This window comes from Cellulomonas sp. P1_C4 (assembly GCF_056406355.1).
This window is the reverse complement of the sequence record NZ_JBFUAI010000014.1, coordinates 1-56,770: the sequence shown is the minus strand read 5'-3', so window position 1 is coordinate 56,770 and position 56,770 is coordinate 1. Positions and strand designations below refer to the sequence as shown.

53 protein-coding genes (1 of these 53 cut by a window edge) are annotated in these 56,770 nt (G+C 73.2%); 40 read left to right on the top strand and 13 right to left on the bottom strand.

Going from position 1 to position 56,770, the window contains the following annotated elements; all coding sequences use genetic code 11:
• The 4 genes in view from ald to AC1DYZ_RS12695 are tightly spaced (at most 43 nt apart) and all read left to right on the top strand, a layout consistent with a single transcriptional unit that may run on beyond the window.
• Window positions 1–844, top strand: the 3' portion of a protein-coding gene (gene ald / locus AC1DYZ_RS12710; protein ID WP_477065552.1) for an alanine dehydrogenase. It extends 275 nt beyond the left edge of the window; the window shows 844 of its 1,119 coding nt (coding positions 276–1,119); its start codon lies off the left edge, out of view; it ends in the stop codon at window positions 842–844.
• A gap of 11 nt (window positions 845–855) precedes the next feature.
• Window positions 856–1,860: an NAD-dependent epimerase/dehydratase family protein gene (locus AC1DYZ_RS12705; RefSeq protein ID WP_477065551.1), complete on the top strand. Its 1,005-nt coding sequence runs from the start codon at window positions 856–858 to the stop codon at window positions 1,858–1,860.
• 37 nt (window positions 1,861–1,897) lie between these two features.
• The gene (locus AC1DYZ_RS12700; protein WP_477065550.1) at window positions 1,898–3,988 is read left to right on the top strand and encodes a M3 family metallopeptidase; all 2,091 of its coding nucleotides are present in this window, start codon (window positions 1,898–1,900) and stop codon (window positions 3,986–3,988) included.
• A 43-nt stretch (window positions 3,989–4,031) separates the two neighbouring features.
• Window positions 4,032–5,381, top strand: coding sequence for a M20/M25/M40 family metallo-hydrolase (locus AC1DYZ_RS12695; protein WP_477065549.1), 1,350 nt, complete (start codon window positions 4,032–4,034; stop codon window positions 5,379–5,381).
• A 31-nt stretch (window positions 5,382–5,412) separates the two neighbouring features.
• Here AC1DYZ_RS12695 and AC1DYZ_RS12690 read toward each other — a convergent pair whose 3' ends face one another.
• Window positions 5,413–5,667 (bottom strand): DUF5703 family protein, encoded by a 255-nt coding sequence (locus AC1DYZ_RS12690; protein ID WP_456824379.1) that lies wholly within the window; start codon window positions 5,665–5,667, stop codon window positions 5,413–5,415.
• A 124-nt stretch (window positions 5,668–5,791) separates the two neighbouring features.
• On the opposite strand from AC1DYZ_RS12690, the gene AC1DYZ_RS12685 reads away from it, so the two are divergent.
• Window positions 5,792–6,079 (top strand): primosomal protein, encoded by a 288-nt coding sequence (locus AC1DYZ_RS12685; RefSeq protein ID WP_456824380.1) that lies wholly within the window; start codon window positions 5,792–5,794, stop codon window positions 6,077–6,079.
• Here AC1DYZ_RS12685 and AC1DYZ_RS12680 read toward each other — a convergent pair.
• On the bottom strand, window positions 6,076–7,035 hold the full coding sequence (locus AC1DYZ_RS12680; RefSeq protein WP_477065548.1) for an aldo/keto reductase: 960 nt from the start codon (window positions 7,033–7,035) through the stop codon (window positions 6,076–6,078). The genes AC1DYZ_RS12685 and AC1DYZ_RS12680 overlap by 4 nt on opposite strands.
• Before the next feature lie 78 nt (window positions 7,036–7,113).
• Here AC1DYZ_RS12680 and AC1DYZ_RS12675 point away from each other — a divergent pair, with 78 nt between their 5' ends.
• Window positions 7,114–8,001 (top strand): undecaprenyl-diphosphate phosphatase, encoded by an 888-nt coding sequence (locus AC1DYZ_RS12675; protein WP_477065629.1) that lies wholly within the window; start codon window positions 7,114–7,116, stop codon window positions 7,999–8,001.
• Between the two features lie 3 nt (window positions 8,002–8,004).
• Here the strand turns inward: AC1DYZ_RS12675 and AC1DYZ_RS12670 are convergent, their stop codons facing one another.
• Window positions 8,005–9,012 carry a CorA family divalent cation transporter gene (locus AC1DYZ_RS12670; protein ID WP_477065547.1) on the bottom strand — a complete coding sequence of 336 codons (1,008 nt, stop codon included), beginning with the start codon at window positions 9,010–9,012 and terminating at the stop codon, window positions 8,005–8,007.
• A 56-nt stretch (window positions 9,013–9,068) separates the two neighbouring features.
• Here AC1DYZ_RS12670 and mshC point away from each other — a divergent pair, with 56 nt between their 5' ends.
• Window positions 9,069–10,334, top strand: coding sequence for a cysteine--1-D-myo-inosityl 2-amino-2-deoxy-alpha-D-glucopyranoside ligase (gene mshC, locus AC1DYZ_RS12665; RefSeq protein WP_477065546.1), 1,266 nt, complete (start codon window positions 9,069–9,071; stop codon window positions 10,332–10,334).
• 517 nt (window positions 10,335–10,851) lie between these two features.
• Here the strand turns inward: mshC and AC1DYZ_RS12660 are convergent.
• Window positions 10,852–11,709, bottom strand: coding sequence for a PAC2 family protein (locus tag AC1DYZ_RS12660; protein ID WP_477065545.1), 858 nt, complete (start codon window positions 11,707–11,709; stop codon window positions 10,852–10,854).
• 94 nt (window positions 11,710–11,803) lie between these two features.
• Between AC1DYZ_RS12660 and AC1DYZ_RS12655 the strand changes: the two genes are divergently transcribed.
• Window positions 11,804–12,496: an HAD family hydrolase gene (locus AC1DYZ_RS12655; protein WP_477065544.1), complete on the top strand. Its 693-nt coding sequence runs from the start codon at window positions 11,804–11,806 to the stop codon at window positions 12,494–12,496.
• Between the two features lie 4 nt (window positions 12,497–12,500).
• Here the strand turns inward: AC1DYZ_RS12655 and AC1DYZ_RS12650 are convergent, their stop codons facing one another.
• Window positions 12,501–13,370, bottom strand: coding sequence for a RecB family exonuclease (locus AC1DYZ_RS12650; RefSeq protein ID WP_477065628.1), 870 nt, complete (start codon window positions 13,368–13,370; stop codon window positions 12,501–12,503).
• A 152-nt stretch (window positions 13,371–13,522) separates the two neighbouring features.
• On the opposite strand from AC1DYZ_RS12650, the gene AC1DYZ_RS12645 reads away from it, so the two are divergent.
• The 9 genes from AC1DYZ_RS12645 to AC1DYZ_RS12605 all read left to right on the top strand — a co-directional run bounded on the left by AC1DYZ_RS12645 (window position 13,523) and on the right by AC1DYZ_RS12605 (window position 23,417).
• The gene (locus AC1DYZ_RS12645; protein ID WP_477065543.1) at window positions 13,523–14,656 is read left to right on the top strand and encodes a site-2 protease family protein; all 1,134 of its coding nucleotides are present in this window, start codon (window positions 13,523–13,525) and stop codon (window positions 14,654–14,656) included.
• A gap of 11 nt (window positions 14,657–14,667) precedes the next feature.
• On the top strand, window positions 14,668–15,696 hold the full coding sequence (locus tag AC1DYZ_RS12640) for a tRNA (adenine-N1)-methyltransferase (RefSeq protein WP_477065542.1): 1,029 nt from the start codon (window positions 14,668–14,670) through the stop codon (window positions 15,694–15,696).
• A gap of 158 nt (window positions 15,697–15,854) precedes the next feature.
• Complete coding sequence (gene arc / locus AC1DYZ_RS12635; protein ID WP_477065541.1) at window positions 15,855–17,489, top strand: proteasome ATPase; 1,635 nt, start codon at window positions 15,855–15,857, stop codon at window positions 17,487–17,489.
• 48 nt (window positions 17,490–17,537) lie between these two features.
• Complete coding sequence (gene dop / locus AC1DYZ_RS12630) at window positions 17,538–19,145, top strand: depupylase/deamidase Dop (protein ID WP_477065540.1); 1,608 nt, start codon at window positions 17,538–17,540, stop codon at window positions 19,143–19,145.
• Between the two features lie 129 nt (window positions 19,146–19,274).
• A complete protein-coding gene (locus AC1DYZ_RS12625) occupies window positions 19,275–19,472 on the top strand; it encodes a ubiquitin-like protein Pup (protein ID WP_456824390.1) in 198 nt (65 codons plus the stop codon).
• A 6-nt stretch (window positions 19,473–19,478) separates the two neighbouring features.
• On the top strand, window positions 19,479–20,312 hold the full coding sequence (gene prcB, locus AC1DYZ_RS12620; RefSeq protein WP_477065539.1) for a proteasome subunit beta: 834 nt from the start codon (window positions 19,479–19,481) through the stop codon (window positions 20,310–20,312).
• Complete coding sequence (gene prcA / locus AC1DYZ_RS12615) at window positions 20,309–21,010, top strand: proteasome subunit alpha (RefSeq protein WP_477065538.1); 702 nt, start codon at window positions 20,309–20,311, stop codon at window positions 21,008–21,010. The genes prcB and prcA overlap by 4 nt, the downstream gene beginning before the upstream one ends.
• Window positions 21,011–21,042: 32 nt before the next feature.
• Window positions 21,043–22,404: a Pup--protein ligase gene (gene pafA, locus AC1DYZ_RS12610; RefSeq protein WP_477065537.1), complete on the top strand. Its 1,362-nt coding sequence runs from the start codon at window positions 21,043–21,045 to the stop codon at window positions 22,402–22,404.
• Between the two features lie 128 nt (window positions 22,405–22,532).
• Window positions 22,533–23,417 (top strand): FKBP-type peptidyl-prolyl cis-trans isomerase, encoded by an 885-nt coding sequence (locus tag AC1DYZ_RS12605; RefSeq protein ID WP_477065536.1) that lies wholly within the window; start codon window positions 22,533–22,535, stop codon window positions 23,415–23,417.
• Here AC1DYZ_RS12605 and AC1DYZ_RS12600 read toward each other — a convergent pair.
• A complete protein-coding gene (locus tag AC1DYZ_RS12600) occupies window positions 23,414–24,064 on the bottom strand; it encodes a TIGR03085 family metal-binding protein (RefSeq protein ID WP_477065535.1) in 651 nt (216 codons plus the stop codon). The genes AC1DYZ_RS12605 and AC1DYZ_RS12600 overlap by 4 nt on opposite strands.
• A gap of 103 nt (window positions 24,065–24,167) precedes the next feature.
• On the opposite strand from AC1DYZ_RS12600, the gene AC1DYZ_RS12595 reads away from it, so the two are divergent.
• The 15 genes from AC1DYZ_RS12595 (at window position 24,168) to pyk (ending at window position 43,566) form a co-directional block, all read left to right on the top strand.
• Complete coding sequence (locus AC1DYZ_RS12595; protein ID WP_477065534.1) at window positions 24,168–26,048, top strand: ABC transporter ATP-binding protein; 1,881 nt, start codon at window positions 24,168–24,170, stop codon at window positions 26,046–26,048.
• Window positions 26,045–27,853, top strand: a complete 1,809-nt coding sequence (locus AC1DYZ_RS12590; RefSeq protein ID WP_477065533.1) for an ABC transporter ATP-binding protein — start codon at window positions 26,045–26,047, stop codon at window positions 27,851–27,853. Before AC1DYZ_RS12595 ends, AC1DYZ_RS12590 begins: the two co-directional genes overlap by 4 nt.
• A gap of 52 nt (window positions 27,854–27,905) precedes the next feature.
• Window positions 27,906–28,304: a phosphoribosyl-AMP cyclohydrolase gene (gene hisI, locus AC1DYZ_RS12585; protein WP_477065532.1), complete on the top strand. Its 399-nt coding sequence runs from the start codon at window positions 27,906–27,908 to the stop codon at window positions 28,302–28,304.
• Window positions 28,301–29,869, top strand: a complete 1,569-nt coding sequence (locus AC1DYZ_RS12580) for an anthranilate synthase component I (RefSeq protein ID WP_477065531.1) — start codon at window positions 28,301–28,303, stop codon at window positions 29,867–29,869. The genes hisI and AC1DYZ_RS12580 overlap by 4 nt, the downstream gene beginning before the upstream one ends.
• Window positions 29,866–30,447: a Trp biosynthesis-associated membrane protein gene (locus AC1DYZ_RS12575; protein WP_477065530.1), complete on the top strand. Its 582-nt coding sequence runs from the start codon at window positions 29,866–29,868 to the stop codon at window positions 30,445–30,447. Before AC1DYZ_RS12580 ends, AC1DYZ_RS12575 begins: the two co-directional genes overlap by 4 nt.
• 76 nt (window positions 30,448–30,523) lie before the next feature.
• Window positions 30,524–30,829, top strand: coding sequence for an HGxxPAAW family protein (locus AC1DYZ_RS12570; protein WP_477065529.1), 306 nt, complete (start codon window positions 30,524–30,526; stop codon window positions 30,827–30,829).
• Window positions 30,830–30,890: 61 nt separating this feature from the next.
• The gene (locus tag AC1DYZ_RS12565) at window positions 30,891–31,448 is read left to right on the top strand and encodes a DUF4190 domain-containing protein (RefSeq protein ID WP_477065528.1); all 558 of its coding nucleotides are present in this window, start codon (window positions 30,891–30,893) and stop codon (window positions 31,446–31,448) included.
• Window positions 31,423–31,893, top strand: a complete 471-nt coding sequence (locus tag AC1DYZ_RS12560) for a DUF2752 domain-containing protein (RefSeq protein WP_477065527.1) — start codon at window positions 31,423–31,425, stop codon at window positions 31,891–31,893. The genes AC1DYZ_RS12565 and AC1DYZ_RS12560 overlap by 26 nt, the downstream gene beginning before the upstream one ends.
• Window positions 31,894–32,030: 137 nt before the next feature.
• Window positions 32,031–32,843 (top strand): indole-3-glycerol phosphate synthase TrpC, encoded by an 813-nt coding sequence (trpC, locus tag AC1DYZ_RS12555; protein ID WP_456824404.1) that lies wholly within the window; start codon window positions 32,031–32,033, stop codon window positions 32,841–32,843.
• Window positions 32,840–34,156, top strand: coding sequence for a tryptophan synthase subunit beta (gene trpB, locus AC1DYZ_RS12550; RefSeq protein WP_477065526.1), 1,317 nt, complete (start codon window positions 32,840–32,842; stop codon window positions 34,154–34,156). The genes trpC and trpB overlap by 4 nt, the downstream gene beginning before the upstream one ends.
• Window positions 34,153–34,974, top strand: coding sequence for a tryptophan synthase subunit alpha (trpA, locus tag AC1DYZ_RS12545; protein WP_477065525.1), 822 nt, complete (start codon window positions 34,153–34,155; stop codon window positions 34,972–34,974). Before trpB ends, trpA begins: the two co-directional genes overlap by 4 nt.
• Window positions 34,971–35,852, top strand: coding sequence for a prolipoprotein diacylglyceryl transferase (gene lgt / locus AC1DYZ_RS12540; RefSeq protein ID WP_477065524.1), 882 nt, complete (start codon window positions 34,971–34,973; stop codon window positions 35,850–35,852). The genes trpA and lgt overlap by 4 nt, the downstream gene beginning before the upstream one ends.
• A gap of 158 nt (window positions 35,853–36,010) precedes the next feature.
• Window positions 36,011–40,576, top strand: a complete 4,566-nt coding sequence (gene gltB, locus AC1DYZ_RS12535; RefSeq protein ID WP_477065523.1) for a glutamate synthase large subunit — start codon at window positions 36,011–36,013, stop codon at window positions 40,574–40,576.
• On the top strand, window positions 40,569–42,035 hold the full coding sequence (locus AC1DYZ_RS12530) for a glutamate synthase subunit beta (RefSeq protein ID WP_477065522.1): 1,467 nt from the start codon (window positions 40,569–40,571) through the stop codon (window positions 42,033–42,035). The genes gltB and AC1DYZ_RS12530 overlap by 8 nt, the downstream gene beginning before the upstream one ends.
• Window positions 42,036–42,129: 94 nt before the next feature.
• The gene (pyk, locus tag AC1DYZ_RS12525) at window positions 42,130–43,566 is read left to right on the top strand and encodes a pyruvate kinase (RefSeq protein ID WP_477065521.1); all 1,437 of its coding nucleotides are present in this window, start codon (window positions 42,130–42,132) and stop codon (window positions 43,564–43,566) included.
• A gap of 61 nt (window positions 43,567–43,627) precedes the next feature.
• Here the strand turns inward: pyk and AC1DYZ_RS12520 are convergent, their stop codons facing one another.
• Window positions 43,628–44,299 carry an AIM24 family protein gene (locus tag AC1DYZ_RS12520; RefSeq protein ID WP_477065520.1) on the bottom strand — a complete coding sequence of 224 codons (672 nt, stop codon included), beginning with the start codon at window positions 44,297–44,299 and terminating at the stop codon, window positions 43,628–43,630.
• A 45-nt stretch (window positions 44,300–44,344) separates the two neighbouring features.
• Window positions 44,345–45,049, bottom strand: a complete 705-nt coding sequence (locus AC1DYZ_RS12515; RefSeq protein WP_477065519.1) for a hypothetical protein — start codon at window positions 45,047–45,049, stop codon at window positions 44,345–44,347.
• A gap of 149 nt (window positions 45,050–45,198) precedes the next feature.
• Between AC1DYZ_RS12515 and AC1DYZ_RS12510 the strand changes: the two genes are divergently transcribed.
• Entirely contained in the window at window positions 45,199–46,818 is a 1,620-nt protein-coding gene (locus AC1DYZ_RS12510; RefSeq protein WP_477065518.1) for an MFS transporter, read from the top strand.
• Here the strand turns inward: AC1DYZ_RS12510 and AC1DYZ_RS12505 are convergent.
• Window positions 46,815–47,936 (bottom strand): class I SAM-dependent methyltransferase, encoded by a 1,122-nt coding sequence (locus AC1DYZ_RS12505; protein ID WP_477065517.1) that lies wholly within the window; start codon window positions 47,934–47,936, stop codon window positions 46,815–46,817. The two genes, AC1DYZ_RS12510 and AC1DYZ_RS12505, sit on opposite strands and share 4 nt — an antisense overlap.
• Before the next feature lie 100 nt (window positions 47,937–48,036).
• On the bottom strand, window positions 48,037–48,783 hold the full coding sequence (locus AC1DYZ_RS12500) for an alpha/beta hydrolase (RefSeq protein WP_477065516.1): 747 nt from the start codon (window positions 48,781–48,783) through the stop codon (window positions 48,037–48,039).
• A 58-nt stretch (window positions 48,784–48,841) separates the two neighbouring features.
• Here AC1DYZ_RS12500 and AC1DYZ_RS12495 point away from each other — a divergent pair, with 58 nt between their 5' ends.
• Complete coding sequence (locus tag AC1DYZ_RS12495) at window positions 48,842–49,408, top strand: DinB family protein (RefSeq protein WP_477065515.1); 567 nt, start codon at window positions 48,842–48,844, stop codon at window positions 49,406–49,408.
• On the opposite strand, the gene map is transcribed toward AC1DYZ_RS12495, so the two are convergent.
• Window positions 49,403–50,179 (bottom strand): type I methionyl aminopeptidase, encoded by a 777-nt coding sequence (gene map / locus AC1DYZ_RS12490; protein WP_477065514.1) that lies wholly within the window; start codon window positions 50,177–50,179, stop codon window positions 49,403–49,405. The genes AC1DYZ_RS12495 and map overlap by 6 nt on opposite strands.
• A 63-nt stretch (window positions 50,180–50,242) precedes the next feature.
• Between map and AC1DYZ_RS12485 the strand changes: the two genes are divergently transcribed.
• Together AC1DYZ_RS12485 and AC1DYZ_RS12480 are read left to right on the top strand one after the other, a co-directional pair.
• Entirely contained in the window at window positions 50,243–50,542 is a 300-nt protein-coding gene (locus AC1DYZ_RS12485; protein WP_477065513.1) for a helix-turn-helix domain-containing protein, read from the top strand.
• A 41-nt stretch (window positions 50,543–50,583) separates the two neighbouring features.
• A complete protein-coding gene (locus AC1DYZ_RS12480) occupies window positions 50,584–51,318 on the top strand; it encodes a VOC family protein (RefSeq protein WP_477065512.1) in 735 nt (244 codons plus the stop codon).
• A gap of 7 nt (window positions 51,319–51,325) precedes the next feature.
• On the opposite strand, the gene AC1DYZ_RS12475 is transcribed toward AC1DYZ_RS12480, so the two are convergent.
• Both AC1DYZ_RS12475 and AC1DYZ_RS12470 read right to left on the bottom strand, forming a co-directional pair.
• Window positions 51,326–51,991, bottom strand: a complete 666-nt coding sequence (locus tag AC1DYZ_RS12475) for a hypothetical protein (protein ID WP_477065511.1) — start codon at window positions 51,989–51,991, stop codon at window positions 51,326–51,328.
• 66 nt (window positions 51,992–52,057) lie between these two features.
• Window positions 52,058–53,764 carry an IlvD/Edd family dehydratase gene (locus AC1DYZ_RS12470; RefSeq protein WP_477065510.1) on the bottom strand — a complete coding sequence of 569 codons (1,707 nt, stop codon included), beginning with the start codon at window positions 53,762–53,764 and terminating at the stop codon, window positions 52,058–52,060.
• A 58-nt stretch (window positions 53,765–53,822) separates the two neighbouring features.
• Between AC1DYZ_RS12470 and AC1DYZ_RS12465 the strand changes: the two genes are divergently transcribed.
• The 4 genes from AC1DYZ_RS12465 to AC1DYZ_RS12450 all read left to right on the top strand — a co-directional run.
• Window positions 53,823–54,584, top strand: coding sequence for an IclR family transcriptional regulator (locus tag AC1DYZ_RS12465; protein ID WP_477065509.1), 762 nt, complete (start codon window positions 53,823–53,825; stop codon window positions 54,582–54,584).
• A complete protein-coding gene (locus AC1DYZ_RS12460; RefSeq protein WP_477065508.1) occupies window positions 54,581–55,435 on the top strand; it encodes an SMP-30/gluconolactonase/LRE family protein in 855 nt (284 codons plus the stop codon). Before AC1DYZ_RS12465 ends, AC1DYZ_RS12460 begins: the two co-directional genes overlap by 4 nt.
• 13 nt (window positions 55,436–55,448) lie before the next feature.
• The gene (locus tag AC1DYZ_RS12455) at window positions 55,449–56,306 is read left to right on the top strand and encodes a fumarylacetoacetate hydrolase family protein (RefSeq protein WP_477065507.1); all 858 of its coding nucleotides are present in this window, start codon (window positions 55,449–55,451) and stop codon (window positions 56,304–56,306) included.
• An 11-nt stretch (window positions 56,307–56,317) separates the two neighbouring features.
• Window positions 56,318–56,770: alcohol dehydrogenase catalytic domain-containing protein (locus AC1DYZ_RS12450; RefSeq protein WP_477065506.1), on the top strand; the 453-nt coding region annotated here is incomplete at its 3' end.

The window sequence follows — 56,770 nt, the reverse complement described above, 5'->3', positions numbered from 1 at the left end:
CACCTACCTGCACCTGGCGGCCGACCGCCCCGCCACCGATGCCCTCCTCGCCGCCGGGACGACGTCGCTGGCGTACGAGACCGTGCAGCTGCCCGACGGGTCCCTGCCGCTGCTGGCGCCGATGAGCGAGGTGGCCGGCCGGCTCTCCACCCAGGTGGGCGCCTACCACCTGATGAAGAACGAGGGCGGGGCCGGCGTGCTGCTCGGCGGGGTACCCGGCGTGGACGCCGCGAAGGTGGTGGTCCTCGGCGGCGGCGTCGTCGGTCGGCACGCGGCGGAGATCGCCGTGGGCATGCGCGCCGACGTGGCCGTGCTCGACCTGTCGATGCCGCGGCTGCGCGACACGGACTCCGCGTTCGGCGGACGGGTCCGCACTGTCGCGTCGAGCGCCTACGCGATCGAGCGCGAGCTGCTCGACGCGGACCTCGTCATCGGTGCCGTGCTTGTCCCGGGAGCCCGCGCGCCGCGCCTGGTCACCAACGAGCTCGTCTCCCGCATGAAGCCCGGCTCCGTGCTGGTGGACGTGGCGGTCGACCAGGGCGGCTGCTTCGAGGACACCCGCGCCACCACGCACGACGACCCGACCTACGCCGTGCACGGGTCCGTCTTCTACTGCGTCGCCAACATGCCCGGCGCGGTCCCCGTGACCTCCACGCTGGCGCTGACCAACGTGACGCTGCCCTACCTGGCGGCGCTCGCGGACCTGGGCTGGCACGGCGCGGTCGATGCCGACCCCGCGCTGGGTGCGGGCCTGACCACGCACGCCGGGCGGCTGTACAACGCCGCCGTCGGCCGGGCGCACGGGTACCGGACGTACGAGGACCGGACGAGCGCGCTGGCGTAGCGTCGGTTCCCATGTCGACGGCGCTGGTCATCGGGGGTACGGGGCAGATCGGCCGGGCCGTGGTGCCCGCGCTGCTGGCGGACGGCTGGGACGTCCGCGTGCTCGCGCGCCACGCCGCCGAGGTCGACGGCGTCGAGGTCGTGTCGGGCGATCGTGGCGACCCGGAGGTGCTCGACAGGGCGCTCGGGCGCGGGGTGGACGTGCTGGTCGACGTCGTCGCCTACGACGACCGGCAGGCGGAGCCCCTGGTCGCGCGGGCCGACCGGATCGGGTCGGCGGTCGTCGTCTCGAGCGCCGCGGTCTACGTCGACGACGTGGGGAACGGGTTCGAGACCGACGAGTTCGCCCGCTTCCCGGTCCCGCTCGACGAGGAGCAGCCGACCGTCGCACCCGGGCGCGAGACCTACGCGACCGGCAAGGTCGCGCTGGAGCAGGCGTGGGCGGCCTCGGCGATCCCGACGACGATCCTGCGGCCCGGCGCGATCCACGGCGCCGGGTGCCGCCAGCCGCGGGAGTGGTTGTTCGTCAAGCGCGCGCTCGACGGGCGCGACGTGCGGGTGCTCGCGTACGACGGCGAGAGCCGGTTCGCGACGACCGCCGCGACGGTGCTCGGCGAGCTCGTGCGGCTCGCGGCCGCGCGCCCGGCCGACCGGGTGCTCAACGCGGCCGACCCGAGGACGCTGACGGTCGCGGAGGTCTCCGCCGCCGTCGACGCCGCGATGGGCGTCAGCCCGGCGTACGTGATGCTGCCCGGCGCCCCCGAGGGCGACCTCGGCAGCACGCCGTGGACCGTTCCCCACCCGGTGGTGCTCGGCATGACCCGGGCCCGTGTCGAGCTCGGGTACGCCGCGCCGGGCCACTACGAGGACACCGTCCGCGCCTGCATCGACTGGCTGGTCGACCAGGCGTCGCGCGGGGACTGGCGCGAGGCGTTCCCCGGCTTCGCCCGGATGGACCCGACCGACAGCTTCTTCGACTACGCCGCGGAGGACGCGTTCCTCGCCCGCAGGTCGTGACGCGCGGCGGGCCCACCGGTCGGCGATGATGTCCGCCATGAATCCGAGCGACCTCGCCGCCGACAACCCCTTCGGCGTGCCGTCCACCCTCCCGTACGGCCTGCCCGACCACAGCCGGATCCGGGAGGAGCACTACCGCCCGGCCCTGCTCGCCGGCATGGCCCAGCAGCGGACCGAGATCGAGGCGATCGCGACCGACCCGGACGCGCCGACCGTCGAGAACACGCTCGAGGCGCTCGAGCGCTCCGGCCGGCTGCTCCACCGGGCCGCGACCAGCTTCTACAACCAGTCCAGCGCGGACTCCACGCCCGGACTCGAGGCCGTCGAGGAGGAGATCGCGCCCCTGTTCGCGGCCCACACCGACGCGATCTACCTGGACGCCCGGCTGTTCGCACGCGTCGCGACGCTGCAGGCGGACGTCGACTCGGGCGCGCTCGAGCTCGAGCCCGACACCGCGTGGCTGCTGCACCGGACGCACACGCAGTTCGTGCGCGCGGGCGTGGGTCTCGACGGGACGGCGCAGGACCGGCTGCGCGCGCTGAACGGCGAGATCATGAGCCTCGAGACCGCGTTCGGCCGCGACCTGCTGGCGGCGACGAACGCGGCGGGCGTGCTGATCACCGACGAGAGCGACCTCGACGGCCTGGCCGAGGACGCCCGCGCCGCCGCGGCGAAGGCGGCCCGCGACCGCGGTCACGAGCAGGGGTGGTTCCTCGAGCTCGTGCTGCCCACCCAGCAGCCGCCGCTGGCTGTCCTGCGCAACCGTGCCGTGCGCGAGCGCGTCTTCCGGGCGTCGGCCGGGCGCGGCGCGGGCGGCCCGCACGACACGCGCCCGGCCCTGCTGGGTCTGGCCCGCAAGCGCGCCGAGCGCGCCCGGCTGCTGGGGTACCCGCACCACGCCGCCTACATCGCGGCGGACGCGACCGCGAAGACCGCCGAGGCCGTCGCCGACATCCTCGAGCGGCTCGCGCCGGTCGCCGTCGCCAACGCGCGGACCGAGGGCACGGACCTCGCCGAGGCGCTCGACCGCGACCACCCCGGAGCCACGCTGGAGCCGTGGGACTGGTCGTTCTACGCGGAGCAGGTCAAGAAGGAGCGGCGCTCGCTCGACGACGCGCTGCTGCGGCCCTACCTCGAGCTCGAGCGCGTGCTCGCGGACGGCGTGTTCCGGGCGGCCACCGCGCTGTACGGGATCACGTTCGCCGAGCGCCACGACCTCGTGGGCTACCACCCGGACGTGCGCGTCTTCGAGGTCTTCGACGAGGACGGCGCCGGCCTCGGCCTCTTCCTCGGCGACTGGTGGACCCGCGAGTCCAAGCGGGGCGGCGCCTGGATGAACAACCTCGTGGACCAGTCGACGCTGCTCGACGAACGACCGGTCGTCGTCAACAACCTCAACATCCCGAAGCCGCCCGAGGGCGAGCCCACGCTGCTCACGTGGGACGAGGTCATCACGCTGTTCCACGAGTTCGGGCACGCGTTGCACGGCCTGTTCTCGGCCGTGCGCTGGCCGTCGCAGTCCGGCACCGAGGTGCCGCGCGACTTCGTCGAGTACCCGTCGCAGGTCAACGAGATGTGGGCGTGGGACCCGTCGATCGTCCGCGCGTTCGCGCTGCACCACGAGACGGGCGAGCCGATGCCCACCGAGTGGGTGGACACGCTGCTCGCCGCGCGGCAGGACGGCGAGGGCTTCGCGACGACGGAGTACCTGGCCGCGGCGCTTCTCGACCAGGCCTGGTACCGGCTCGCGCCCGACGAGGTCCCGACGGACGTCGAGGACGTCGAGCCGTTCGAGGCCGCCGCGCTCGAGCGCGCTGGCGTGGCCTATGCGCCGGTGCCTCCGCGGTACCGGACCACCTACTTCAACCACGTGTTCGGCGGCGGCTACTCGGCCGGGTACTACTCGTACATCTGGTCCGAGGTGCTCGACGCCGACACGGTCGAGTGGTTCCGCGAGAACGGTGGCCTGCTGCGGACCAACGGCGACACGTTCCGGGCGCGGCTGCTGTCGCGCGGCGGTTCGCTCGACCCGATGCAGGCGTTCCGCGACCTGCGCGGCCGGGACCCGCTGATCGACCCGCTGCTGGCGCGCCGCGGCCTGCTCGGGGCGGCCTCGGACCCGGCCTGAACGCGCCGGTGAGCACGTGCCGGGGGCCGGTACGGTGGACGGCATGCCCGTCACGCACCCGGCCTCCGGCACGCCCGCCAGCAGCTCCCTGACCGCGCAGGACGAGGTCGTGCAGATCTGTCGCGACCTCATCCGGATCGACACGTCGAACTACGGCGACGACTCCGGACCGGGGGAGCGCGCGGCGGCCGAGCACGTCATGGGCCTTCTCACGGAGGTCGGGCTGGACCCGGAGCTGTTCGAGAGCACGCCGGGCCGGGCCAGCGTCGTCGTGCGGCTGGAGGGCGAGGACCAGACCCGCCCGGCACTCGTGCTGCACGGGCACCTCGACGTGGTGCCCGCGCGCGCCGACGACTGGTCGGTGGACCCGTTCGGCGCCGAGGAGCTCGACGGCCTGGTCTGGGGCCGTGGCGCCGTCGACATGAAGGACATGGACGCGATGATCCTGTCCGTCGTCCGGCAGATGGCCCGCGAGGGTCGCAAGCCGGCGCGGGACGTGGTCGTCGCCATGTTCGCCGACGAGGAGGCCGGCGGGACGCTCGGGGCGCGCTGGGCGGTCGACCACCGGCCGGAGCTCTTCGAGGGCGCGACCGAGGCGATCAGCGAGGTCGGCGGGTTCTCCGTCGACGTGGACGGGCGGCGCGCGTACCTGCTCCAGACGGCCGAGAAGGGCCTGTCGTGGATGCGGCTCGTGGCCGACGGCCGCGCGGGCCACGGCAGCCAGGTGAACACCGACAACGCGGTCACCCACCTGGCCGAGGCCGTCGCCCGGCTCGGCCGGCACGCCTGGCCCCTGCAGCTGACGCCCACCGTGCGCGCGCTGCTCGAGGGCGTCGCCCAGCTCACGGGCCTCCCGTTCGACCCGGAGGACCCGGAGGCCGTCGACCGCCTGGTCGCCGCGCTCGGGCCGGCGTCGAAGTTCGTCGGCGCCACGCTGCGCAACACCACCAACCCGACGCAGCTCGCCGCGGGCTACAAGGCGAACGTCATCCCGGGCGGCGCAGAGGCGACCGTCGACGGCCGGTTCCTGCCGGGGCTCGAGGACGAGTTCGCGCGCACCGTCGCCGACCTCGCGGGCGAGCACGTGCGGATCGAGCGGCTGCACCACGACACCGCGCTCGAGGTGCCGTTCTCGGGTGACCTCGTCGACCGCATGGTCGAGGCGCTCGTGGTCGAGGACCCCGACGCGACCGTGCTGCCGTACACGCTGTCCGGCGGCACGGACAACAAGTCGCTGTCGCGCCTCGGCATCCGCGGCTACGGGTTCGCCCCGTTGCGGCTGCCCGCCGACCTCGACTTCGCCGGCATGTTCCACGGCGTCGACGAGCGCGTGCCCACCGACGCCCTGCGCTTCGGCACCCGCGTCCTGGACCGCCTCCTGCGCACCTGCTGACCGGCCGGGTCCGGGCTGTCGGTCCTCCGGGTCAGTCGGGGAAGGACGTCTCCGCGAGCGTGCTGCGCACGCGGATGACCTTGCGCCGCAGCCAGACCTTCCGCTCGCCGCCCGCGAACAGCAGCGTCCGAGACAGCTCCCAGCGGCCCAGCTCCGCCTGCTCGGTCAGCATCCGGCGGGCGTCGTTGCGCGAGGTCGTTGCCGGGATCCGGAGCACGCGGTACTCGTACTGACCGCCCTGCGCGACCCAGTCAGGCCGCTTCGTCCTCGTCTGTCCGTCTGCCATCGACCACCCCGTCCCGCGCGGTCCGCGCCTACGTCCCGATGCTGTTCCGATGCTGACTTATAGCCCCAGTGCCGAAGAACCTTACGCGCTGCCATTGTGCCTCGCGGGAGGCTACGGTCGTCGCATGACCGTCGACCCGCGTGCCGCGCTGGACCGCCTGATCGCAGCCCTCGAGGCCCACTACACCGCCGTCGCCGCGCCGCACGGCGAGGACGACCCGGCGGTCGACGACGCCTACGACATCCTGGCGGACGCGTTCGAGGTGTACGACGACGCACTGGGCACCGTGCACGGCGAGGCCACGCCGTTCTACCTCGCCGAGGAGGACGACGACGAGGACGAGGACGACGAGGACGACGAGGACTACGACGACGCGGACGTCGACGACCTCGCTGACGAGGCCACTCGTTAGAACCGCTCGGGGTACCCGAGGCTCGGGGCGCTGACCTCGTCGAGCGCCTTGCGCAGCTCGTCGGGCAGCACCAGGTCCTGGGCCGCGATCGACGCCCGCAGCTGCACGGCCGTCCTGGCCCCGACGATCGCCGAGGCGACGCCGCGGCTCTGCACCCACGCGAGCGCGACCTCCAGCGGGGTGCGCTCGAGGCCGTCGGCAGCCGTCGCGACCGCCTCGACGATCGTCGCCGACGCCCGCGCGAGGTAGGGCTCGACGAAGCCCGCGAGGTGCGGCGAGGCGGCCCGCGAGTCCGCGGGGATGGTGCGGCGGTACTTGCCGGTGAGCACGCCCCGACCCAGCGGTGACCACGCCAGCACGCCGACACCCAGGGCGACGGCCGCGGGCACCACCTCGCGCTCGATCCCGCGCTGCAGCAGCGAGTACTCCGCCTCGACCGCCGTGAGCCCGACCTCGCCCTCGAGCAGGCTCGCCGCGCGAGCCACCTGCCAGCCGGCGTGGTTGGACAGGCCGACGTAGCGGGCGCGCCCGCTGGTCACCGCGAGGCGCAGGGCGGAGACCGTCTCGTCGAGCGGGGTCCGGGGGTCGGGGGTCTGGACGAGCCAGAGGTCGACGTGGTCGGTGCGCAGGCGGCGCAGCGAGCCGTCGAGCGAGGCGAGCAGCCCGCCGCGGGACGCGTCGACCACGCCGCCCGAGCTGGTGCGGCGGATCCCGGCCTTGGTGCAGAGCACGACCTCGTCGCGCGGGACCACGTCGTCGAGGAGCTCGCCCAGGAGCTCCTCGGCGCCGCCGTCGGCGTAGGAGGCGGAGGTGTCGATCAGCGTGCCGCCGGCGTCGGTGAAGTCGCGCAGCTGCTCGGTCGCGTCGTGCTCGTCGGTGTCGCGGCTCCAGGTCATGGTGCCGAGCCCGAGCCGGGAGACCCGCAAGCCGGTGCGGCCCAGGTGGCGCTGTTCCATGAGGCGCAACACTAATCGGCAGCCGCCTGTCATCTGCGGCAACGCACCCCGGCTATCGTTCCCGTCGTGACAGACGCCATGGGACTGGGTGAAGCGATCCTCTTGGGGCTCGTGCAGGGGTTGACCGAGTTCCTCCCGGTCTCGTCGAGCGCGCACCTGCGCATCGTCGGCGAGCTCATCGGGTCCACCGACCCCGGCGCGGCGTTCACCGCCATCACCCAGCTGGGCACCGAGACCGCGGTGATCCTGTACTTCCGCCGCGACATCGCGCGGATCGCCTCCGCCTGGTGGCGCGCGCTGCGCGGCGACCCCGGGTCCGACTGGCGGTCCCGCGCGGGCATGCCGGCCGGGCAGCCCTCCGACCACGACGCGCTCATGGCGTGGTTCATCGTGCTGGGCTCGCTGCCGATCGTGATCCTCGGCCTGGCGTTCCAGGACGCGATCGAGCAGACGTTCCGCAACCTCTGGCTCATCGCCCTGACGCTGGCCGGGTTCGGCCTGGTGCTCGGCTGGGCCGACAAGCGCGGGGCCAAGCAGCGCGAGCTCACCGAGCTGACGGGGCGGCACGCCGTCCAGTTCGGCTTCTGGCAAGCGCTCGCGCTGATCCCCGGCGTTTCCCGGTCGGGCGGCACGATCACCGGCGGGCTCCTCATGGGCTACACCCGCGAGGCGGCCGCGCGGTACTCGTTCCTGCTGGCGATCCCGGCCGTGTTCGGCTCCGGCCTGTTCCAGCTGGCCAAGAGCGTCGACGACTTCGGGAAGGGCGGCACGCCCGGGTTCTTCCCGACGCTCGTCGCGACGCTCGTGGCGTTCGTCGTCGGCTACCTGGTCATCATCGTCTTCCTGAAGATCGTCTCGACCTTCAGCTACAAGCCGTTCGTGTACTACCGGCTCGGGCTCGCCGCACTCGTGGTGATCCTGCTGCTCACGGGCGTGCTCGACGCGAACAGCGCGCCGACCACGTAGCCGTCACAGCCAGCCCGAGCGGCGGAACAGCCGGTAGAGCGTGACGCAGATGGCGCCCATCGCGAGGATGGCGAGCGGGTACCCGTAGGTCCAGTCGAGCTCGGGCATGTGCTCGAAGTTCATGCCGTAGATGCTGGCGACGAGGGTCGGCGCCGCGGCGATCGCCGCCCACGACGAGATCTTGCGGACGTCCTCGTTCTGCCGCACCGACACCTGCGACAAGTGCACCGAGAGCATGTCGCTGAGCAGGTCGTCGTAGCCGTCGAGGTGCTTGTCCAACCGGTCCACCCAGGCCTCCGCCCGGCGCAACCAGGGCTGGGACTGGCGCTGGCCCGGCGCCTCCTCGGCCTCGGCGATCAGCTCGGGCAGCACCGAGGTGACCGGGCTGAGGGCGCGGCGTGCCTCGGCGATCTCGCGCTTGAGGTCGTAGATCATCTCGAGCGGGTTGTCGTGCCGCGCGGTGGAGAACACGAGGCGCTCGGCGTCCGCGACGGCGTCGCCCAGGCCTATCTCGACGTCTGAGGCCTCCGCGACGAGGGTGAGGACCACGGCGGCGACGACCTGGTGGACGCCCTCGTCGGGCACCGGGAACCCGCCGGTCAGCTTGGCGATGGCGCGGTCGAGGACTCCCGCGTCGCCCAGCTCGGCCATGAGGACGACGTCCTTGCCGACGACGCTGGTCAGCGCCCCCGTGTGCACGTCGTGCGTGGCCTCGACGTAGGACAGCGTCGGCGTGGTGAGGATGAGCTCCCCGTCCGGCGAGCGGTCGAGCCGGGCACGCTGGGCGTGGTTCGGGGCCGGCGGGTGGGCGCCCGGGATGCGGTGCTCGAGCAGCGCGATCGCGTGCTCGCTGATGCCGTGCCGTCGCGCCGCGTCTGGCAGGTCGTCCATCGAGACGATCACCCAGCGCGCCCGTCGGCTCCTCGCACCGGGCTCGGCGCGCTCCCAGCCGCCGTCCGACGTCTGCACGCACACTCGTTCGTCCGGCTGGGTCAGGGGCTCGGTACTCACCCCGGCATTGTGGACCTCGGCGCTGTCAGATGCCGGGACGCCGTTAGGCTTCCGCCGTGCTCACCTGGCCGACCCCCTACATCCCGCAGATCCCCGGACGTGGCCTCCCGGTCCAGGTGCGCGACTCCTCGACCGACCGGATGGTCGTCGCCGCGGCCGGACCGGACGCCACGCTGTACGTCTGCGGCATCACCCCGTACGACGCCACCCACCTGGGTCACGCCGCCACGTACATCGCGTTCGACGTGCTCGGGCGCGCGTGGCGCGACGCCGGTTACCGCGTGCGGTACGCCTCGAACGTCACCGACGTCGACGACCCGCTGCTCGAGCGCGCCGCCGCGACCGGCGTCGACTGGCGCGACCTGGCCGCCGAGCAGACCGCGCTGTACGCCGAGGACATGACCGCCCTGGCGGTCGTCCCGCCCGACGTCTACTCCGGCGTGGTCGAGGTCATCCCGTCCGTCGTCGACGCCGTCGAGGTCCTGCTGGCCGCCGGCGCCGCGTACCGCGTGCCGACGCCCGAGGCGCTCGACGGATCCGACGACGGACTGGGCGACGTGTACGCCGACCTCACCGCGGACGTCGACTTCGGCGCTGTCGCGGGGCTGGACGACGACACGATGCGCGCGCTGTCGAGCGAGCGCGGCGGTGACCCCGACCGGCCCGGCAAGAGGGCGCCGCTTGACCCGCTCTTGTGGCGCCGGGAGCGCGCGGGGGAGCCGGCCTGGGACGGCGGTTCGCTCGGCCGCGGCCGGCCCGGATGGCACATCGAGTGCGCGGTCATCGCCCGCGACGCCCTCGGCCTGCCGTTCGACGTCGAGGGTGGCGGCTCGGACCTGTTGTTCCCGCACCACGAGATGAGCACGTMGCACGCCCGCCTGCTCGACTCCGGGCACGGCGCGCGCGTGCACCTGCACACCGGCATGGTCGGTCTCGACGGCCACAAGATGAGCAAGTCCCGCGGCAACCTCGTGCTGGTCTCGCGACTCCGGGAGCAGGGCGTCGACCCCATGGCCATCCGGCTGGCCATCCTGGCCCACCGCTACCGCGACGACTGGGACTGGACCGACGACGGGCTGGTCGCGGCCCAGGAGCGGCTCGAGCACTGGCGGCGCTCGGTGTCCGGCAACGGCGGACCCGACGCCGACAGCACCCTCGCAGCCGTGCGCGCGGCCCTCGCCACCGATCTCGACACCCCCGCGGCGCTCGCCGCGATCGACGCGTGGGCGGACCTGGCGCTGGCCGGCACCGCCGACCCCGTCGAGGGCGCCCCGGGCATCATCGGCCGCCTGCTCGACGCCCTCCTGGGCATCCGCCTGTAGCCGACGCGGGGCGCGCCGGACCGGCCGCTCGCCGGCAGCCGTCGCTCCCTGACGTCCGCACATCCCGTCGCCCAGGCGCTCGATTCCGCGGACGTCAGCGAGCACTCACCGCGTGCGTCCGCGGATTCGAGCGTCGGGACGACCTCATCTGCGGACGTCCGAGCAAGCGCCGCTTACGTCCGCACATCCGGTCGTCCCGGCGACCGAATCTGCGGACGTCGGCGAGCGCTGTTGCTTGCGTCCGCACGTTCGAGCGTCCAGGCGACCAAATCTGCGGACGTCCGAGCAGAGGGAGGCTGGGGGCCGCCGTTGCTCGGACGTTGGCCGGGCAGGCGGGAGGACGTCCGAGCGGATGGAGGTCAGGGGCCACGTTTGCTCGGACGTTGGCCGGGGTAGGCCTGGACGTCCGAGCAGAGGGAGGTCAGGGGCCACGTTTGCTCGGACGTTGGCCGGATGGGCGGGAGCACGTCCGAGCGGATGGAGGTCCGGGGCCACGTTTGCTCGGACGTTGGCTGGGTCAGCCGCCGGTGCCCTTGTCGCGGCGGCGCAGGTAGCGCTCGAACTCCTGCGCGATCGCCTCGCCGCTGGCCTCGGGCAGGTCGGCCGTGTCCTTGGCCTCCTCGAGCTGGTGCACGTACTCGCCGATCTCCGAGTCCTCGGCGGCGAGCTCGTCGACGCCGTGCTGCCAGGCGGCGGAGTCGTCGGGCAGCTCGCCCAGGGGGACGGGCTCGCCCAGCAGCTGCTCGATCCGGTGCAGGATCGCCAGCGTCGCCTTGGGGGACGGCGGGTGCGCGACGTAGTGGGGCACGGCCGCCCAGAGCGACATCGCCCGCAAACCACGCGCGGCGGCCTCGTGCTGGAGGACGCCGACGATCCCCGTCGGACCTTCGTAGGTGTTGGGCTCGAGCCCGAAGATGTCGCGGACGTCCGCGTCCTCGCTCGTCGCGTTCACCGGGATCGGCCGCGTGTGCGGCACGTCGGCCAGGAGCGCGCCGACCGTGACCACCGCGTCGACGCCGAGGCCGGCGGCGATGTCGAGCAGCTCGGTGCAGTACCGGCGCCAGCGCATGGACGGCTCGATGCCGTGCACGAGAACCACGCGGCGACCGCTGATCGGAGCGGTGGCCACCGCGACGGCGGTCGTCGGCCACGTGATCTCGCGGCGACCGTCCGGGCCGGGCCCGACGACGGGGCGGTTGACCTGGAAGTCGTGGTACTCCTCGGGGTCGAGCTCGTCCACCTGCTCGGCGTCCCACACCTCGTGCAGGTGCTCCAGCGCCTGGGTGGCGGCCGACCCGGCGTCGTTCCACCCCTCGAACGCAGCGAGCAGCACGGTCTCGCGGGCGGGGAGGTCGGCCGGTGGGGTCTCACTCATCGCCTCAGCGTATTGCGCGGGGCAACGCCTTCCCCGCACGGCACCGCTTCGAGCGCGTCGGAGGCACGCCGCAGCCGGCTCGTACGATGGACCGATGCCCCGCACCTTCACCGACCTCGCCGTGCCGACCGCCGTCCTGTGGGACATGGACGGCACGCTGATCGACACCGAGCCGTACTGGATGGCCGCCGAGACCGAGCTGGTCGAGGCGCACGGTGGCCTGTGGTCGCGGCAGGACGGCCTGGCTATGGTGGGCAACCCGATGCATGTGGCGGCCGAGGCGCTGCGTGGTCGCGGCGTCGACCTCCCGGACGAGGAGATCGCCGACTTCCTCAACACGCGGGTCGCGGCGGGGGTCGCCGCCGGGATCCCGTGGCAGGAGGGCGCGCAGGAGATCCTCGCCGCGCTGCACGGCGCGCGTGTGCCGATGGCGCTGGTGACGTCCTCGTTCCGCACGCTGGCCGAGCCGTTCGCGGCCGCGGTCGGGCTCTTCGACGTGGTGATCAGCGGCGACGAGGTGACGCGCCCCAAGCCCGACCCCGAGCCGTACCTCGTGGCCGCCCAGCGGCTCGGCGTCGACATCGCCGACTGCGTGGCCGTCGAGGACTCCCACTCGGGGATCGCCTCGGCCGTCGCGTCGGGCGCCCGGGTGGTCGCGGTCGAGGTGATGCAGGCGGTCACGGCGCGGCCGGGGCTGAGCCGCGTCGCGTCGCTGGCGGACCTCACGCTGGCCGACCTCGCCCGGATCGGTCGTGGCGACGTGCTGGACCTGCGCCGCGCGAGCTGACCGCTCAGGCGGCCGGGACGACGCCGATCGACCGTTCGACCGCACCCGCGGGGATCTCCGGCGGCGTGCCGCCGAACGCGGGGCAGAGCGCCTTGAACGAGCACCAGTCGCACAGCTTGGACGTCCGCGGACGCCAGTCACCCGTCCGGGCCGCGTCCTCGATGCCCGCCCAGATGGACCGGACCCGGGCCTCGATGGTGGCCATCTCCGGCTCGGTCGGCTCGTGCGTGAGCACGACGCCGTCGCCGAGGTACTCGAGCTGCAGACGCTTGGGCAGCACGCCGCGCGTGCGCCAGATGACGTAGGCGTAGAAGCGCATCTGGAACAGGGCCGAGCTCTCGAAGCCGGCGCGCGGGGACCGGCCGGTCTTGTAGTCGACCACCCGGACCCAGCCGTTGGGGGCGACGTCGACGCGGTCCACGATGCCGCGCAGCTGGGGGCCGCCCTCCTCGAGCTCCGTCGACACCATGAGCTCGCGCTCCCGGGGCTCGATGCGGGTGGGGTCCTCGAGCGTGAAGTACGTGGCGAGCAGCGCCTCGGCGCTGGTCAGCCACTCGGCGAGGTCCGCGGGCTGCGCGAACAGCTCGGCGACGTCCGGGTTGCGCTCGAGGAGCGTGGCCCACTGGTCGGGCAGGAGCGCGTGGGCCGCGGCGAGGGTGCGCTCGGCGGCCGGGAGGTCGAAGAGGTGCTCCAGCACGGCGTGCACGAGCGTGCCGCGGGCGGCGGCCGAGCTGGGCGGCTCTGGCAGGCGGTCGATGACGCGGAACCGGAACAGCTGCGGGCACTGCAGGAAGTCGTTGGCGCGCGACGGGGACAGCCCGGGACGCGACGGCGGGCGCTCCGTCGCGGCCTGCTCGACGGCGACCTCGACCAGCTCCTCGACGGCGTCGTCGGCGCTCGCCCCGGGGTTGGCGGGGGCGTCGGGGATGTCCTGGTCGAGGTGCTGCACTGTCACGTGGTCGAGCGTAGGCGCCGCCGCCGACACGACCGGTCATCGACCCACGGACGGAGACCTACGCTGGGCCGGTGAGCGACACCCGACCCCCGGCCCGGCGATCCTCCGGCTGGGTGATCGGCCGGGCGGTCGGTGCGCCCATCATCCTGGCCCCGAGCTGGCTGATCGCCGCGGTCGTGCTGACGCTGATCTTCGCGCCGAGCGTGCGGGCCCGTTCCGAGAACCTCGGCGCGCTGGTCTACGTGGTCGCGCTCGGCTTCGTCGTCCTGCTGTTCGCCTCCGTCCTGGTGCACGAGCTCGCGCACGGGCTGATGGCACGCGCGCGGGGGCAGCAGCCCCGCGAGTTCGTCCTGACGCTCTGGGGCGGCCACACCGCCTTCGGCGGCGCGACACCGACGCCGGCCAGCAGCGCGCTGATCGCGGTCGTCGGACCGATCGCGAACCTGCTGCTCGCGGCGGGGTTCTTCGCGCTGGCCCGGCCCGTGGACTCGGTGAGCCTGGTCGGGCTGCTCCTGTGGTCCGGCTGTCTGACCAACGCGTTCGTCGGGTTCTTCAACCTCATCCCCGGTCTGCCGCTCGACGGCGGCTACCTGCTCGAGGCGGCCGTGTGGGCCGTGACCAAGAACCGGCACACGGGCACCGTCGCGGCAGGATGGGTCGGGCGCCTCGTCGCGGTCGCCGTCTTCGCCTGGGCGCTGCTGCTGCCGCTCATGCAGGGGCGCCAGCCGGACATCTTCGACGTGGTGTGGGCCGCCCTCATCGGGGCGTTCCTCTGGTCGGGTGCGTCCGCCGCCGTGCGAGGGGGGCGCTCGCAGAAGGCCGTCGGCCAGCTGACGTTGGCCACCGTCGGGCGGCGCGCGGTCGGCGTCGGGCACACCGAGTCCATCGCGCACGCGGGTGCCCTGGCGGCGGCGGCGGGGGCCGACGAGGTCGTGATCCTCTCGCCGGACGGCCGACCGGCCGCCTACGTCGACCGCGTGGCCGCGGCCTCGGTCCCCGCCGACGTCGCCGGCACCACGCCGGTCACCGCCGTGGCGGTCCCGCTGCCGGTCGGCGCCGTCGTGGACGGCACGCTCGTCGGGCAGGCGCTCGTCGCGGCCGTCGGTCGGGCGACCGAGCACTCGCCGGTCGTGGCGGCGGTGGTGGACGGTCGGGTGGTCGGCCTGGTTCGGGCGATGGACGTCGTCGCCGCCATCCGCTCCTAGACTCGGGGACCGTGAACCCCGACCAGACGTCCACCGGGGCCGCGCAGCGTCGCGGCCTCTTCCGCGCGGGCGACCGCGTGCAGCTCACCGACCCGCGCGGCCGGCTGCACACGATCACTCTGGCCGAGGGAGCCTCGTTCCACACGCACCGCGGCTACCTGAGCCACGACCTGCTGCTCGGCCAGCCGGAGGGCTCCGTCGTGCGCAACACCTCCGGCATCGAGTACCTCGCCGTGCGTCCGCTGCTCGCCGACTACGTGCTGTCGATGCCGCGCGGCGCGGCCGTCGTGTACCCCAAGGACTCGGGCCAGATCGTGGCGATGGCCGACATCTACCCGGGTGCCCGGGTGATCGAGGCCGGCGTCGGTTCGGGCGCGCTCACCATGTCGCTCCTGCGCGCCGTCGGCGACGGCGGGTCCCTGCACTCCATCGAGCGGCGCGAGGACTTTGCGGCGATCGCGCGCGGCAACGTCGAGGGCTTCTTCGGCGGCCCGCACCCGGCGTGGGAGCTGTCCGTCGGCGACTTGTCCGACGTCCTGCCGACGGTGGCCGAGCCCGGCAGCGTCGACCGCGTCGTGCTGGACATGCTGGCGCCGTGGGAGAACCTGGACGCGGTGGCCGACGCCCTCGCGCCCGGCGGTGTCTTCATCTCCTACGTCGCGACGACGACACAGCTGTCGCGGCTGGCCGAGGACATCCGGACCGACGGTCGGTACACCGAGCCCGAGGCGTGGGAGTCGATGGTGCGCGGCTGGCACCTCGAGGGGCTGGCCGTGCGCCCGCAGCACCGGATGATCGGGCACACCGGCTTCCTGCTCACCACGCGCCGGCTCGCGGACGGGGTCGACGCCCCGCAGCGCCGCCGTCGGCCCGCGAAGGGCGCCTACCCGGTGGCTCCCGACGGTGCCCCCGCCGTGGACGACGCCGAGCTCTGGTCGCCCGAGGCGATGGGGGAGCGACTGGTCTCGGACAAGAAGCTACGCCGCGCGCGCCGCGACGTCGGCCAGGCCCCTGCGACGAACCCGCCCCTGGAGTCCTGAGCCGGAGCGCACGCGTGGTCAGCATCTGAGCCGGTCCGCGCGCGTCGTGCGTCGACGGTTGACACTGGTGGTTAGGGTCGTCGGACCAGCAGGCACAGCGCGGTGCACGGTGGGAACGGAGTGACGACCACGCACGACGCGGAACGGAGGCCGACGAGATGACCGATCCGGCTGCCCCTGGGCGGGACCTGCACCGAGAGCTGGCCGTGCTGGCCGCGAAGAACGAGCGCCTCAGTGACGCGCTCGTCGCGGCCCGCGAGCAGATCATCGACCTCAAGCGCCAGGTGGACGACCTGGCCAAGCCGCCCGGCACGTACGCCACGTTCCTCGGCTCGCGCGCGGACGGCACGGTGGACATCGTGTCGTCGGGCCGCAAGATGCACGTCGGGTCCAGCCCCTCGCTCGACGTGTCGACCTTGCGCCCCGGCCAGGAGGTCATGCTCAACGAGGCCCTCACGGTCGTCGAGGCCGGCGGGTACGAAGAGGTCGGCGAGCTGGTCACCGTCAAGGAGCTGCTCGGCGCGGACCGCGCGCTCGTGGTCGGCCGCGGCGACGAGGAGCGCGTCGTGCGCTTCGCCGGGCAGGTCAGGGACGCGCACGTGCGCATCGGCGACGCCCTGACCATCGACTCGCGCAGCGGCTTCGTGTTCGAGGTGATCCCGCGCGCCGAGGTCGAGGAGCTGGTGCTCGAAGAGGTGCCGGACATCGACTACGCCGACATCGGTGGCCTCGGGCCGCAGATCGAGGCCATCCGCGACGCGGTCGAGCTGCCCTTCCTGCACCCCGAGCTGTTCCTCGAGCACGGGCTCAAGCCGCCGAAGGGCGTGCTGCTCTACGGTCCGCCCGGGTGCGGCAAGACGCTCATCGCCAAGGCGGTGGCGCACTCGCTGGCGGCGACCGCGGCGGCCGCGCGCGGCGAGAGCACCGCGGACACCAAGAGCTTCTTCCTCAACGTCAAGGGCCCGGAGCTGCTCAACAAGTACGTGGGCGAGACCGAGCGGCACATCCGGCTGATCTTCGCCCGGGCGCGCGAGAAGGCGTCGCAAGGGCACCCGGTCGTCGTCTTCTTCGACGAGATGGAGTCGCTGTTCCGGACCCGCGGCACGGGCGTCTCCAGCGACGTCGAGACGACGATCGTGCCGCAGCTGCTCAGCGAGATCGACGGCGTCGAGCGGCTCGAGAACGTCATCGTCATCGGCGCCTCCAACCGCGAGGACATGATCGACCCCGCGATCCTGCGGCCCGGTCGGCTCGACGTGAAGATCAAGATCGAGCGCCCCGACGCCGAGGGTGCACGCGAGATCTTCGGCAAGTACCTCGTGCCGACGCTGCCCATCCACCCCGACGACATCGCGGAGCACGGCGGGTCGGCGAGCGCCGCGGTCGAGGCGATGATCACCCGCGTCGTCGAGCGCATGTACACCGAGAGCGACGAGAACCGTTTCCTCGAGGTCACGTACGCCAGCGGTGACAAGGAGGTCCTCTTCTTCAAGGACTTCAACTCGGGGGCGATGATCCAGAACGTCGTCGACCGCGCGAAGAAGTCGGCGATCAAGGACTTCCTCAGCAGCGGCCAGCGCGGCATCCGCGTGGACCACCTGCTCACCGCGTGCGTCGACGAGTTCCGCGAGAACGAGGACCTGCCGAACACGACCAACCCGGACGACTGGGCGCGCATCTCCGGCAAGAAGGGCGAGCGCATCGTCTTCATCCGCACGATCGTGCAGGGCAAGAAGGGCGCGGAGGGCTCGCGCACCATCGAGAACGTCACGAGCACCGGTCAGTATCTCTAGGCAGGGCGCGCGCGCTCGGGCACGGTCACGGGACCCTAGGGTGGTCACGTGACCGTGCGCCGCGTGATGGGGATCGAGACCGAGTACGGGATCCTCCAGCCCGGACGCCCGCTGGCCAACCCGATGCTCCTGTCGAGCCACGTGGTCGCCGTGCACGCCGCGGCCCGCGAGGGTGCGCGCACCAAGGCCCGGTGGGACTACGACGACGAGGACCCGCTGCACGACGCCCGGGGCTTCCACCTGCAGCGCGCGTCCGCCCACCCGTCGCTGCTGACGGACGACCCCGCCGTGCCGGCGCCGTCCGGTGACGGGCCGCAGGCCCTGCCGAGGGCCACTGCCGAGGAGTACGAGGATCCCGGCGCGGCCAACGTCATCCTCACCAACGGCGCCCGCCTGTACGTCGACCACGCGCACCCGGAGTACTCGTCGCCCGAGGTCACCAACCCGCTCGACGCGGTGCGCTGGGACCGGGCGGGGGAGCGCGTGATGCTCGCGTCGGTCCGTGCGCTGGCATCCACCGCGGCCCTCCCGGACGTCGCGCTCTACAAGAACAACGTGGACGGCAAGGGCGCCACCTACGGCATGCACGAGAACTACCTGGTCGACCGGGCGGTCCCCTTCAACGACCTCGCGGCGCGGCTGATCCCGTTCTTCGTGACCCGTCAGGTGTTCACCGGTGCGGGTCGGGTGGGGCTCGGGCAGCGCGGCGAGGAGCCCGGGTTCCAGCTGTCCCAGCGCGCGGACTACATGGAGGCCGAGGTGGGTCTCGAGACGACGCTGCGCCGGCCGATCATCAACACCCGCGACGAGCCGCACGCGGACCCGGACCGCTGGCGGCGGCTGCACGTCATCATCGGCGACGCGACGATGCTCGAGGTGGCCACGTACCTGCGGCTCGGCACCACGTCCCTGGTGCTCTGGCTGATCGAGCGGGCGGTCGCCGACGGCGGTGCCGGCGGCGCGCTCGCCGCGATCGACCGCCTCGTCCTGCGCGACCCGGTGCAGGCGGTCCACCTGGTGAGCCACGACCTGACGCTGACCACGAGGCTCGAGCTCGCCGACGGGCGCCGGCTCACGGCCCTGGAGGTCCAGCGGGAGTACCTCGACGCGGTGCGGGGCGCGCTGGCACACGTGGGTGACGAGCCGGACGCGCAGACGACGGACGTCCTCGATCGGTGGGCGTCGGTCCTCGACCGGTTGGGGACCGACCCGGCGTCGTGCGCGCGCGAGGTCGAGTGGCTGGCCAAGCTCCGGCTGCTCGAGGGCATGCGGCGCCGTGACCGGCTCGCGTGGGACCACCCGCGCCTCGCCGCGATGGACCTGCAGTGGTCCGACGTGCGGCCCGAGCGCGGCCTGTACCACCGGCTGGTCCAGGCGGACGCGGTCGAGCTGCTGGTGAGCGCCGAGCAGGTGGCCGAGGCCGTCCTGCACCCGCCGCGGGACACCCGGGCCTACTTCCGCGGCGAGGCCGTCGCGCGGTACGGCGGCGAGATCTCCGCGGCGAGCTGGGACTCGGTCGTGTTCGACGTGCCGGGTGCCGCGACGCTCCAGCGGGTCCCGATGCGCGACCCGCTGCGCGGGACGTACGCGCACGTCGGGGGCCTGCTGGACCGCAGCCCCGATGCCGCGTCGCTGCTGGAGGCGCTGGGCGCGTGACGCCCGGCGCCCGGCTGCCGCGGTTCGGTGGGGGAGTTCCGTCCGCACCGTGGGCGGGGGGACCGGGAGCGTCGGAAGATGGGCCTAGGGTGGGCGTCAGCACGTCGTCGGCACTCCGGGGAGGTCACCATGGCTGGTCAGGAACACGTTCGCCCGCGCCGCGAGGACGCCGAGCCGGATGACGGCCCCGACACCCCGGCCCCGGCGGCACCGAGCGCTCAGGCCCGGGACGCCGAGGTCGACGCGCTCCTCGACGAGATCGACGACGTCCTCGAGTCCAACGCCGAGCAGTTCGTGCGCGGATTCGTGCAGAAGGGCGGTCAGTGAGCGCCGATGAGTTCTCACGACCTGTCCGCCTCCGGGCGGCTGCCGCACGCGTTCACGACGCCGGGATCGTCGTCGTTCGTGGACTTCCTGTCCAGCCACGCCCCGCAGCTCCTGCCGGGTAACCGGCCCGGCGGCGACGTCCTGGCGCCGCACGGCACCACGATCCTGGCCCTTGCGTTCGAGGGCGGGATCGTCATGGCCGGCGACCGCCGGGCGACCATGGGCTCGATGATCGCGAGCCGCGAGATCGAGAAGGTCTTCCCGGCCGACGAGTACTCCGCGGTCGGCATCGCCGGCACCGCAGGCCTCGCGGTCGAGCTGGTCCGCCTGTTCCAGCTCGAGCTCGAGCACTACGAGAAGATCGAGGGCAGCCTGCTGTCGCTCGACGGCAAGGCCAACCGGCTGGCGACGATGATCCGCGGCAACCTCGGGCTCGCGATGCAGGGGCTGGCCGTGGTGCCGCTGTTCGGCGGCTTCGACCTCGACCGGCGCGTCGGCCGGATCTTCTCCTACGACGTCACGGGTGGCCGGTACGAGGAGCACGACCACCACGCGGTCGGCTCCGGGTCGGTGTTCGCGCGCGGCTCCCTGAAGAAGCTCTGGCGGCCGGGCCTCGACGCCGCGGGCGCGGTGCGGGTGGCAGTCGAGGCGCTGGTCGACGCGGCGGACGACGACTCGGCGACCGGCGGGCCCGACCACACCCGGGGCATCTGGCCGGTCGTCGCGACCGTCACCGAGTCGGGCTACCTGCGCGTGGCCGACCTCGATCTCGCCGCTGTCGCGGAGCAGGTCGAGCAGGAACGCCGACGCACCCACGAGGGACGCGGGGGCGCGCGATGAGCATGCCGTTCTACGTCTCGCCCGAGCAGCTGATGAAGGACCGGGCGGACTACGCGCGCAAGGGCATCGCCCGCGGTCGCTCGGTCGTGGTCCTGCAGTACGACGACGGCATCGCGTTCGCCACCGAGAACGCGTCGCGCGCGCTGCACAAGATCTCCGAGATCTACGACCGGATCGGCTTCGCAGCCGTCGGCAAGTACAACGAGTTCGAGAACCTGCGGGTGGCCGGCGTGCGCTACGCCGACCTGCGCGGCTACTCCTACGACCGCGAGGACGTCACGGCGCGCGGGCTGGCCAACGCCTACGCCCAGACGCTGGGCACCTCGTTCACCACCGAGTCGAAGCCCCTCGAGGTCGAGATCGTCGTCGCCGAAGTGGGTCGGGCCGCCGCGGGCGACCAGATCTACCGGCTGGCGTACGACGGCTCGGTGACCGACGAGCACGGCTACGTCGTCATGGGCGGGCAGGCGGAGCGCCTCGGCGGGCTGCTGGCGACCGACTGGCGGCCCGGCCTGACGCTGCCCGAGGTGCTGGCGCTGGCGGTGCGGACTCTGGGTGCACCAGCGGAGGACGGCGGCGAGCTGCGGGCGATCCCGGCGACGCAGCTCGAGGTCGCGGTGCTCGACCGGACCCGCCCGCGAAGGACGTTCCGCCGGCTCGCCGGTGCGTTGCTGGAGGACCTGCTCGACGCGGACTGAGTGAGCGCACGAGCGACGGAAGGAGCACGGCGATGGACAGACGGATCTTCGGCCTGGAGACGGAGTACGGCGTGACCTGCGCCGCGCAGGACGGTCGCGGACTGTCCGCCGACGAGGTCGCGCGGTACCTGTTCCGCAAGGTGGTCGCCTGGGGCCGCTCCTCCAACGTGTTCCTGCGCAACGGGTCCCGGCTGTACCTCGACGTCGGCTCGCACCCCGAGTACGCGACCGCGGAGTGCGACGACGTGCGCCAGCTGGTCACCCACGACCGGGCCGGCGAGCGCATCCTCGAAGGGCTGGTGGCGGACGCCCAGCAGCGCCTCGAGCACGAGGGCCTGCCCGGCAAGATCCACCTGTTCAAGAACAACACCGACTCGGCCGGCAACTCCTACGGCTGCCACGAGAACTACCTGGTGCGCCGGCAGGGCGACTTCTCGCGGCTGTCCGACGTGCTCGTGCCGTTCCTCATCACGCGCCAGATCCTCACCGGCGCGGGCAAGGTGCTCACGACGCCGCGCGGGGCCGTGTACTGCCTGTCGCAGCGCGCCGACCACATCTGGGAGGCGGTCTCGAGCGCGACCACCCGCTCCCGGCCGATCATCAACACGCGCGACGAGCCGCACGCCGACGCCGAGCACTACCGGCGCCTGCACGTGATCGTGGGCGACTCGTCGATGTCCGAGACGACCACGATGCTCAAGGTCGGCACGACGGACCTGCTGCTGCGCATGATCGAGGCCGGCATCCCCATGCGGGAGATGGCGCTGGAGAACCCGATCCGGGCGATCCGCGAGATCAGCCACGACATCACGGGCATGCACCCCGTCACCATGGCGAACGGTCGGACGGTCACCGCGATCGACCTGCAGGAGGAGTACCTCACGCGGGTCACGGACTTCCTGGCGTCGGAGGGCGGCCCGAGCCCGGAGAACAAGCAGGTGCTGGACCTGTGGGAGCGCGGGCTGCGGGCGCTCCGCACCGGCGACCTCTCGCTGGTGGACCGCGAGCTGGACTGGGTCATCAAGTACAAGCTCATCGAGCGGTACCGCGCCAAGCACGACCTCGACCTGTCCGACGTCCGGGTGCAGCGCCTGGACCTGGCGTACCACGACATCTCCCGCACCGAGGGGCTCTATAACCTGCTCGCCGCCAAGGGGATGGTGGAGCGGGTGACCACGGACCTGGAGATCTTCGAGGCGACCGCCGTGCCGCCGCAGACCACCCGGGCCAAGCTGCGGGGCGACTTCGTGCGCGCGGCGCAGGACGCTCGGCGCGACTACACCGTCGACTGGGTGCACCTCAAGCTCAACGACCAGGCCCAGCGCACCGTGCTGTGCAAGGACCCGTTCCGCAGCATCGACGAGCGGGTGGACCGGCTCATCGAGTCGATGTAGCGCCGAGCGGGCAGTCCAGCCACTCTGCACGGGCCGGACAGGCTCGGGCCGTACAGTGTGGCGGTCCTGGAGTCTGCCCGGACCATCGACCTGGCGCCCGCCGGGACCCCAGAGCCGGAAGGAACGACGTGCGACGACTGCAGGGCCGAGCCCTGGTGGCCGGTCTGGCGATCGCGCTGCTGACCCTCGCCGGGTGCAGCACCCCGGAGTCGGAGCCGGACGTGGTGACGGTGTCCGGAGAGCCCGGTGCGGCGCCGACGATCACCTACGTGACCCCGCTGCAGGTGGACAAGACCCGGACCGAGCAGATCTGGGAGGGCACGGGTGCGGACCTCGTCGAGGGCGGTCCCGTGCTCATCGACTTCTGGCTCGAGGACGCCACCGACGCGTCGCTGGTGAAGGAGAGCTACTCCACCAACCCGACGGCGATGCTGCTGACGGAGGAGGACCTCGGCACGGACCTCTACGACACGCTCCGCGGCCAGAAGGTGGGCGCGCGCCTGCTCCAGGTGAGCCCGGGCAGCGGGTCGGGCGCGACGAGCTACCCGACGGTGACGGTGGTCGACGTGCTGCCGACCCGAGCCGACGGCGAACCCGTGCCGCCGCGCTCCGATCTGCCCGCCGTCACGCTGGACGCGTCGGGCGCCCCCTCGATCACCGCGACCGGCACGGACCCGCCGTCGACGCTCGTCGCCGCACCGCTGATCCGCGGGACCGGCGAGCAGGTGGGCGCGAGCGACGTCGTCACCGTGCAGTACACGGGCTTCGCGTGGACCACGGGCGAGCCGTTCGACTCGACCTGGACGCACGGCCTGCCGGTCTCGTTCTCGCTGCAGGACGTGCAGGCGTGGGCCGAGGGGCTCGTCGACCAGCCGGTCGGCAGCCAGGTCATGCTCGTCGTGCCGCCTACCTACGCGCTGGGGGTCACGGACAGCGAGGAGCTCGCGGGCCAGACCGTGGTCTTCGTCGTCGACATCCTGGCCACCGGACACCCGGACCAGGCGGCCGGCTAGCGCGAGGGCAGGACCTGCTCGATCTCGGCGAGGTCGGCGGGGTCGCCCTCGACCCGGACGTCGGCGGCGGCGCCGCGGCCGAGGAGGTACAGGACCAGCTCGCCGACGTCGCCGCGGACGACGACCGTGCCGCTGTCCACCTTCGGCGCGCGCAGCCGGTGCCGGACGCCGTCGCTGCGCACGAGCACGACGCCGACGGGCACCTTGCGCAGCCGCATGCCGCCCGAGCGCTGCAGCTGCGCCCACAGGACCTCGACGAGCTCGGGGTCCAGCTCGCGGGGCGGGACCTGGCCCGCGCCGCGGCGGACGTCCTCGGTGTGCACGAAGAACTCGATGACGTTCGTCGACTCGCCGGCCCAGCTGCCGGGGTGCCAGAACGCCGGGCGGTCGGCGGCGACGCGGGCCACGAGGTCGCGGTAGGCGCCCTCGGTCGCCGCGGTGTCCGCGAGCCTGGCGATCGCCGCCTCGGCACGCTCGGAGAGGGCGGGCACCGCGATCCCCGCGCCGACCATCGGCGAACGCTCGCGCAGGACGACGTGCGCGGCCAGGTGTCGCGCCTGCCAGCCCTCGCAGAGGGTCGGCGCGTCGGGAGCGACGTCCAGGAGGGCCTGCGCCAGCTGCGCGCGCTCGATCTCGTGCCAGGTCATGAGCGCAGGATCGCACGCGGGCGGCGACGACGCGTGGCGGGTAAGCGCTCGCAGTGCCGTGAGAGGATGAGTGCACCCCCTGAGCTCCACGGAAGGTCCTGTCGTGCCCACGCGAGACGAGTCACCGGCGTCGGTGGCCCTCACCGGCTCGGTGCCGCGCCGGGCGGTCCAGCTGATCGTCCGCGGCCTGCGCGCGCACCCGGGCACCTACGTCCTGGCCATCGGCACGTCGGCCGTCTTCGGGGTCCTCACGGTCGCCGTGAGCAGGGTGCTCGGGGCCGTGACCGACCAGGTCGTCGTCCCGGCGCTGAACGGCTCGACCGAGGCGCGGGGCAAGATCTGGCTCGCCGGGCTGGCGATCGCGCTCGTCGCGGTGTCCCTGGCCGTCACCGTCGCCGGCCGGCGGATGTTCGCCGGCAAGGGCTTCGCGCTGATCCAGGAGGACCACCGCACGGCGGTCACCCGCCAGTACCTGCGGCTGCCGATGTCCTGGCACCGTCGGCACCCGACCGGGCAGCTGCTGTCGAACGCGAGCGCCGACGTCGAGGCCGCGACCTCGATCTTCAACCCGCTCCCGTTCGCACTGGGCGTCGTGGTCATGCTCGTCGTCGCCGCGGTCGCGCTGTTCCGGACCGACGTCTGGCTCGCGCTGGCGGCCCTCGTGGTCCTGCCGCTCGCCGTCGTCGCAAACCTCGTGTTCCAGCGCCGCATGTCGCCGGCGGCGATCCACGCGCAGCAGCTGCGCGCCGAGGTCGCGGACATCGCCCACGAGAGCTTCGAGGCCGCCGTGCTGGTCACGTCCCTGGGCACGGCGGGGCGCGAGGAGGCCCGGTTCGCGGCCCGGGCCGCGCAGCTGCGGGACGCCAACGTGCGCGTCGGGATCGTCCGCGCGCTGTTCGACCCGGTCATCGACCTGCTGCCGAGCCTGGGCACGCTGCTGGTGCTGGTCGTCGGCACGATGCAGGTCAGCGCGGGGCGGGTGGAGACGGGTGACGTCGTGGCCGCCGCCTACCTGCTGACCCTGCTCGCGGTGCCGGTGCGGGCGTTCGGCTGGGTGCTCGGCGAGGTGCCGCGGGCGCTCGTCGGCTACGACCGCATCGCGCGCGTCATCGACGCGCACGGCGCGCTGAGCGTGGGGACCACCCCGTGGTCGCCCGCCGCCGGTGCTCGCGTCGAGCTGCGGGACGTCGGGCGGTCCGTCGCGCTGCCCGGAGGCGGTGAGCTCGAGCTGCTGCACGACGTCGACCTCGACGTGGCCGCGGGACGCACGGTCGCCCTCGTCGGACCGACGGGCGCGGGCAAGACGACCCTGGTGTCGCTGGTCAGCAGGCTCTCGGACCCGTCGCACGGGTCGGTGCACGTCGACGGCCTGGACCTGCGGGACGTGCGCCCCGACGACCTCAGCCGGCACGTGGCCCTCGTCGCGCAGTCGACGTTCATCTTCGAGGACACCGTCCGGTCGAACGTGACGCTCGCCGACGCGGGGGAGGCGGGCTCGCCCGACGACGAGGCGGTCTGGGCGGCGCTGCGCCTCGCCCGCGTCGACGACGTCGTCCGCGCGCTGCCCGGCGGCCTGGACGCGCCGCTCGGCGAGCGCGGGGCCAATCTCTCGGGCGGTCAGCGGCAGCGCCTCGCGCTCGCGCGCGCCCTGGTCCGCCGCCCCGCGGTGCTGGTGCTCGACGATGCGACGTCGGCGGTCGACCCGCGCATCGAGCAGGCGATCCTGCGCGGCCTGCGCGACGACGGCGGTGCCGGCAGCCCGACCGTGCTGCTGGTCGCGTACCGGATGTCGTCGGTCCTGCTGGCCGACGAGGTCGTGCACGTCGAGGCCGGCCGCGTGGTCGACCGCGGCACGCACGACGAGCTGCTCGCGCGGGACCCCGGGTACCGCGAGCTGGCCACCGCGTACGAGCAGGAGACGGCCCGCCGCGCGGCCGAGGCCGCCGACGAGGCTGCCCTCGAGGTCGTGGAGGAGCCGGCATGAGCGGCAACCACCGGGTCGCGCCCGCCAGCACCCTGGGTGTCCTCGCGACGCTGCGCCGCGGGATCCAGGTCTCGCCCCAGCTGCTGGTCGGCTGGCAGGTCACCGTCCTGCTCGCGGTCGTCGCGTCGATCGGCCGCGTGCTCGTGCCCATCGCGGTGCAGCAGACCGTCGACACCGGGATCCTCGCCGAGGGCGGCCCGAACGTGCCGCGCGTCGCGGCGCTGGCCGGGCTGGCCGCGCTCGGGCTGCTGGTGGGCGCCGTCTGCTCGGCCTACGTCAACGTCCGGCTCTTCCGGTCGAGCGAGAGCGGCCTGCTGTCGCTGCGCACCCAGGCGTTCCGGCACGTGCACGACCTGTCCGTGCTCACGCAGAACACCGAGCGTCGCGGCTCGCTGGTCTCGCGCGTGACGTCGGACGTCGACACGATCTCGCTCTTCGTGCAGTGGGGCGGGATCATGCTGCTCGTCTCGGTGCTGCAGATCGCGGTCGCCACCGTGCTCATGGCCTTCTACTCGTGGCAGCTCACGCTCATCGTCTGGCTCGGCTTCGTGCCGCTGTTCGTCCTGCTGCAGCCGCTGCAGAAGCGCGTCAACGCGCGGTACACGGCGGTGCGCGAGCGGGTGGGCGGGATGCTCGGAGCCGTCTCGGAGGCCGTCGTCGGCGCCGAGACCATCCGGGCGTACGGCGTCGCGGAGCGGACCCAGCGCAAGATCGACGCGGCCGTCGCCGCGACCCGCGCCGCCATGGTGCGCGCGCAGAACCTGGTCGCCCTCGTGTTCTCCAGCGGCGTGCTCGTGGCCAACCTCGTGCTCGCCGTCGTGGTCGTGGCCGGGACCTACCTCGGGATCGCCGGAGAGATGACCGCGGGCCGGCTGCTGGCCTTCCTGTTCCTGGTCCAGCTCTTCACCGGTCCGGTGCAGATGGCGACCGAGATCCTCAACGAGCTGCAGAACGCCGTCGCGGGATGGCGCCGCGTGCTCGGCGTGCTCGAGACGCCGGTCGAGGTGGTCGACGCCGGGCCGGACGGCGTGCCCAGCCCGCGCGGCCCGGCCCACGTCGAGCTCCGCGACGTCGACTTCGCGTACCCGGACGGGCCGCCCGTCCTCACGGGCGTCGACGTGGCGATCCCCGCGGGCACCTCCGTCGCCGTCGTCGGCGCGACGGGCTCGGGCAAGACGACCATCGCCAAGCTGGTCGCGCGCTTCATGGACCCCACCAGCGGGTCGGTGCTGCTGGACGGCGTCGACCTGCGGGACATCTCGGTCGCGGAGCTGCGGCGCCGCGTCGTGCTGGTGCCGCAGGAGGGCTTCCTGTTCGACGGCACGCTCGCGCAGAATGTGGCGTACGGGCTGCGGCACGAGGACGGCACCACGTCCGCGCCGGCCGACGACGCCCGCATCCGGGAGGCCATCGAGGCGCTCGGCCTGGACGCCTGGGTCGACGAGCTCGCGAACGGCCTCGAGACGCCCGTGGGCCAGCGCGGCGAGTCGCTGTCGGCGGGGGAGCGGCAGCTGGTCGCCCTCGCGCGGGCCTACCTGGCCGAGGCGGACCTGCTCCTGCTCGACGAGGCGACCTCGGCGGTGGACCCGGCGACGGAGGTGCGGATCGCGCGCGCCCTCGACTCCCTGACCCGCGGCCGCAGCACCCTGACCATCGCGCACCGGCTGTCCACCGCCGAGGCGGCCGACACCGTCGTCGTCGTCGACGCGGGGCGGGTGGTCGAGATCGGGCACCACGACGACCTCGTGGCGCGCGACGGCCACTACGCCGCCATGCACGCCGCCTGGGTGTCGCAGACGCGCTGACCGCGGGTGGACGGGGTCCGTGCCGTGCGCGGCCCCGTGGCAGGATCGGTCCGTGTCTTCCAGCCCCGCCGCACCGACCCTCGACCCCGCCGTCGCCGACCGCCTCAAGCGTGACGAGCACGGCCTGGTGGCGGCGATCGTGCAGCAGCACGACTCGCACGAGGTCCTCATGCTCGGCTGGATGGACGACGAGGCGCTGCACCGCACGCTGACCACCGGTCGCGTCGTGTTCTGGAGCCGCTCGCGCCAGGAGTACTGGCGCAAGGGCGACACGTCCGGCCACGCCCAGTACGTCAAGGCCGTGAGCCTGGACTGCGACGGCGACGCCCTGCTGGTCGAAGTCGACCAGGTGGGTGCGGCCTGCCACACCGGCACGCACACGTGCTTCGACGCCGGCGGTCCGCTGCCGGCCGTCGTCGGCACCCGACCCACCGAAGGAGACCCCCGATGACCGCCGGAACCGTGCCCACGGACGTCACCGCGGCGGAGGTCCCCTGGGGCTGCACGTGGCCCTCGCTCGGCGAGTTCCGCGGCCTGGCGCAGGACCGCCGGGTCATCCCCGTGGTCCGCCGACTGCTCGCCGACGACATCACGCCCGTCGGCCTGTACCGGACGCTCGCCGCGGGCCGGCCGGGCACGTTCATCCTCGAGTCCGCGGAGGCCGACGGCAGCTGGGACCGCTACTCGTTCGTCGGCGTGCACTCGCGGGCCACGCTCACGGTGCGCGGCGGCTCGGCCGTCTGGGTGGGCGACGTGCCCGTCGGCGTGCCGACGGGCGGTGACGCGCTCGACGTCCTGGCCCGCACGCTCGACGCTCTGCGCACGCCGGCGATCGCGGGGCTGCCGCCCCTGACCAGCGGCCTGGTCGGTGCGCTCGGGTGGGACATCGTGCGGCACTGGGAGCCCACGCTGCCCGCGAAGGCCCCCGACGAGCTGGGCGTGCCCGAGCTCACCCTGCTGCTGGCCACGGACCTCGCGGTCGTCGACCACCACGACGGCTCCGTCTGGCTGGTCGCCAACGCGATCAACTTCGACGACACGGACGAGCGGGTCGACGAGGCGCACGCGGACGCGCTCGCGCGGCTGGACGCGATGGAGGCGGCGCTGCTGGAGCCGACGCAGTCCGCGGTCGCCGTGCTGGCCGACGTGCCCGAGCCCGAGCTCGCGTTCCGGTCCACCCGCGAGGAGTTCGAGGACTCGGTGCGCACGGGCCAGGAGGCCATCCGCGAGGGTGACGTCTTCCAGGTGGTGCTCTCGCAGCGCCTGGACCTCGACTGCCCGGCCGAGCCGCTGGACGTCTACCGGGTGCTGCGGACCATCAACCCGAGCCCGTACATGTACTACCTGCAGCTGCAGGACGCGGACGGGCGCGACTTCGCGGTGGTCGGCTCGAGCCCGGAGACGCTGGTCAAGGTCACGTCGGGCCGCGTGGTGACGTTTCCGATCGCCGGGTCGCGGCCGCGGGGTGCGACCCCCGACGAGGACCGCCGCCTGCAGGACGAGGTGCTGGCGGACCCCAAGGAGCGGGCCGAGCACATCATGCTGGTCGACCTGTCCCGCAACGACCTGGTGAAGGTCTGCGAGCCCACGAGCGTCGAGGTCGTCGAGTTCATGGCGGTCAAGCGCTACTCGCACATCATGCACATCTGCTCGACCGTCGTCGGGCGCCTGCGGGAGGGCGCGACGGCCCTGCAGACCCTGGTCGCGACGTTCCCCGCCGGCACGCTGTCGGGGGCGCCCAAGCCGCGCGCGATCGCGTTGATCGACGAGATCGAGCCCGCGCGGCGCGGCATCTACGGCGGCACGGTCGGCTACTTCGACTTCGCCGGCGACATGGACATGGCCATCGCCATCCGGACGGCGCTCATCCGCGAGGGCCGCGCGAGCGTGCAGGCGGGCGGCGGGATCGTCGCCGACTCGGTGCCCGCGCTGGAGTACGAGGAGTCCCGCAACAAGGCCGCCGCGGCCGTCCGGGCCGTCCAGATCGCGTCCCGGCTCCGTCGGGCGGGCGCGTGACGGACGCCGCGCAGCGTCGCCGCGCGGGTCGGGGTCGCGCCGCGGCCCTGCTGCTCGTCCTGGCCGGCCTGACGGCGCTCGTCGCGGTGCCCACGTGGTTCACGACCACCGGCACGACGGCGCTCGAGGGCACCGTGACGGTGCAGGTGTCCGGCTCGCAGGTGGCACCCGCGATCCTCGCGGCCGCGGTCGCCATCCTCGCCGCCGTGGCCGCGGTCGCCCTCGTCGGGCGGGCGGGTCGCTGGGTCGTCGCCGTGGTGGTCGTGGCCTGCGGCGTGCTCGTCGTCGGCACCACGCTGGCCGTGCTGGGCGACCCGGTGGCCGCGGTGTCCCCGGTGGTCGCCGACGTGACCGGCGTGGGCAAGCTCGCGGGGCCCGTCACGACGAGCGTCTGGCCGTGGCTCGCGGTGGCCGTCGGGGTGCTCGACGCGCTCGCCGGCGTCTGGCTGGTGCTCGCGTCCCGCGCGTGGGCCGGACCGTCGCGCCGGCACGAGAGCGCGGCCGCGCCGACCGCTCCTGCGGAGCCCGACGAGCGGTCGGACTGGGACGCCCTCAGCCGGGGCGACGACCCGTCCTGACCTGCGGTGCTTGTACCGGTCGGGGGCCCGACCGTCGGATAGGGTGAGCCCAGAACCGAGCACGAAGGGCACTCACATGGCCGACAACACCCTCGCGCACCGAGCGCAGCACGCCACGACCACCGAGGCGATGCACCTGCCGCCCACGGCGGCACCCACGAACCACGGCAAGACGGTGGCGGCCTGGGTCACCACGTACAGCGTGGTCATCGCCTTCACGATCGCCGGGCTCGGCGTCCTGTTCGCCATGGTCTGGCTCTTCTGGGTCGGCCTGGCGCTCGTCGTGCTCGGCCTGGTGGCCGGCAAGGTGCTGCAGGCCTCGGGCCACGGTCAGGGCGGCGAGAAGACGCGGGCCCGCGCGGCTCGTACCGGCGGGCACTGACCGCAGGCTGTTCGACCGCCGCTCGGGAGCCCGGGTCGGCGCACGCGACGCAGGAGGACCGATGTCGACCCCCAACGAGCCGCAGAACCCGTACGGCGCCGAGCCGCCCAAGGACCCGAACACCACGCCGCAGCCCCCGGCTCCGCAGTACCCGGGTGCGCCCCCGGCACCGGGAGCTGGGCCCCAGTACCCGCCGGCACCGCAGTACCCGTCGGCTCCGCAGTACCCGTCGGCACCGCAGTACGGCGCCCCGCCCGCGACCCCGTATCCGGCCGCCGCGCCGTACGGATCGGCGCCCGGCGGCTACCCGCCGCCCGGCTACGGCGTGGCGTACCCGAAGAACAGCCTCGCGGTCTGGTCGCTGGTGCTCGGCATCTGCTCGTTCGTGCTCTCGTGCGGGCTGCTCACGGGCATCCCCGCGATCATCGTCGGCAGCAACGCCAAGAAGGCCGTCGCGCGCGGCGAGGCGAACAACGGCGGCATGGCGACGGCGGGGATCATCCTCGGCTGGGTCGCCATCGCGTTGTCGATCATCGGGATCATCCTGTTCAGCATCCTGTTCTCGAACGCGGACTTCCGGGACGCCTTCAACGATGGCTACAACGGCTCCAACTACTGAGCTGCCCGACGGCCCACTCCCGCCCGACGCCTCGCCGTCGGGCGGGGCGGGCCGTGGCGCGTCCGTGCGCCGGCCGCTGGTCGCCGGGGGCCTCACCGTGGCCGCGACCGTCCTCCTGGCGCTGCGGGACCCGCACACCACCGGCAGCTACGGCGTCTGCCCGCTCTACGCGCTGACTGGCCTGTGGTGCCCGGCGTGCGGCGGTCTGCGGGCGACGCACGACCTCGCGCACGGGGACGTCGCGGGCGCATGGTCTATGAACCCGCTCTGGGTGCTCCTGGTCCCGCTGGTGGTCGCCCTCTGGGGTCGGCTCGTCGTGCGGCGGGCGCAGGGGCGGGCGGTGCGTCCGGCACCCGCGTGGCTCGCCTGGTCGACCCTCGCGGTGATCCTGGCGTTCGGGATCCTGCGGAACGTCCCGGCGCTGGCGCCGTGGCTGGCCCCCTGACGAAAGTCCCTGTCCCACCCACCGGCCTGTGGTCCGGGTCACTCCGCGACCGATCTACGATGTGCGTCTGGGCCACCGCCACGACCGACGGCGAGGACGAGGTCCGGAAACCGACCGGGGGAGAAGGTGAGCTGTCGATGACCGTGCTGGACGACATCGTCGCGGGAGTCCGACTGGACCTGGCCGTCCGGGAGCAGGCCACGCCGCTCGCCGAGGTCAAGGAGCGCGCCCACCGCCGCGAGTCCGCCATCGAGTGCGTGGGCCGGCTGCGAGCCGAGGACGCGGTCCGGGTCATCGCCGAGGTCAAGCGCTCGAGCCCGAGCAAGGGCGCCCTCGCCACCATCAAGGACCCCGCCGCGCTGGCCGCCGAGTACGAGAAGGGCGGCGCCGCCGTCATCTCGGTGCTCACCGAGGAGCGCCGTTTCCACGGCTCGCTCGCGGACCTCGACGCCGTCCGCGCCCGCGTGGACATCCCCGTGCTGCGCAAGGACTTCGTCGTCACCCCGTACCAGGTGTGGGAGGCGCGCGCCCACGGTGCCGACCTCGTGCTCCTCATCGTCGCGGCGCTCGAGCAGACCGTGCTGGAATCGCTGGTCGAGCGCGTGCACTCCCTGGGCATGACCGCGCTCGTCGAGGTGCACGACACCGAGGAGGTCGCGCGCGCGGCCGACGCCGGTGCCCGCGTGATCGGCGTCAACGCCCGCGACCTGCGCTCGCTCGAGGTGGACCGGACCACGTTCGCCCGCGTCGCGCCGGCCATCCCGTCGCACATCGTGAAGATCGCCGAGTCCGGCGTGCGCGGCCCGCACGACGTCATGGACTACGCCCGCGCCGGCGCGGACGCGGTGCTCGTCGGCGAGGCCCTGGTTACGGACGACGCCCCGCGCGAGTCCGTCGCCGACCTCGTGGCGGCGGGTGCCCACCCGTCCCTGCGGGCGGTGCGTCAGTGAGCGGTCGACCGACCGTCGGACCCGTCTCGGACAAGCTGCTCGAGGCCGTCGCGAGCGGACCGCTGTCCACCCACGCCGGACCGTACTTCGGGGAGTTCGGGGGCCGGTTCGTGCCCGAGGCGCTCATCGCGGCCCTGGACGAGCTCGACACCGCGTACCACAAGGCGCTCGCCGACCCGTCGTTCGGGCGCGAGCTCGCGCGGCTGCACAAGACGTACACCGGGCGGCCGAGCCCGCTCACCGAGGTGCCGCGGTTCGCCGCTCACGTCGCGCCCGGGGTGCGGGTGTTCCTCAAACGCGAGGACCTCAACCACACCGGCTCGCACAAGATCAACAACGTGCTGGGGCAGGCCCTGCTGGTCAAGCGCATGGGCAAGACGCGCGTGATCGCGGAGACCGGCGCCGGGCAGCATGGCGTCGCCACGGCCACCGCGGCCGCGCTGCTCGACCTCGAGTGCACCGTGTACATGGGCGAGGAGGACACCCGCCGGCAGGCGCTCAACGTCGCGCGCATGCGGCTGCTCGGCGCCGAGGTCATCCCCGTGACCATCGGGACGCGGACCCTCAAGGACGCGATCAACGAGGCGCTGCGCGACTGGGTGGCCAACGTCGAGACCACGCACTACCTGCTCGGCACCGTGACGGGACCGCACCCGTTCCCGGAGATGGTCCGCGACTTCCACAAGATCATCGGCGAGGAGGCGAAGGCGCAGCTCCTCGAGGAGACGGGCCGGCTGCCCGACGCCGTGGCCGCGTGCGTGGGCGGCGGGTCCAACGCGATGGGCATCTTCAACGCGTTCCTCGACGACCCCGAGGTCCGGCTGTTCGGCTTCGAGGCGGGCGGCGAGGGCATCTCGTCCGGGCGCCACGCGGCGCGGTTCTCCGGCGGGGAGCCGGGCGTGCTGCACGGCGCGAAGTCGTACCTCCTGCAGGACGACGACGGCCAGACTTTGCCCAGCCACTCGGTGTCGGCCGGCCTGGACTACCCCAGCGTCGGGCCCGAGCACGCGTGGCTGCACGACATCGGGCGCGCCGACTACCGGCCCGTCACGGACGTCGAGGCCATGGAGGCCTTCCGGATCCTGTGCCGGACCGAGGGGATCATCCCGGCCATCGAGTCGGCGCACGCGCTGGCGGGCGCGATCCAGCTGGGCGCGGAGCTGTCCGGGTGGACCGGCGACGACGGCCACGAGCCGGTGCTGCTGATCAATCTGTCGGGGCGCGGGGACAAGGACGTGGCCACCGCCGCGGCATGGTTCGACCTGATCGAGGACGAGCCCGTCGTGCTGGCCGACCAGGGAGAGCAGCTGTGAGCGCCGTCGCCGTCCGGTCGCAGGTCGCCGAGCACCTCGATGCCCTCGGGCGCGCGGCGCTGATCGGCTACCTCCCCGTCGGGTACCCGTCGGTGGACGGGTCGGTCGGGGCCGTGCGCACGATGATCGACGCGGGCGCCGACGTGGTCGAGCTCGGCGTGCCGTACAGCGACCCCGTCATGGACGGGCCCACCGTGCAGCGGGCGGTCGACGCGGCGCTGGCGCGCGGCACCCGGGTCGGCGACACCATCCGAGCGGTGGAGCAGGTCGCCGGGCGCGGTGCGCCGATCCTGGTCATGACCTACTGGAACCTCGTGCTGCGCTACGGCGTCGACGCGTTCGCGCGCGACCTGGCCGCCGCGGGCGGGGCCGGGCTGATCACACCCGACCTCATCCCCGACGAGGCCGCCGACTGGCTCGCGGCGTCCGACGCGCACGGCCTGGACCGGGTGTTCCTCGTCGCGCCCAGCTCGACGCCCGAGCGGCTGGCCTCGACGGCGGCCGCGTCGCGCGGGTTCGTCTACGCCGCCTCGACCATGGGCGTCACGGGGGAGCGGGCGACGGTCGGCAACCGCGCCGAGGAGCTCGTCGCGCACACCCGGGCGGCCGGGGCCGAGCACGTCTGCGTCGGACTCGGCATCTCGCGCCCGGAGCAGGCCGCGGAGGTCGCCGGCTACGCCGACGGCGTCATCGTCGGCTCCGCCCTGGTGCGCACCCTGCTGGATGCGCCCGACGACGCGGCCGGCCGGAAGGCCCTGGCCCGTCTGACGGCGGACCTCGCCGAGGGCGTCCGCTCCGCGACCGGACGCGGCCGGTGAGCGCGCTGCTCCCGGTCGCGATCCCGAGCCCGTCGCAGGGCGTGTGGCACCTCGGGCCCTTCCCGGTGCGCGCGTACGCGTTCGCGATCCTGCTCGGCATCGTGGTGGCGCTCTGGATGACGCGGCGCCGCTGGATCGAGCGGGGCGGCGAGCCCGACACGACCCTCGAGATCGCGTTCTGGGCCGTGCCGTTCGGCATCGTCGGCGGCCGGATCTACCACGTCATCACCTCGCCCGACGCGTACTTCGGCGTCGGCGGCAGCCCCATCCGCGCCCTGTACATCTGGGAGGGCGGGCTCGGCATCTGGGGTGCCGTCGCCCTCGGTGGCGTCGGCGCCTGGATCGGCGCCCGCCGCCAGGGCGTCCGGCTCGCGCCGTGGGCGGACGCGCTCGCGCCCGGCCTGCTCGTGGCGCAGGCGATCGGCCGGCTGGGCAACTGGTTCAACCAGGAGCTGTACGGCGGGCCCACCACGCTGCCATGGGGCCTGCGCATCGACCCCGAGCACATGCCCGTCGGCGACCCCGCGGGCACGCTCTACCACCCGACCTTCCTGTACGAGATCGTCTGGAACCTCGCAGGCGCCGCGCTGCTGATCTGGCTCGACCGCAAGCTCCGGCTCGGTTATGGCCGCGTGTTCTGGCTCTACGTCGTCATCTACACGACCGGCCGGCTCTGGATCGAGCTGCTCCGGATCGATCCGGCGCACCACATCCTGGGCCTGCGACTCAACGTCTGGACGGCCATCATCGTCGGCATCGGAGCGCTGGTAGCGTTCGTGGTGGTCGGACGCCGGCACCCAGGACGTGACACGACCCTCCTGCTGGCACCCCCGACCGTGCAGGACGACGAGGAGAACGCGACCGACCCCGCCCGCTGACCCGCGGAGGGCTGGTCGCCAGCTCGCCTCATCGCCGACGATGCGGGCGGTCCGCCGACCGCCCTGTATCGTCGCCACACTGGGCCGACGACGTCCCGCGTTCCCCCCTTGTTCGTGCTACGCCCCGACCCGTGTCGGGGACCGTGAGGACGGTGCTGATGTCGACGTCGCCCGCGAGCCCTGGCGCTATGAGTGCGCCGCTGCCGCAGGGTCTTTACGACCCCGCTGCCGAGCACGACGCGTGCGGATTCGCGTTCGTCGCCACGCTGCGCGGCACGCCCGGGCGGGACATCGTCGACGCTGGCCTGACCGCGCTGCTCAACCTCGACCACCGCGGCGCCGTGGGTGCCGAGGAGGACAGCGGCGACGGCGCCGGCATCCTCACCCAGATCCCGGACGCCTTCCTGCGCGACGTCGTCGACGCCGAGCTCCCGCCCGCCGGCTTCTACGCCATCGGCATGGCCTTCCTGCCCGTCGACGAGACCGAGCAGCGCCGCGCCGTCGCGGCCCTCGAGGCGATCGCCGCCGAGGAGAAGCTCGACGTGCTCGCGTGGCGCGAGGTCGTCGTCACGGCCGACCTGGTCGGTCCCACGGCGCGCGCGTCCATGCCCGTCTTCCGCCAGCTGGTCGTGGCGGACCCGTCGCGCGAGCTGTCCGGCATCGACCTCGACCGCCGCGCGTACCGGCTGCGCAAGCGCGCCGAGCGCGAGCACGGGCTGTACTTCGCCTCACTGTCGGCCCGCACGCTCGCCTACAAGGGCATGCTCACCACCGGTCAGCTGGAGCCGTTCTTCGCCGACCTGTCGGACCCGCGGTACGCCTCCGAGATCGCCCTGGTGCACTCGCGCTTCTCCACCAACACGTTCCCGTCCTGGCCGCTCGCGCAGCCGTTCCGGATGATCGCGCACAACGGCGAGATCAACACGGTGCGCGGCAACCGCAACTGGATGGCCGCCCGCGAGGGCACGCTCGCCAGCGAGGAGCTGGGCGACCTCACGCCGCTCATGCCCGTCTGTACGCCCGGCGGCTCGGACTCGGGCAGCTTCGACGAGGTCCTCGAGCTGCTGCACCTGTCGGGCCGCACGCTGCCGCACGCGGTGATGATGATGATCCCGGAGGCGTGGGAGAACCACGCCCAGATGGACCCCGCGCGGCGCGCGTTCTACGAGTACCACTCGACGCTCATGGAGCCGTGGGACGGCCCGGCCGCGATCACGTTCACCGACGGCACGCTCATCGGCTCGGTGCAGGACCGCAACGGGCTGCGGCCCGGCCGGTACTGGGTCACCGAGGACGGGCTCGTCGTGTGCGCGTCCGAGGCCGGAGTGCTCGACATCGACCCCGCGACCATCGTCGCGAAGGGCCGTCTCGAGCCCGGTCGCATGTTCCTGGTGGACACCGGCAAGGGCCGCATCATCGACGACCAGGAGATCAAGTCGTCGCTCGCGGCGCAGCGGCCGTACGCCGACTGGGTTCGCGACAACTCCGTCTACCTGCAGCAGCTGCCCGAGCGCGAGCACGTCGCGCACTCGGCCGCCTCGGTCCGCCGCCGCCAGCGCGCGTTCGGCTACACCGAGGAGGAGCTGAAGATCCTGCTCAGCCCCATGGCTGCCGCGGGCGCCGAGCCGCTGGGCGCGATGGGTTCCGACACCCCGGTCGCGGTGCTGTCCGACCGCCCGCGCATGCTCTTCGACTACTTCACGCAGATGTTCGCGCAGGTGACCAACCCGCCGCTGGACGCCATCCGCGAGGAGCTGGTCACGGCGATCGGCGGCGCCATCGGGCCGGAGCCCAACCTGCTCGAGGACGGCCCGGGCCACGCCCGCAAGCTGATCCTGCCGTTCCCGGTGATCGACAACGACCAGCTGGCCAAGATCGTGCACGTGGCCAAGGAGCCCTCGCTGGGCTACCGGGCGATCACCATCCGCGGCCTGTACAAGGTGGCGGGCGGGGGAGAGGCCCTCGAGGCGCGCCTGGAGGAGATCTTCGCCGAGGTCGACGCCGCGGTGGCGGACGGCGTCAGCTTCATCGTGCTCTCGGACCGCAACTCGGACGCGGACCTCGCGCCCATCCCGTCGCTGCTGCTGCTGAGCGCGGTGCACCACCACACGCTGCGCCGGCACACCCGCACGATGATCTCGCTGGTGGTCGAGGCGGGCGACGTCCGCGAGGTGCACCACACCGCGCTGCTCATCGGCTACGGCGCCGCGGCGGTCAACCCGTACCTGGCGATGGAGACCGTCGAGGACCTGGCGCGCTCGGGGTACCTGCCCGGCGTCGGCCCGGAGAAGGCGGTCGCCAACCTCATCAAGGCGCTCGGCAAGGGCGTGCTCAAGGTCATGTCCAAGATGGGCATCTCGACCATCGCGTCCTACCGGGGCGCGCAGGTGTTCGAGGCCATCGGGCTCTCGCAGCCGCTGGTCGACAAGTACTTCACCGGCACCACCAGCCGCCTCGGCGGCATCGGCCTGGACGTCATCGCGGCCGAGGTCGCCGCGCGGCACGCGGACGCCTACCCGGCCAGCGGCAACCGCCAGGCGCACCTGCGGCTCGCGGTGGGCGGCGAGTACCAGTGGCGCCGCGACGGCGAGGACCACCTGTTCGACCCCGAGACCGTGTTCCGGTTGCAGCACTCGACACGCACGCGCCAGTTCGACGTCTTCCAGCAGTACACCAAGCGGGTCGACGAGCAGTCGTCGCGCCTCATGACGCTGCGCGGCCTGCTCGCGTTCAAGGACGGCGAGCGCCAGCCCGTGCCGCTGGACGAGGTCGAGCCGGTCAGCGAGATCGTCAAGCGGTTCAACACCGGCGCGATGTCGTACGGCTCCATCTCCATGGAGGCGCACGAGACCCTCGCGATCGCCATGAACAGCATCGGCGCCAAGTCGAACACCGGCGAGGGCGGCGAGGACCCGGAGCGCCTGAACGACCCCGTGCGTCGGTCCGCGATCAAGCAGATCGCGTCGGGCCGGTTCGGCGTGACCAGCGAGTACCTCACCAACGCCGACGACATCCAGATCAAGCTCGCCCAGGGCGCCAAGCCGGGCGAGGGCGGTCAGCTGCCGGGCAACAAGGTGTACCCGTGGATCGGGCGGACGCGGCACTCGACGCCCGGCGTCGGGCTGATCTCGCCGCCGCCGCACCACGACATCTACTCGATCGAGGACCTGGCGCAGCTGATCCACGACGCCAAGAACGCGAACCCGCGGGCGCGGATCCACACCAAGCTGGTGAGCGAGTTCGGCGTCGGCACCATCGCCGCGGGCGTCGCCAAGGCGCACTCGGACGTCGTGCTCATCTCGGGCCACGACGGCGGCACGGGCGCCAGCCCGCTGACGTCGCTCAAGCACGCCGGCACGCCGTGGGAGATCGGCCTGGCCGAGACGCAGCAGACGCTCGTGCTCAACAACCTGCGCGACCGCGTGGTCGTGCAGGTGGACGGGCAGCTCAAGACCGGCCGCGACGTCGTCATCGGCGCGTTGCTGGGCGCCGAGGAGTTCGGGTTCGCCACGGCTCCGCTGGTGGTGTCCGGCTGCGTGATGATGCGCGTCTGCCACCTCGACACCTGCCCGGTGGGCGTCGCGACGCAGAACCCCGAGCTGCGCGCCCGGTTCACCGGCAAGCCCGAGTTCGTCGTGACCTTCATGGAGTTCATCGCGGAGGAGGTCCGCGCGCTGCTCGCGCAGCTGGGCTTCCGCACGCTGCTCGAGGCGGTCGGGCACGTGGAGCTGCTCGACACGCGCGCCGCCGTCGACCACTGGAAGGCCGAGGGCCTCGACCTGAGCCCCGTCCTGGCGGTGCCGACGCCGGTCGCCGGGACGCAGCTGCACCAGACGAAGCTGCAGGACCACGGCCTCGACCGGGCGCTCGACAACCGGCTGATCGCGCTGGCGCAGGACGCTCTCGAGCGTCGTGAGCCGGTGCGCATCGACCTGCCCGTCCGCAACGTCAACCGCACGGTCGGCACGATGCTCGGGCACGAGGTGACCAAGCGGTTCGGCGGCGCCGGGCTCGCGGACGACACCATCGACGTCACGCTGACGGGCTCCGCCGGCCAGTCGTTCGGGGCGTTCCTGCCGCGTGGCATCACGTTGCGCCTGTTCGGTGACGCCAACGACTACGTCGGCAAGGGCCTGTCGGGCGGCCGCATCGTCGTGCGGCCGGACCGCAACGCGGCGCTGTCCAGCGAGCACAACGTGGTCGCCGGCAACGTCATCGGCTACGGCGCGACCACCGGCCAGGTCTTCCTGCGCGGCCTCGTCGGCGAGCGCTTCGGCGTGCGCAACTCGGGCGCCACCCTGGTGGTCGAGGGCGTGGGCGACCACGGCTGCGAGTACATGACCGGCGGCACCGTCCTGGTGCTCGGCCGGACCGGCCGCAACTTCGGCGCCGGCATGTCCGGCGGCACGGCCTACGTGCTCGACCTCGAGCCTGCCCTGGTCAACGTCGACGCGCTGCGGACCAAGGAGCTGTCGCTCGACCCGCTCGACGACGAGGACGCCGCGCACGTGCAGCAGCTGCTGCACGCGCACCTCGACGAGACCGGCTCGCCGGTCGCCGCCCAGCTGCTCGACGACTTCACCACGACCCGGGCGCGGTTCACGCGCCTGCTGCCCACCGAGTACGCCCGCGTCCGCCGCGCGCTCGCCCAGGCCGAGGCCGACGGCCTCGACCCGGCCGCGCCCGGCGTGTGGGACCAGATCCTGGAGGTGGCCCGTGGCTGACCCCCGCGGCTTCCTGAAGGTGCGCGAGCGCGAGCTCCCGCCCAACCGCCCCGTCGAGGTCCGCCTCCGCGACTGGAAGGACGTCCACGAGCACCTGCAGGACGGCCAGCCGTACCTCAAGGAGCAGGCCGGCCGCTGCATGGACTGCGGGATCCCGTTCTGCCACAACGGCTGCCCGCTCGGGAACCTCATCCCCGAGTGGAACGACCTGGTGTGGCGCGGGCAGTGGTCCGACGCGATCGACCGGCTGCACGCGACCAACAACTTCCCGGAGTTCACGGGCCGCATCTGCCCGGCCCCGTGCGAGTCGAGCTGCGTGCTGGGCATCAACCAGCCGCCGGTGACCATCAAGAACGTCGAGGTCTCGATCATCGACGAGGCGTTCGAGCGCGGGTACGTGACGCCGCAGGTGCCGCAGCGGCTCACGGGCCACACGGTCGCGGTCGTCGGCTCGGGCCCGGCCGGGATGGCCGCCGCGCAGCAGCTCACGCGCGCCGGCCACACGGTCGCGGTGTACGAGCGCGACGACGCCATCGGCGGGCTCATGCGGTACGGCGTGCCCGACTTCAAGCTCGAGAAGATCCACATCGACCGCCGGCTGGCGCAGATGGAGGCCGAGGGCACGCGTTTCCGCCCGGGCGTCGAGGTCGGCCGCGACGTCACCTGGCCGCAGCTGCAGGCGCGCTACGACGCGATCGTCATCGCGACGGGTGCGACCGTGCCGCGCGAGCTGCAGGTGCCCGGCAAGGAGCTGGGCGGCGTGCACGTCGCGATGGAGTTCCTGCACCAGGCCAACGCGGTGGCCGCCGGCAAGCCGGTCGCGGACCAGATCACGGCCGAGGGTAAGCACGTCATCATCATCGGCGGCGGCGACACCGGCTCGGACTGCCTCGGCACCGCGCTGCGCCAGGGTGCCGCGTCGGTGACGACGCTGGCCATCGGCAAGCGGCCGCCCGAGGACCGTCCGGCGCACCAGCCGTGGCCGACGGACCCGATCCTGTTCGAGGTGTCCTCCTCGCACGCCGAGGGTGGCGACCGCGACTACCTCGCGTCGACCGTCGAGTTCGTCGGCGACGAGTCCGGGACGGTCCGTGCGCTGCAGCTGGCGACCACGCAGTACCTGTCCGACGGACGCCGCGTGCCGACGCCCGGCACCGAGCGGGAGATCCCCGCGGACCTCGTGCTGGTCGCCATGGGCTTCACCGGGCCCGAGGTCGACCCGCTCACCGCGCAGATCGGCATCGAGCTCACGCCGCGCGGCCTGGTCGCGCGCTCCGACGACTACGCGACCACCGTCCCCGGCGTGTTCGTCGCGGGTGACGCGGGCCGCGGGCAGTCCCTGATCGTGTGGGCCATCGCCGAGGGTCGCGCCGCCGCGGCCGCCGTCGACACCTACCTCTCGGGCAGCACCGAGCTGCCCTCGCCGGTCACCGCCAGCACCGTGGCGCTGCGCCCCTGAACCCCCTGACCGCGGTCCTCTACCCCGCTGGCCACCGTGGCCGGCCGGGACCTTCGGTCCGACTGTGAAGACACGAAAGGCATAGGCTCTTTTCATGCGTAGAGCAAAGATCGTCTGCACCATCGGCCCCGCGACGGAGTCGGCGGAGCAGATCCAGGCCCTCGTCGATGCCGGGATGGACGTGGCGCGGCTGAACCGCAGCCACGGCGACACCGAGGTCCACAAGAAGGTGTACGACAACGTCCGCGCCGCCGCGCAGGCGTCCGGTCGCTCGGTCGCCGTCCTGGTGGACCTGCAGGGCCCGAAGATCCGGCTCGGCCGGTTCAAGGACGGTAAGCACGACCTCGCCGTCGGTGACACGTTCACCATCACGACGGAGGACGTCGAGGGCACCAAGGAGCTCGTCTCCACGACCCACAAGGGCCTGCCGAACGACGCGCGCGTGGGCGACCCGATCCTCATCGACGACGGCAAGGTCCTGGTCCGCGTGACCGCCGTCGAGGGCCCCCGCGTGGTCACCCGCGTCGAGGTGCCCGGCCCCGTCTCGAACAACAAGGGCCTCAACCTGCCCGGCGTCGCCGTGTCGGTGCCCGCGATGAGCGACAAGGACGAGGAGGACCTGCGCTGGGCCCTCAACGTCGGCGCCGACATCATCGCGCTGTCGTTCGTGCGCTCGGCCGACGACTACGCCGACGTGCGCCGGATCATGGAGGAGGAGAACCGGGTCGTCCCGGTCATCGCCAAGATCGAGAAGCCGCAGGCCGTCGAGAACCTGGCCGAGATCATCGCGGCGTTCGACGGCATCATGGTCGCCCGCGGCGACCTGGGCGTCGAGCTGCCCCTCGAGCAGGTCCCGCTCGTGCAGAAGCGCGCGGTCGAGCTGGCCCGCCGCAGCGCCAAGCCGGTCATCGTCGCGACGCAGGTGCTCGAGTCGATGACGACGAACCCGCGCCCGACGCGCGCCGAGACCTCGGACTGCGCCAACGCGGTGCTCGACGGTGCCGACGCGGTCATGCTCTCGGGCGAGACGAGCGTGGGCGACTACCCGATCGAGACCGTGCGCACGATGGCCCGGATCATCGAGGCGACCGAGGAGCTGGGCCGCGAGCGCATCGCGCCCCTGGGCTCCACGCCGCACACCCGCGGTGGTGCCATCACGCGCGCCGCCGCCGAGATCGGCGAGACGCTCGACGTCAAGTACCTCGTGACCTTCACGCAGTCGGGCGACTCCGCCCGCCGCATGTCGCGCCTGCGCTCGGCGATCCCGCTGGTGGCGTTCACGCCGGTCGACGACGTGCGCAACGTGCTCTCGCTCAGCTGGGGCGTGCAGACGTACCGCGTGCCGTCGGTCGCGAGCACCGACGCCATGGTCAACCAGGTGGACTCGACCCTGCGCGCGCAGGGCCTCGCGGAGATCGGCGACTACGTCGTCGTCGTCGCGGGTGCGCCGGTCGGCGTGGTGGGCTCCACCAACTCGATCGTCGTGCACAAGATCGGCGACGAGGAGAACTCGAGCGGCCGGGTGGCCTGACACCCCGCACGTCCCGATCGGCCCCGGTGCACTCGCGCCGGGGCCGATCGGCGTTCTGCGGTCAGGACTGGCGGATCGGCGGGTGCCCCTCGGACGCCTGGACGACGACGAACCCCTGGCCGGACAGGCCGAGCTGGTACGCCTCGCCGGAACCGCGACCGATGGCCGCCGAGAGCTTGGCCGTCTTGCGCACGGTGGACTTCAGCGACGTGGACCACAGCACCGCGGCCTGCACGTCGACGAAGGTCGGCACGTCCACCTGGAGCACGACGGGCGTGCCGTACGCGGTCACCGCGATCGCGCCGGTCCCGGTGAACGTGGTGTTGAACAGGCCGCCGCTCATCATCGAGGCCCCCTCGACGCGCTGGATGTCCCACGTCAGCGCGCTCTCGAACGCCAGGATGTTCGCCCCGTTGACCGTGACGCTCTCGTTCTCGAGCTCGAGGACGAAGAGCTCGTCGGCATCCTGCGCGAGGAACACATCCCCGCTGCCGGACACCTTCATGAGCGACATCCCCTCGCCCGTGAACGCCTTCTTGAACATCTTCGAGACGCCACCGCTGCCCTGGTAGGCGAAGTCGACGTCGCCCTGGTAGGCGACCATCGAGCCCTGCTTGGCGTAGAAGAACCCGCCGGTGCCGGCGAGGTCGACCTTGAGCATCCGGGAGTTCTGCAGCACGAAGCTGCCGGGTTCGGTGGAGCGTTCCGCGTTCTGCATCAGGGAGCTTCGCATCGTTCGATGCTAGCGACCGCGCTCCTGCTCGGAGCGGGACCCTCGTCAGAACTGCGTCGGGAAGGTGAGGACCACCCCGATCGTGGCCAGCAGCACCACGGCACCGATCGCGATCATGGTGGTCCGCCGGCGGGGTGAGCCCAGCTTGGAGCCGATGCCGCTGAAGAACAGCACGGACGCGCACAGCACGGTGGCCAGCACGTAGTTGTCCTTGCGCTCGATAGCCACGCGGGCGACCGCGGCGGAGCGCTCCGACGCCTTCGCGAGCTTGGCCGCCTCCGTCCCGGACGCCAGGACGTACTCGTCCATGGCGAACGGCGTGGGCGGCGCACCGGGATCCACCAACGGGTCCGTCGCCAGCCAGGCGGTCACCGCGGGCTGGAACTCGGGGCGGAACCGCTCGAACAGGAATCCCGAGTAGAGCGCAGGGTCGGGCACGTACGGGTCGGGGACGACGGAGGCGTCGCCCTCCTCGTGCAGCGCGGCGAGCCAGTCGGTGAAGAGCATCACGTCGATGATCGTCTGCTGCCCGGCGAGCGTCTGCGCGCGGTTGGACTCGGCGCGCTCGCGCGAGGCTGCGCTGTACGCGGCCGCCTGGACGCCGCTCCACTGGCTGCTCTGGAACGCCGACCACGCGGTGAGCACGGTCGCGAGCGCGAGGAGCACGGTCGCCATGAGGTCGAGGTGGCGGTACCACCCGGGTTCGCGGCGCGCCGGGGAATCGTCGAGCTCGTCCACCACCTCGTCCATCGGGCACCCCCCGAGCTGCTGCCGGCGATCCTTCGACACCGTCTCACGACTCACCCCGCGGCGCCACGACCTGCGACGACGTAGCGCCCGGGTCGCCGGGGGTGGTACCCATGAACCTCCGGCACCCTGCCGGGCGGACGGGGAGCATCATGGCGCGCAGGACCGGCGGAGCGGCGGGGCTGGTCCTTTTCACTCTCGCGACGGCCCAGTTCCTCATGACGCTCGACAGCTCGGTGATGAACGTGTCCATCGCCCAGGTGGCCGAGGATGTCGGGACGACCGTCACGGGCATCCAGACGGCGATCACGCTGTACACCCTGGTGATGGCCACGATGATGATCACCGGCGGCAAGGTCGGGAGCCTGATCGGGCGGCGGCGGGCGTTCGCGATCGGCTGCGTGATCTATGCGTGCGGCTCGTTCGTCACGTCGATCGCGCAGAGCCTGACCGTCCTGATCGTYGGCTGGTCCGTGCTGGAGGGCCTCGGTGCGGCGCTGATCATGCCCGCGATCGTGGCCCTGGTGGCCTCGAACTTCGCGACCCCGGAGCGACCGAGGGCGTACGGCTTGGTCGCCTCGGCCGGCGCCATCGCGGTGGCCGCGGGACCGCTGATCGGCGGGTTCGTCACCACGAACTGGACCTGGCGCTACGTCTTCGCCGGCGAGGTCGTCCTCGTCATCGGGATCCTCGCGCTCACCCGCAAGATCGCCGACGCCGAGCCCGAGGAGCGGTTCCGCCTCGACGTGGTCGGCTCCGTGCTGTCCGCGCTCGGGCTGGGGCTGGCGGTCTACGGCGTGCTGCGGGCCGGCGAGTGGGGCTGGGTGCGGGCTCGACCGGGCGGGTCGTCGTGGTTCGGCCTGTCGCCGACCGTCTGGTTCGTCCTGGCCGGCGTGATCGTCCTGCGGCTGTTCGTCGCGTGGGAGCAGCGGGTGACCGCGGCCGGCCGCGAGCCGCTCCTGCGGCTCGACATGCTGCGCAACTCCCGGCTCGCCGGCGGCCTGACGATGTTCTTCTTCCAGTTCATGATCCAGGCGGGACTCTTCTTCGTGATCCCGCTGTTCCTGTCCGTCGCACTCGGGCTGACGGCGTTGCAGACGGGCGTCCGGCTCCTGCCGCTCTCGGTGTCGCTGCTGATCGCCGCCGTCGGGATCCCGCGGTTCTTCCCCGGCGCCTCCCCGCGCGAGGTCGTGCGCTGGGGGGTGCTCGCGATGCTGCTCGGCATCGTCGTCCTCGTCGGCGCGCTCGAGGTCGGGGCGGGCGCCGAGATCGTGGCCGTCCCGCTGCTGCTCGCCGGCTTCGGGGTGGGCGCGCTGGCCTCCCAGCTGGGGGCTGTCACGGTCTCGGCCGTGCCCGACGAGCAGTCCGGCGACGTGGGCGGGGTGCAGAACACGATGACGAACCTCGGCGCGTCCCTGGGCACGGCCGTGGCCGGGTCGATCCTCATCGCGACCCTGACCTCGACCCTGCTGGCCGGCCTCGGCGACAACCCGGCGATCAGTGCCGAGGTCACCGCGAACGCGCAGGTCGAGCTGGCGAGCGGGGTCCCGTTCGTCTCCGACGCCCAGCTGGAGACGGCGCTCGACGATGCCGGGCTGCCCCCGGACGAGGCCCAGGCGATCGTCGACGAGAACGAGTCGGCCCGGATCGACGCCCTGCGCGCGAGCCTCATGGTGCTCGCCCTGGTCGCGGCGCTGGCGCTCTTCTTCTCGCGGCTGCTGCCCACGCGGCCTGTGGGCGCCGCCGAGCCGGCGCCCGCTCGCTCCGCCTAGAGGTGCAGGCGGTAGAACCGGAAGTCGGGGTTCTCCACCGGCAGCACCTCGAGGCGCGAGAACCCGGCCGCCTCGGCGTACCCCGCGAGGACGCTGGGCCGCATGACCGTCCCGGTGCCCACTGCGCCCGGCGTGCTGAGCGCGTCCGGCAGGCAGCACAGGATCGAGTACCCGTAGAGCAGGCGCTCGGTCGGGTCCGCGGGTGCGGCGAACGACTCGGCCGTCCGCTCGTCCATGACCAGCACGTAGGCGTCGTCCCGGGCGATCGCGCGCATCGCGGCCAGGACGCCGACCGGGTCCGGTAGGTCGTGCACGCACTCGTAGGCCATCACCACGTCGAACGAACCCGCCCGGGACCCGCGCAGCCGGGCGGCGTCGGCGCACGTGAACGTCACGCGGTCCTGCACGTCGTGCTCCGCCGCGTGCCGTCGGGCGGCGTCCACCGACGGCTCGTCGACGTCGAACCCCTCGAACGTCGCCGCCGGGAACGCGGTCGCGAGCCCGATGGACGACCACCCCTCGCCGCTGCCGATGTCCGCCACCCGGGCCGCCCCGCCCGCCAGGATCGCCTGGAGCTCGGGCAGCGTCGGGACGATCTCTTGGGCGAGCAGGCGCAGGAACAGCGGCCGGTTGACGGCGGACTGGGCGGCCCGGGCATCGGGGCCGAGCTGGGCCCAGCTCACCCCGCCGCCCGTGCGATAGGCCTCGACGTAGTCGTCGAACCGGCGACCGATCGCGACGGCGAACCCGGCAAGCGGCGCCGAGAAGGCGAGGCTGTCGGGGTCGGTGAGGGCGTCGACGGCCCCGGGAGCGAGGCGGAACAGGCGCTCGGTCGCGATCGGGCTGGGGTCGTCGACGAGCAGCCAGCCGCCGACAGCCTGCTGCTCCAGCCACTCGCGCGCGTACCGCTCCTGGGTGCCGGTGCGGCGGGCCAGCTCGACGGAGGTCAGGGGGCCGTGGTCGGCGAGCGCGCGGTACCAGCCGAGCGTGCGGCCGAGGTGGATCGCGAACGCGTCCAGCGCGCCGAGCGTCGCCGCCACCACCCGCTGGGAGAAGACGTCGGCGTCGGCGTCGTGGGCGGGGGTCTCGAACAGGTCGCTCGCACCCTCTGTGCTCATGGTCTGCTCCCGGAGAGGCGCACGAGTCGTCGTCGACCCGGCCGGCGTCCATGGTCGTCGGTCACAGCGGGTACTTCAAGACAGGCCCGTGCCGGCCTGTTCAGCGCAGGACGTCCCGCAGCGCGCGGTCGACCACCGGCCACCCCGCCGACGAGGGGTCGATGAGCTCGAAGTGCCCCGTGGCGGGGATCTCGACGAGCCGGACGCCGGTGCGCGCGCAGTAGCCGCGGGACACGCTGACCGGCACGGTGTCGTCGAGCTCGCCGTGCACGACGACCGTCGCCGCCGCGGGGGCGCCCAGCCCCGCCGGGTCGGTCGCCGCGAACCGGTCCGGGACGTCCGCCGCGCCCCCACCCAGGAGCTCGGCGACGGCACCCCGGCTGAGGCCGAGCCGGTCCACGGCCGCCAGGTCCGCGGCGGGCGCGAGGGCGACGACGCCACGCACGCGGGCCGGGACCTCGGTGCGTCCGGGGGTCCCGGGCGGGAGCCGGTCGCGCAGCGCGGCCCAGAGGGCGAGGTGCCCGCCGGCCGAGTGCCCCACGTAGGCGACGGCGTCCAGGTCGACCCGGTCGGCGACCGCGTCCCCGACCGCGTCGATGGCCCGGGCGACGTCGGCGAAGGTGGTCGGCCAGCCCCCACCGCCCCCGACGCGGCGGTACTCGACGTTGGCCACGGCGTAGCCCTCGGCGGTCAGCGCGTCCGCCACCACACGGACGTGCAGCCGGTCGTAGGCGACTCGCCAGAAGCCGCCGTGCAGGAGGACCACCAAGGGCGGTGCCGCGGGCGTCGCCGGGAACGTCAGGTCGACGACCTGGTCGGGGTGCGGGCCGTACCGGAGGCTCTCCATCGCAGGGAGAGTACCGAGGCACGCCCGTGTGGACGCCCGGCCGCGGCATAGTGGCCGGATGGACGAGAAGGAGACCCTGCACCGCTACCTGCGCGCCCAGCGCGACAGCCTGCTCAGCAAGCTCGACGGGCTGGGGGAGTACGAGGTCCGTCGGCCGATGACTCCCACCGGCACCAACCTGCTCGGCCTGGTCAAGCACGTCGCCAGCGTCGAGCTCGGCTACCTCGGCGAGGTGTTCGGCCGTCCCGCCGAGCGCGACCTGCCGTGGTTCGCCGACGACGCCGAGGCCAATGCGGACATGTGGGTACCGGCCGACCAGACCCGCGAGGAGATCGTCGAGCTGCACGGGTACTCGGCCGCGCACAGCGACGCGACGATCGAGGCGCTGCCGCTCGACGCGCCGGGGGACGTGCCGTGGTGGGGGGAGAAGCGGCACGTGACGCTGCACCAGATCCTCGTGCACATGTGCGCCGAGACGGCCCGGCACGCGGGGCACGCCGACATCGTGCGCGAGCTCATCGACGGCGCGGTCGGCAGTCGCCGCGACGACCCGAACATCCCGACCATCGACTGGCCGGCCTACCGCGAGCGGCTGGAGGCCGCCGCCCGGGCCGCGGGTTCATGAGGACGACGGCAGGGTCAGGATCTCGGCCCCGTCGTCGGTGATGGCGATCGTGTGCTCGCTGTGCGCGGTCCGGCAGCCCGTCGCGCTGCGCAGCGTCCACCCGTCCGCGTCGGTGACCAGCTCGTCGGTGTCCGCCATCACCCACGGCTCGAGGGCGAGCAGCAACCCGGGGCGCAGCGTGTAGCCGCGGCCGGGGCGCCCGGTGTTCGGCACGTGCGGGTCCTGGTGCATCGTCGACCCGATGCCGTGCCCCCCGAACTCGGTGTTGACGGGATACCCCGCCGCGCCGAGCACCGAGCCGATGGCGTGCGAGATRTCGCCGATGCGGGCGCCGGGTCGTGCGACGGCGATCCCCGCGCGCAGCGCGCGTTCCGTGGCGCTGATCATCGCGACGCTCTCCGGGGAGGTCGTTCGGCCGACGACGAAGCTGATCGCGGAGTCGGCGGCGACCCCGTCCAGCGAGACGGCGAGGTCGAGCGTCAGCAGGTCTCCGTCGGCCAGGGCGTAGTCGTGGGGCAGCCCGTGGAGCACGGCGTCGTTGACGGCGGTGCAGATGTAGTGGCCGAACGGTCCGCGGCCGAAGGACGGCGCGTAGTCGACGTAGCAGGACTGCGCGCCGGCCTGGACGATCAGGTCACGGGCCCACCGGTCGACGTCGAGGAGGTTCGTGCCGACGGCGCTGCGGCGCTTCAGTGCCTGCAGGATGTCGGCCACCAGGGCGCCCGTGACCCGTGCTCGGTCGAGCTCCGACGGGCTCAGGATCTCGATCATGTGACGCCTCTCTCGAGCCAATAACTATCCCGGCCATAGTATCCCGGGATTAGAATCGGCGGCATGGTCAGGTTGCCGCTCACCCCCGCCGAGGTCGAGCGCGGACAGCGCCTCGGCGCGCTGCTCCGCCGAGCCCGGGGGGACCGCTCGATGCTGATGACGGCGCTCGAGGCGCGCGTCTCGCCGGAGACGCTCCGCAAGATCGAGTCGGGTCGGGTCGCGACGCCGGCCTTCCCGACCGTCGCGGCGATCGCCGACGTGCTCGGCCTGTCCCTCGACGCGGTGTGGGCCGAGATCACCGGGCCCGAGCCGGCGGGTCGCGCGGCCGGCGATCTCGACGCGCGCGAGGTCGTAGCGTCCTAGCGACGAATTGCGGTTGCGGTCGGGCCCTAGGGTCGGGCGCCATGGCACTGCGACTCGTTCAGGTCAACATCAAGGCTCGGGACGACGCGGCGCTCGGCCGGTTCTGGGCGGACGCGCTCGGCTGGGGCGTGTCCAGCGAGGGACCCGGCGTGACCAACGTCGAACCCGTCGGGTTCGCCTGGCCGGATCCGGCCGCCGTCTGCGTCGACGTCGTCATCGTCCCGGACCCCGAGACCGTGGACTACCGCGCCCACCTTGATCTCGCGACGACGTCCGCGGAGCACCAGGCGGAGTGGGTCGCGCGCCTGCTCGACCTCGGCGCGACGCGCGTCGGCGCCGAGGGGGACGTGCCGTGGACGGTCCTGGCCGACCCCGAGGGCAACGTCTTCCGCGTGCTCGATCCTCGACCGATCTACCGGGACACCGGTCCCATCGCCGCGGTGGTGGTCGACTGCGCGGACCCGCGGGCCATGGCCCGGTTCTGGGGTGGGGCGACCGACTGGACGGTGCACGAGCTGACCGACGACCGCGCGAGGCTGCGCTCGTCCCAGGGTGTCGGGCCGTACCTGGAGCTCGTCCGCACACCCGTCGAGAAGACGGTGCGGACCCGGATCCACCTCGACCTGAGGCCATACGTCGGCGACGACCAGGCGGCCGAGGTGGCCCGGCTGCGGGCACTGGGGGCCACCGACGTCGACGTCGGCCAGGGCGACGTGCCGTGGGTGTGCCTCGCGGACACCGAGGGCAACGAGTTCTGCGTCCTGACCCCCGGCTGACGCCGCTCTACGCGGCTGCGGGTTCGACGCGGCTGCGCTCCGGCGTCACGAGGATGGCGATGCTGATCACGAGCACCCAGAGCGGGAAGACGAGCTGCGCCCACTTGTACGTGCCGGCGGCGAGCAGCAGCACGAGCGCGACCGCGTAGCCCGAGAACGCGACGACGCGGTGGACCGTGGCCGTGCGCAGCGCGACGGTGCTCACCGAGAGCGTAAACACGGCCGCCATCCGCATCGCGTAGACCGACACGAGCGTCTCGGTGTTCCCTTGGCCGAACGCCCAGATCCCGGCGTCGAGGTCGTCTCCCGGGACCATCCGGATCAGGGTGCTGGCGGTCACCGCGCCCTCGAAGAGCATGGCGAGGAAGAGCAGCCCGCTGCCGAGGAAGACCGTGGAGAACAGCCGGTCCTCCACGTCACCCAGCTGGTCGCGCACGACGCCGATGAACCAGAGGAACGCGATACCCGCGAACGGCACGAGGTTGAGCGCGAGGCGGACGAGCGCCCGCCGGGTGTGGTTGATGTCCACGTCCTCGAGGTCGCCCCCCGCCACGGCGAGCCGGAGCATCACCAACGCCGAGACGAGCAGGACGCCGAACACGATCCCCGCGACCGCGGCGGAGCGTCGGCTGCGCCAGCGGCGCGCGGTGATGGCGGGTGCAGGTGTGGTCACGGGCACATCCTGGCAGCGCGCGCGGGCGGAACCGGCGCGGCCCGCGGCGCGCCGAGCAACGCGTGGTCAGTGGGAGTCGCGCGAGACCCGGTCGCCGCTGCCGCCGACGAGGAAGTCGAGGTCCGCGCCCGTCTCGGCACCCTGCACCGTCTCGACGTAGAGCTTCTCCCAGCCGCGGGTCGGCCGGGCGAGCGCCTCGACCAGGGCGGCGGCGGGCTCGCGGGAGTCGAGGTCGGCGTCGACCGAGAGGCTGCGGCCGGCGACGTCGAGCGTGATGAGGTCGCCCGTGCGCACGCGGGCGAGCGGTCCGCCCACCGCGGCCTCCGGTGCCACGTGGAGCACCACCGTGCCGTAGGCCGTCCCGCTCATCCGCCCGTCGCACACCCGGACCATGTCGCGCACGCCCTGCCGGAGGAGCTTCGTCGGCAACGGCAGGTTCGCCACCTCCGGCATGCCGGGGTAGCCGCGCGGGCCGCAGCCCCGCAGCACCAGCACGCTGTCGGCGTCGACGTCGAGCCCCGGGTCGTCGATGCGGGCGTGCAGGTCCTCCACCGAGTCGAACACGACCGCCCGGCCGCTGTGCTGGAGCAGGTGCGGCGAGGCGGCGGAGGGCTTGATGATCGCGCCGGCGGGCGCGAGGTTGCCGTGCAGCACCGCGATCCCGGCGTGCGGCTGGAGCGGTTCGGCGCGCACGCGGATGACGTCGGGATCCCAGATCTGTGCGCCCTCCAGCGACTCGACGAACGGCTTGCCCGTCACGTCGACCGCCGAGGCGTCGAGCAGGTCGACCACCTCGCGCAGCACGGCCGCCAGGCCGCCGGCGCGGTAGAGGTCCTCCATCAGGTACGTCCCCGACGGCTGCAGGTTCACCAGCAGCGGCACGTCGGAGCCGATCCGGTCGAAGTCCTGCAGGGTCAGGGGCACGCCGAGCCGACCGGCGATCGCGAGCAGGTGCACGACGGCGTTGGTGGACCCGCCGAGCGCGGCCAGCGCGACGATCGCGTTGCGGAACGAGCCGGCCGTCAGGACCCGGCTCGGGCGGCGGTCGGCGGCGACCATCTCGACGACCAGCCGCCCGGTCTCGTGCGCACGGGCGAGCAGCCGGCTGTCGGGCGCCGGGATGCCCGCGGTGCCGGGCAGCACGGTGCCGAGCGCCTCCGCGAGCAGTCCCATCGTCGACGCCGTCCCCATGGTGTTGCAGTGCCCCCGGCTGCGGATCATCGACGACTCCGAGGCGAGGAACGCGGCCTCGCTCAGCGTGCCGGCGCGCACCTCCTCGCTGAGCCGCCAGACGTCCGTGCCGCACCCCAGCGGGGTGCCGCGGAACGTCCCGGTGAGCATCGGACCGCCGGGGACCACGACCGCGGGCAGGTCGACCGACGCGGCCGCCATGAGCAGGGACGGGATGGTCTTGTCGCAGCCGCCCAGCAGGACGACGCCGTCGATCGGGTTGGCCCGCAGCATCTCCTCGGTGGCCATCGCGGCCATGTTCCGCCAGAGCATGGCCGTCGGCCGCACCTGCGTCTCGCCCAGCGACACCACGGGCAGGTCCAGCGGCACGCCGCCGGCCTCCCAGATGCCGCGCTGCACGTGCTCGGAGACCTCGGACAGGTGCCGGTTGCAGGGCGTCAGATCGGACGCCGTGTTCGCGATCGCGATGTGCGGGCGGCCGGTGAACGCCGAGTCCGGCAACCCGCGCCGCATCCACGCCCGGTGGATGTAGGCGTTGCGGTCCTGACCCTCGTACCACTGTGCGCTGCGAAGCTCCGGCATCGCTCTTCCATCTATCGGAACGCTGGATGGCTATGTGGAACATGGGTACGGTACCCCCATGGCGGACGACGGCGCACGGACCCTCGTGGGGTCGGATCGCGTCCTCGGGATCCTCGCCGAGCTGGCCCGCCACCCCGACGGCATCGCGCTGGACGACATGGCCCGCGCCGCCGCGAGCCCGAAGCCCACCGTTCACCGCGCGCTGGCCTCCCTGTGCCGGTTCGGGTTCGCGGCGAGGGACGGCCGCGGCCGGTACGTGCTGGGCGACGAGTTCCTGCGGCTCGCCTTCGCGCACCACGAGGCCCGGCCCGACCACCTGCGCATCACCCCGGCGCTCACCGAGCTCGCCGAGCGGTACGGCGAGACGGCGCACTACGCGGTCCTGGACGGCGACGACGTCGTCTACCGATCCAAGGTGGACCCGCCGTCCGGCGCCCTGCGGCTCACCTCGACCGTCGGCGGGCGCAACCCCGCGCACAGCACGGGCGTCGGCAAGCTGCTGCTCTCGTGGGCCCTGCCGGACGACGACGCCGTCGCTCGGTGGGTGGGGGACCGCACCCTCGAGCGGCGCACGCCCCACACCCTGACCACCGCCGACGCGCTCGCGGCTGAGCTGCGGACCATCCGGGCGCAGGGCTACGCCGTCGACAACCAGGAGAACGAGCCGGGCATCGTGTGCGTCGCCGTGCCGGCGTTCCTCACGTCGCCGACGCGGCCGAGCGGGGCGGTCAGCGTCTCGGCGCCGCAGTACCGCACGCCGCTCGCCGACCTCGTCGCGGCGCTGCCGGCCATCCGCGCGACGCTCGAGGCAGACCTGTGAGCCCGACCCGGTGGACGGCCGCCGTGGCGTCGGACGCGATCTACGGCCTCGGCGAGGGGCCGCTGTGGGACGCGCCGAGGCAGCGGGTGCTCTGGGTCGACGTCGACAGGGGCACCGTGCACGAGGGTCGGCTCGAGGGCGACCGCGTGGTCCCCGTGCGCAGCACGCACGTCGACGGCACCGTGGGTGCGGTGGTCTGCTCCGGCGACGGCGCGCTGCTGGTGGCCGGCGCGCAGCGGACCTTCCCCGGCGGCCGCGTCACCGACGGCCCTCGCCGGCTCAACGACGGCGCATGCGACCCCGCGGGCAGGTTCCTGGTGGGCACCCTCGCGCTGGACGGGGTGAACGGCGGCCAGCGCCTGGTCCGCCTCGAGCGCGACGGGTCCACCACCGTGCTGGACGACGACCTCGGCCTGTCCAACGGGCTCGCGTGGAGCGTCGACGGCGGCCGGTTCTACAACGCCGACACCAGCGCCCAGGTGATCCACGTCCGCACGTACGACGCGGCCACCGGTGCCGTCGGACCGCGGCGGGACTGGCTGCGGTTCGACGACGAGCGGCCCGACGGCCTGTGCGTCGACGCCGAGGACCACCTCTGGGTGGCGATGTGGGGTGCGGGTCAGGTCCGCCGGTACACGCCGTCCGGCGAGCTCGTCGGGATCCTGGACGTGCCCGCTCCGCACACCGCGAGCGTCGCGTTCGTGGGCGAACGCCTCGAGCGTCTGCTCGTCACCACGGCCACCGCCCAGCTGGCGTCGGCCGACCTCGCCGCCTTCCCCGACTCCGGTCGGTTGTTCCTCGCCCACGTCGGCGTCGCCGGGCACCCGGTCACGCCCTGGTCCGGCCCCTGACCTGGAGACCCTCATGCACCTCATGCGCCTCGGACCGCCGGGAGCCGAGAAGCCCGCCGTCCGCGTGGACGACGACACCTTCGTCGACGTGTCGGACGTCGTGCACGACGTCGACGGCACGCTCCTGGCGGGCGGCCTCGACGCGCTGCGCGACGTGGTCGCCGAGCGGGTCGCCGCCGGCCGGGTGGAGCCGCTGCAGGGGTTGCGGGTCGGGGCGCCGATCGCCCGACCCCACCAGATCCTGTGCATCGGGCTCAACTACCGCGACCACGCCGCCGAGACGGGGCAGGCGGTCCCGGACGAGCCGATCCTGTTCACCAAGTCGCCGAACACCCTGGTCGGGCCGMACGACGACGTCCGGCAGCCCCGCGGGTCGACCAAGCTGGACTGGGAGGTGGAGCTCGGCGTCGTGATCGGTCGGCGGGCGAGCTACCTCGAGGACCACGACGCCGCGCGGGACGCGATCGCCGGGTACCTGGTCTGCAACGACGTGAGCGAGCGGGCGTTCCAGATCGAGCGGGGCGGGCAGTGGTCGAAGGGCAAGTCGGCCGAGACCTTCAACCCCGCGGGGCCCTGGCTGGCGACGCCCGAGGAGATCGACGACGTGCTCGACCTGCGGATGTGGCTCGACGTCAACGGCGTGCGCCGGCAGGACGGCAGCACGTCGACGATGGTGTTCGACCCGTTCGAGATCGTCCGGTATCTCAGCCAGTTCATGGTGCTGGAGCCCGGCGACCTCATCAACACGGGGACCCCGCCGGGCGTCGGCATGGGCCTGCGGCCCCCGGTCTACCTGCAGCCCGGCGACGTGGTCGAGCTGGGCATCGACGGCCTGGGCACCCAGCGCCAGGTCGTCGTGGCGCCGCGCTGATGCGGGCGTTCGTGCTCACAGGCCCCCGGGCGGGGGAGGTCCAGGACGTCGCCCCGCCGGACGTCCGCGCCGGCCAGGTGGTGGTCGACGTGGAACGGGTGGGCGTCTGCGGCACGGACGTCGAGTTCTTCACCGGCGAGATGCAGTACCTGGGCAGCGGACTCGCCGAGTACCCCCTGCGGCTCGGGCACGAGTGGTGCGGGACGGTGTCCGCGGTCGGTGACGGCGTCGATGCCGCCTGGCTCGGGCGTCGGGTCACCGGGGACACGATGCTCGGCTGCGGGCACTGCGCCCGGTGCCGCAGCGGGCGCCAGCACGTGTGCGCGGACCGCTTCGAGATCGGGATCAGCGGGGGATGGCCCGGCGCGCTGGCCGAGCAGCTGCCGGTGCCGGTCACGGCGCTGCAGCCGCTGCCGGACGCGGTCGACGCGGCGCTCGGCGCGCTCGTCGAGCCGGGCGGGAAC

Bases quoted from the DNA above. Each gene is read 5' to 3' on its own strand.
- AC1DYZ_RS12705 (WP_477065551.1), top strand. From the start codon at position 856: ATGTCGACGGCGCTGGTCATCGGGGGTACGGGGCAGATCGGCCGGGCC.
- AC1DYZ_RS12700 (WP_477065550.1), top strand. From the start codon at position 1,898: ATGAATCCGAGCGACCTCGCCGCCGACAACCCCTTCGGCGTGCCGTCC.
- AC1DYZ_RS12695 (WP_477065549.1), top strand. From the start codon at position 4,032: ATGCCCGTCACGCACCCGGCCTCCGGCACGCCCGCCAGCAGCTCCCTG.
- AC1DYZ_RS12690 (WP_456824379.1), bottom strand. From the start codon at position 5,667: ATGGCAGACGGACAGACGAGGACGAAGCGGCCTGACTGGGTCGCGCAG.
- AC1DYZ_RS12685 (WP_456824380.1), top strand. From the start codon at position 5,792: ATGACCGTCGACCCGCGTGCCGCGCTGGACCGCCTGATCGCAGCCCTC.
- AC1DYZ_RS12680 (WP_477065548.1), bottom strand. From the start codon at position 7,035: ATGGAACAGCGCCACCTGGGCCGCACCGGCTTGCGGGTCTCCCGGCTC.
- AC1DYZ_RS12675 (WP_477065629.1), top strand. From the start codon at position 7,114: ATGGGACTGGGTGAAGCGATCCTCTTGGGGCTCGTGCAGGGGTTGACC.
- AC1DYZ_RS12660 (WP_477065545.1), bottom strand. From the start codon at position 11,709: ATGAGTGAGACCCCACCGGCCGACCTCCCCGCCCGCGAGACCGTGCTG.
- AC1DYZ_RS12655 (WP_477065544.1), top strand. From the start codon at position 11,804: ATGCCCCGCACCTTCACCGACCTCGCCGTGCCGACCGCCGTCCTGTGG.
- arc (WP_477065541.1), top strand. From the start codon at position 15,855: ATGACCGATCCGGCTGCCCCTGGGCGGGACCTGCACCGAGAGCTGGCC.
- AC1DYZ_RS12625 (WP_456824390.1), top strand. From the start codon at position 19,275: ATGGCTGGTCAGGAACACGTTCGCCCGCGCCGCGAGGACGCCGAGCCG.
- prcB (WP_477065539.1), top strand. From the start codon at position 19,479: ATGAGTTCTCACGACCTGTCCGCCTCCGGGCGGCTGCCGCACGCGTTC.
- prcA (WP_477065538.1), top strand. From the start codon at position 20,309: ATGAGCATGCCGTTCTACGTCTCGCCCGAGCAGCTGATGAAGGACCGG.
- pafA (WP_477065537.1), top strand. From the start codon at position 21,043: ATGGACAGACGGATCTTCGGCCTGGAGACGGAGTACGGCGTGACCTGC.
- AC1DYZ_RS12600 (WP_477065535.1), bottom strand. From the start codon at position 24,064: ATGACCTGGCACGAGATCGAGCGCGCGCAGCTGGCGCAGGCCCTCCTG.
- AC1DYZ_RS12590 (WP_477065533.1), top strand. From the start codon at position 26,045: ATGAGCGGCAACCACCGGGTCGCGCCCGCCAGCACCCTGGGTGTCCTC.
- AC1DYZ_RS12580 (WP_477065531.1), top strand. From the start codon at position 28,301: ATGACCGCCGGAACCGTGCCCACGGACGTCACCGCGGCGGAGGTCCCC.
- AC1DYZ_RS12570 (WP_477065529.1), top strand. From the start codon at position 30,524: ATGGCCGACAACACCCTCGCGCACCGAGCGCAGCACGCCACGACCACC.
- AC1DYZ_RS12565 (WP_477065528.1), top strand. From the start codon at position 30,891: ATGTCGACCCCCAACGAGCCGCAGAACCCGTACGGCGCCGAGCCGCCC.
- AC1DYZ_RS12560 (WP_477065527.1), top strand. From the start codon at position 31,423: ATGGCTACAACGGCTCCAACTACTGAGCTGCCCGACGGCCCACTCCCG.
- trpC (WP_456824404.1), top strand. From the start codon at position 32,031: ATGACCGTGCTGGACGACATCGTCGCGGGAGTCCGACTGGACCTGGCC.
- gltB (WP_477065523.1), top strand. From the start codon at position 36,011: ATGTCGACGTCGCCCGCGAGCCCTGGCGCTATGAGTGCGCCGCTGCCG.
- pyk (WP_477065521.1), top strand. From the start codon at position 42,130: ATGCGTAGAGCAAAGATCGTCTGCACCATCGGCCCCGCGACGGAGTCG.
- AC1DYZ_RS12520 (WP_477065520.1), bottom strand. From the start codon at position 44,299: ATGCGAAGCTCCCTGATGCAGAACGCGGAACGCTCCACCGAACCCGGC.
- AC1DYZ_RS12515 (WP_477065519.1), bottom strand. From the start codon at position 45,049: ATGGACGAGGTGGTGGACGAGCTCGACGATTCCCCGGCGCGCCGCGAA.
- AC1DYZ_RS12505 (WP_477065517.1), bottom strand. From the start codon at position 47,936: ATGAGCACAGAGGGTGCGAGCGACCTGTTCGAGACCCCCGCCCACGAC.
- AC1DYZ_RS12500 (WP_477065516.1), bottom strand. From the start codon at position 48,783: ATGGAGAGCCTCCGGTACGGCCCGCACCCCGACCAGGTCGTCGACCTG.
- AC1DYZ_RS12495 (WP_477065515.1), top strand. From the start codon at position 48,842: ATGGACGAGAAGGAGACCCTGCACCGCTACCTGCGCGCCCAGCGCGAC.
- AC1DYZ_RS12485 (WP_477065513.1), top strand. From the start codon at position 50,243: ATGGTCAGGTTGCCGCTCACCCCCGCCGAGGTCGAGCGCGGACAGCGC.
- AC1DYZ_RS12480 (WP_477065512.1), top strand. From the start codon at position 50,584: ATGGCACTGCGACTCGTTCAGGTCAACATCAAGGCTCGGGACGACGCG.
- AC1DYZ_RS12470 (WP_477065510.1), bottom strand. From the start codon at position 53,764: ATGCCGGAGCTTCGCAGCGCACAGTGGTACGAGGGTCAGGACCGCAAC.
- AC1DYZ_RS12465 (WP_477065509.1), top strand. From the start codon at position 53,823: ATGGCGGACGACGGCGCACGGACCCTCGTGGGGTCGGATCGCGTCCTC.